This is a genomic window from Dehalobacter sp. CP (assembly GCF_047652685.1).
GTDB lineage: Bacteria > Bacillota > Desulfitobacteriia > Desulfitobacteriales > Syntrophobotulaceae > Dehalobacter.
This window is the reverse complement of record NZ_CP157399.1, coordinates 1,157,843-1,214,022: the sequence shown is the minus strand read 5'-3', so window position 1 is coordinate 1,214,022 and position 56,180 is coordinate 1,157,843. Positions and strand designations below refer to the sequence as shown.

Annotated in this window: 68 protein-coding genes (2 of these 68 running past the window's edge); 9 read left to right on the top strand and 59 right to left on the bottom strand. The window is 45.9% G+C overall.

All coding sequences use genetic code 11. The features are described from left to right. The 4 genes in view from AAH944_RS06195 to spoVAC are tightly spaced (at most 22 nt apart) and all read right to left on the bottom strand, a layout consistent with a single transcriptional unit that may run on beyond the window. Positions 1-963, bottom strand: the 5' portion of a protein-coding gene (locus tag AAH944_RS06195; RefSeq protein WP_415537375.1) for a spore germination protein. 561 nt of this gene lie to the left of the window's left edge; the window shows 963 of its 1,524 coding nt (coding positions 1-963); its start codon is at positions 961-963; its stop codon lies beyond the left edge, outside the window. Between the two features lie 4 nt (positions 964-967). Then, positions 968-1,330 carry a stage V sporulation protein AE gene (gene spoVAE / locus AAH944_RS06190; protein ID WP_415537373.1) on the bottom strand — a complete coding sequence of 121 codons (363 nt, stop codon included), beginning with the start codon at positions 1,328-1,330 and terminating at the stop codon, positions 968-970. A gap of 13 nt (positions 1,331-1,343) precedes the next feature. Continuing rightward, complete coding sequence (gene spoVAD / locus AAH944_RS06185; RefSeq protein WP_415537371.1) at positions 1,344-2,354, bottom strand: stage V sporulation protein AD; 1,011 nt, start codon at positions 2,352-2,354, stop codon at positions 1,344-1,346. A 22-nt stretch (positions 2,355-2,376) separates the two neighbouring features. Further along, positions 2,377-2,847: a stage V sporulation protein AC gene (gene spoVAC / locus AAH944_RS06180; RefSeq protein WP_415537369.1), complete on the bottom strand. Its 471-nt coding sequence runs from the start codon at positions 2,845-2,847 to the stop codon at positions 2,377-2,379. A gap of 191 nt (positions 2,848-3,038) precedes the next feature. Here spoVAC and AAH944_RS06175 point away from each other — a divergent pair, with 191 nt between their 5' ends. From AAH944_RS06175 to sigF, 3 genes are read left to right on the top strand one after another with little or no spacing between them, the layout of a single operon-like run. After that, the gene (locus AAH944_RS06175; protein ID WP_415537367.1) at positions 3,039-3,356 is read left to right on the top strand and encodes an STAS domain-containing protein; all 318 of its coding nucleotides are present in this window, start codon (positions 3,039-3,041) and stop codon (positions 3,354-3,356) included. Between the two features lie 30 nt (positions 3,357-3,386). Continuing rightward, positions 3,387-3,824 (top strand): anti-sigma F factor, encoded by a 438-nt coding sequence (gene spoIIAB / locus AAH944_RS06170; protein ID WP_415537365.1) that lies wholly within the window; start codon positions 3,387-3,389, stop codon positions 3,822-3,824. 14 nt (positions 3,825-3,838) lie between these two features. Beyond that, complete coding sequence (gene sigF / locus AAH944_RS06165) at positions 3,839-4,627, top strand: RNA polymerase sporulation sigma factor SigF (protein ID WP_415537363.1); 789 nt, start codon at positions 3,839-3,841, stop codon at positions 4,625-4,627. A 95-nt stretch (positions 4,628-4,722) separates the two neighbouring features. Here sigF and AAH944_RS06160 read toward each other — a convergent pair whose 3' ends face one another. The 3 genes from AAH944_RS06160 to AAH944_RS06150 all read right to left on the bottom strand — a co-directional run bounded on the left by AAH944_RS06160 (position 4,723) and on the right by AAH944_RS06150 (position 7,119). Then, positions 4,723-5,895 carry a D-alanyl-D-alanine carboxypeptidase family protein gene (locus AAH944_RS06160; protein WP_415537361.1) on the bottom strand — a complete coding sequence of 391 codons (1,173 nt, stop codon included), beginning with the start codon at positions 5,893-5,895 and terminating at the stop codon, positions 4,723-4,725. Between the two features lie 92 nt (positions 5,896-5,987). Then, a complete protein-coding gene (locus AAH944_RS06155) occupies positions 5,988-6,476 on the bottom strand; it encodes a CoA-binding protein (RefSeq protein ID WP_415537359.1) in 489 nt (162 codons plus the stop codon). A gap of 250 nt (positions 6,477-6,726) precedes the next feature. Next, complete coding sequence (locus AAH944_RS06150; RefSeq protein WP_415537357.1) at positions 6,727-7,119, bottom strand: pyridoxamine 5'-phosphate oxidase family protein; 393 nt, start codon at positions 7,117-7,119, stop codon at positions 6,727-6,729. A 157-nt stretch (positions 7,120-7,276) separates the two neighbouring features. Between AAH944_RS06150 and AAH944_RS06145 the strand changes: the two genes are divergently transcribed. Next, positions 7,277-7,618: a winged helix-turn-helix transcriptional regulator gene (locus tag AAH944_RS06145; protein WP_415537355.1), complete on the top strand. Its 342-nt coding sequence runs from the start codon at positions 7,277-7,279 to the stop codon at positions 7,616-7,618. Between the two features lie 8 nt (positions 7,619-7,626). Here AAH944_RS06145 and AAH944_RS06140 read toward each other — a convergent pair whose 3' ends face one another. From AAH944_RS06140 to AAH944_RS06110, 7 genes are all read right to left on the bottom strand, one after another. After that, complete coding sequence (locus AAH944_RS06140; protein WP_415537353.1) at positions 7,627-8,928, bottom strand: pyrimidine-nucleoside phosphorylase; 1,302 nt, start codon at positions 8,926-8,928, stop codon at positions 7,627-7,629. 48 nt (positions 8,929-8,976) lie between these two features. After that, positions 8,977-9,099, bottom strand: coding sequence for a hypothetical protein (locus AAH944_RS06135; protein ID WP_415537351.1), 123 nt, complete (start codon positions 9,097-9,099; stop codon positions 8,977-8,979). Positions 9,100-9,728: 629 nt separating this feature from the next. Next, positions 9,729-10,562 (bottom strand): purine-nucleoside phosphorylase, encoded by an 834-nt coding sequence (locus tag AAH944_RS06130; protein ID WP_415537349.1) that lies wholly within the window; start codon positions 10,560-10,562, stop codon positions 9,729-9,731. Continuing rightward, positions 10,555-11,739 (bottom strand): phosphopentomutase, encoded by a 1,185-nt coding sequence (locus tag AAH944_RS06125; protein WP_415537347.1) that lies wholly within the window; start codon positions 11,737-11,739, stop codon positions 10,555-10,557. Before AAH944_RS06125 ends, AAH944_RS06130 begins: the two co-directional genes overlap by 8 nt. Beyond that, positions 11,708-12,679 (bottom strand): site-specific tyrosine recombinase XerD, encoded by a 972-nt coding sequence (gene xerD / locus AAH944_RS06120; RefSeq protein WP_415537345.1) that lies wholly within the window; start codon positions 12,677-12,679, stop codon positions 11,708-11,710. The genes AAH944_RS06125 and xerD overlap by 32 nt, the downstream gene beginning before the upstream one ends. 103 nt (positions 12,680-12,782) lie before the next feature. After that, the gene (locus AAH944_RS06115; RefSeq protein WP_415537343.1) at positions 12,783-13,382 is read right to left on the bottom strand and encodes a stage II sporulation protein M; all 600 of its coding nucleotides are present in this window, start codon (positions 13,380-13,382) and stop codon (positions 12,783-12,785) included. Between the two features lie 73 nt (positions 13,383-13,455). Further along, complete coding sequence (locus AAH944_RS06110) at positions 13,456-13,980, bottom strand: NUDIX domain-containing protein (RefSeq protein WP_415537341.1); 525 nt, start codon at positions 13,978-13,980, stop codon at positions 13,456-13,458. A 141-nt stretch (positions 13,981-14,121) separates the two neighbouring features. Between AAH944_RS06110 and AAH944_RS06105 the strand changes: the two genes are divergently transcribed. Beyond that, positions 14,122-14,688, top strand: coding sequence for a hypothetical protein (locus tag AAH944_RS06105; RefSeq protein WP_415537339.1), 567 nt, complete (start codon positions 14,122-14,124; stop codon positions 14,686-14,688). 91 nt (positions 14,689-14,779) lie between these two features. On the opposite strand, the gene spo0A is transcribed toward AAH944_RS06105, so the two are convergent. Continuing rightward, complete coding sequence (gene spo0A / locus AAH944_RS06100; RefSeq protein WP_415537338.1) at positions 14,780-15,586, bottom strand: sporulation transcription factor Spo0A; 807 nt, start codon at positions 15,584-15,586, stop codon at positions 14,780-14,782. A gap of 131 nt (positions 15,587-15,717) precedes the next feature. Continuing rightward, on the bottom strand, positions 15,718-16,911 hold the full coding sequence (spoIVB, locus tag AAH944_RS06095; RefSeq protein WP_415537336.1) for a SpoIVB peptidase: 1,194 nt from the start codon (positions 16,909-16,911) through the stop codon (positions 15,718-15,720). Positions 16,912-17,146: 235 nt separating this feature from the next. On the opposite strand from spoIVB, the gene AAH944_RS06090 reads away from it, so the two are divergent. Beyond that, positions 17,147-18,166, top strand: a complete 1,020-nt coding sequence (locus AAH944_RS06090; RefSeq protein ID WP_415537334.1) for a lysylphosphatidylglycerol synthase transmembrane domain-containing protein — start codon at positions 17,147-17,149, stop codon at positions 18,164-18,166. A 22-nt stretch (positions 18,167-18,188) separates the two neighbouring features. On the opposite strand, the gene recN is transcribed toward AAH944_RS06090, so the two are convergent. The 11 genes from recN to xseA form a co-directional block, all read right to left on the bottom strand. Then, positions 18,189-19,859, bottom strand: coding sequence for a DNA repair protein RecN (gene recN, locus AAH944_RS06085; RefSeq protein WP_415537332.1), 1,671 nt, complete (start codon positions 19,857-19,859; stop codon positions 18,189-18,191). Between the two features lie 57 nt (positions 19,860-19,916). Next, entirely contained in the window at positions 19,917-20,366 is a 450-nt protein-coding gene (gene argR, locus AAH944_RS06080; protein WP_415537330.1) for an arginine repressor, read from the bottom strand. Then, positions 20,363-20,977, bottom strand: coding sequence for a class I SAM-dependent methyltransferase (locus AAH944_RS06075; RefSeq protein ID WP_415537328.1), 615 nt, complete (start codon positions 20,975-20,977; stop codon positions 20,363-20,365). The genes argR and AAH944_RS06075 overlap by 4 nt, the downstream gene beginning before the upstream one ends. Continuing rightward, positions 20,970-21,785: an NAD(+)/NADH kinase gene (locus AAH944_RS06070; protein ID WP_415537326.1), complete on the bottom strand. Its 816-nt coding sequence runs from the start codon at positions 21,783-21,785 to the stop codon at positions 20,970-20,972. The genes AAH944_RS06075 and AAH944_RS06070 overlap by 8 nt, the downstream gene beginning before the upstream one ends. A 4-nt stretch (positions 21,786-21,789) precedes the next feature. Continuing rightward, positions 21,790-22,608, bottom strand: coding sequence for a TlyA family RNA methyltransferase (locus AAH944_RS06065; RefSeq protein ID WP_415537324.1), 819 nt, complete (start codon positions 22,606-22,608; stop codon positions 21,790-21,792). 59 nt (positions 22,609-22,667) lie between these two features. After that, the gene (gene dxs, locus AAH944_RS06060; protein WP_415537322.1) at positions 22,668-24,542 is read right to left on the bottom strand and encodes a 1-deoxy-D-xylulose-5-phosphate synthase; all 1,875 of its coding nucleotides are present in this window, start codon (positions 24,540-24,542) and stop codon (positions 22,668-22,670) included. 1 nt (position 24,543) lies between these two features. Then, the gene (locus AAH944_RS06055) at positions 24,544-25,122 is read right to left on the bottom strand and encodes a hypothetical protein (RefSeq protein ID WP_415537320.1); all 579 of its coding nucleotides are present in this window, start codon (positions 25,120-25,122) and stop codon (positions 24,544-24,546) included. A 76-nt stretch (positions 25,123-25,198) separates the two neighbouring features. Beyond that, complete coding sequence (locus tag AAH944_RS06050; RefSeq protein WP_415537318.1) at positions 25,199-25,657, bottom strand: divergent PAP2 family protein; 459 nt, start codon at positions 25,655-25,657, stop codon at positions 25,199-25,201. 299 nt (positions 25,658-25,956) lie between these two features. Then, entirely contained in the window at positions 25,957-26,823 is an 867-nt protein-coding gene (locus tag AAH944_RS06045; protein WP_415537316.1) for a polyprenyl synthetase family protein, read from the bottom strand. A gap of 15 nt (positions 26,824-26,838) precedes the next feature. Then, the gene (xseB, locus tag AAH944_RS06040; protein WP_415537314.1) at positions 26,839-27,075 is read right to left on the bottom strand and encodes an exodeoxyribonuclease VII small subunit; all 237 of its coding nucleotides are present in this window, start codon (positions 27,073-27,075) and stop codon (positions 26,839-26,841) included. Next, complete coding sequence (gene xseA, locus AAH944_RS06035; protein WP_415537312.1) at positions 27,072-28,319, bottom strand: exodeoxyribonuclease VII large subunit; 1,248 nt, start codon at positions 28,317-28,319, stop codon at positions 27,072-27,074. Before xseA ends, xseB begins: the two co-directional genes overlap by 4 nt. Before the next feature lie 179 nt (positions 28,320-28,498). Between xseA and AAH944_RS06030 the strand changes: the two genes are divergently transcribed. Continuing rightward, positions 28,499-29,017, top strand: coding sequence for a ferredoxin domain-containing protein (locus AAH944_RS06030; RefSeq protein ID WP_415537310.1), 519 nt, complete (start codon positions 28,499-28,501; stop codon positions 29,015-29,017). A 345-nt stretch (positions 29,018-29,362) separates the two neighbouring features. Here AAH944_RS06030 and AAH944_RS06025 read toward each other — a convergent pair whose 3' ends face one another. The 16 genes from AAH944_RS06025 to spoIIIAA form a co-directional block, all read right to left on the bottom strand. After that, positions 29,363-30,316 carry a magnesium transporter CorA family protein gene (locus AAH944_RS06025; RefSeq protein ID WP_415537308.1) on the bottom strand — a complete coding sequence of 318 codons (954 nt, stop codon included), beginning with the start codon at positions 30,314-30,316 and terminating at the stop codon, positions 29,363-29,365. Between the two features lie 494 nt (positions 30,317-30,810). After that, positions 30,811-31,065, bottom strand: coding sequence for a helix-turn-helix domain-containing protein (locus AAH944_RS06020; RefSeq protein WP_415537306.1), 255 nt, complete (start codon positions 31,063-31,065; stop codon positions 30,811-30,813). 100 nt (positions 31,066-31,165) lie between these two features. Continuing rightward, entirely contained in the window at positions 31,166-32,554 is a 1,389-nt protein-coding gene (gltA, locus tag AAH944_RS06015; RefSeq protein WP_415537304.1) for an NADPH-dependent glutamate synthase, read from the bottom strand. 2 nt (positions 32,555-32,556) lie between these two features. Next, complete coding sequence (locus tag AAH944_RS06010) at positions 32,557-33,399, bottom strand: sulfide/dihydroorotate dehydrogenase-like FAD/NAD-binding protein (RefSeq protein WP_415537302.1); 843 nt, start codon at positions 33,397-33,399, stop codon at positions 32,557-32,559. A gap of 253 nt (positions 33,400-33,652) precedes the next feature. Next, complete coding sequence (locus AAH944_RS06005; RefSeq protein WP_415537301.1) at positions 33,653-34,606, bottom strand: O-sialoglycoprotein endopeptidase; 954 nt, start codon at positions 34,604-34,606, stop codon at positions 33,653-33,655. Beyond that, positions 34,603-35,025, bottom strand: a complete 423-nt coding sequence (gene nusB / locus AAH944_RS06000) for a transcription antitermination factor NusB (protein WP_015042521.1) — start codon at positions 35,023-35,025, stop codon at positions 34,603-34,605. Before nusB ends, AAH944_RS06005 begins: the two co-directional genes overlap by 4 nt. Positions 35,026-35,048: 23 nt before the next feature. Beyond that, positions 35,049-35,318, bottom strand: a complete 270-nt coding sequence (locus AAH944_RS05995; RefSeq protein ID WP_368292569.1) for a DUF2273 domain-containing protein — start codon at positions 35,316-35,318, stop codon at positions 35,049-35,051. Positions 35,319-35,340: 22 nt separating this feature from the next. Continuing rightward, entirely contained in the window at positions 35,341-35,778 is a 438-nt protein-coding gene (locus tag AAH944_RS05990) for an Asp23/Gls24 family envelope stress response protein (protein WP_415537298.1), read from the bottom strand. A 144-nt stretch (positions 35,779-35,922) separates the two neighbouring features. Continuing rightward, the gene (locus AAH944_RS05985; protein WP_415537296.1) at positions 35,923-36,465 is read right to left on the bottom strand and encodes a SpoIIIAH-like family protein; all 543 of its coding nucleotides are present in this window, start codon (positions 36,463-36,465) and stop codon (positions 35,923-35,925) included. 1 nt (position 36,466) lies between these two features. Beyond that, complete coding sequence (locus AAH944_RS05980) at positions 36,467-37,024, bottom strand: stage III sporulation protein AG (protein ID WP_415537294.1); 558 nt, start codon at positions 37,022-37,024, stop codon at positions 36,467-36,469. 16 nt (positions 37,025-37,040) lie between these two features. Beyond that, positions 37,041-37,658 carry a stage III sporulation protein AF gene (spoIIIAF, locus tag AAH944_RS05975; RefSeq protein ID WP_415537292.1) on the bottom strand — a complete coding sequence of 206 codons (618 nt, stop codon included), beginning with the start codon at positions 37,656-37,658 and terminating at the stop codon, positions 37,041-37,043. Between the two features lie 17 nt (positions 37,659-37,675). Continuing rightward, the gene (spoIIIAE, locus tag AAH944_RS05970; protein WP_415537290.1) at positions 37,676-38,920 is read right to left on the bottom strand and encodes a stage III sporulation protein AE; all 1,245 of its coding nucleotides are present in this window, start codon (positions 38,918-38,920) and stop codon (positions 37,676-37,678) included. A 12-nt stretch (positions 38,921-38,932) separates the two neighbouring features. Then, positions 38,933-39,319, bottom strand: coding sequence for a stage III sporulation protein AD (gene spoIIIAD / locus AAH944_RS05965; protein ID WP_020491653.1), 387 nt, complete (start codon positions 39,317-39,319; stop codon positions 38,933-38,935). A 12-nt stretch (positions 39,320-39,331) separates the two neighbouring features. Next, complete coding sequence (gene spoIIIAC / locus AAH944_RS05960; RefSeq protein ID WP_015042513.1) at positions 39,332-39,529, bottom strand: stage III sporulation protein AC; 198 nt, start codon at positions 39,527-39,529, stop codon at positions 39,332-39,334. A gap of 16 nt (positions 39,530-39,545) precedes the next feature. After that, the gene (locus AAH944_RS05955) at positions 39,546-40,055 is read right to left on the bottom strand and encodes a stage III sporulation protein AB (RefSeq protein ID WP_415537288.1); all 510 of its coding nucleotides are present in this window, start codon (positions 40,053-40,055) and stop codon (positions 39,546-39,548) included. A gap of 298 nt (positions 40,056-40,353) precedes the next feature. Continuing rightward, entirely contained in the window at positions 40,354-41,424 is a 1,071-nt protein-coding gene (spoIIIAA, locus tag AAH944_RS05950) for a stage III sporulation protein AA (RefSeq protein ID WP_415537286.1), read from the bottom strand. 194 nt (positions 41,425-41,618) lie between these two features. Between spoIIIAA and AAH944_RS05945 the strand changes: the two genes are divergently transcribed. After that, entirely contained in the window at positions 41,619-43,028 is a 1,410-nt protein-coding gene (locus tag AAH944_RS05945; RefSeq protein WP_415537284.1) for a LysM peptidoglycan-binding domain-containing protein, read from the top strand. Between the two features lie 123 nt (positions 43,029-43,151). Here AAH944_RS05945 and efp read toward each other — a convergent pair whose 3' ends face one another. The 6 genes from efp to AAH944_RS05915 form a co-directional block, all read right to left on the bottom strand. Beyond that, positions 43,152-43,709 (bottom strand): elongation factor P, encoded by a 558-nt coding sequence (efp, locus tag AAH944_RS05940; protein ID WP_015042509.1) that lies wholly within the window; start codon positions 43,707-43,709, stop codon positions 43,152-43,154. Positions 43,710-43,774: 65 nt separating this feature from the next. Beyond that, positions 43,775-44,833, bottom strand: coding sequence for a M24 family metallopeptidase (locus AAH944_RS05935; RefSeq protein WP_415537282.1), 1,059 nt, complete (start codon positions 44,831-44,833; stop codon positions 43,775-43,777). Beyond that, positions 44,793-45,290 (bottom strand): type II 3-dehydroquinate dehydratase, encoded by a 498-nt coding sequence (locus tag AAH944_RS05930; protein WP_415537280.1) that lies wholly within the window; start codon positions 45,288-45,290, stop codon positions 44,793-44,795. The genes AAH944_RS05935 and AAH944_RS05930 overlap by 41 nt, the downstream gene beginning before the upstream one ends. A 160-nt stretch (positions 45,291-45,450) precedes the next feature. Beyond that, positions 45,451-45,963, bottom strand: a complete 513-nt coding sequence (locus AAH944_RS05925; RefSeq protein ID WP_415537278.1) for a LysM peptidoglycan-binding domain-containing protein — start codon at positions 45,961-45,963, stop codon at positions 45,451-45,453. A gap of 119 nt (positions 45,964-46,082) precedes the next feature. Next, positions 46,083-46,946 (bottom strand): amidohydrolase family protein, encoded by an 864-nt coding sequence (locus tag AAH944_RS05920; RefSeq protein WP_415537276.1) that lies wholly within the window; start codon positions 46,944-46,946, stop codon positions 46,083-46,085. An 18-nt stretch (positions 46,947-46,964) separates the two neighbouring features. Next, positions 46,965-47,888, bottom strand: coding sequence for an amidohydrolase family protein (locus tag AAH944_RS05915; RefSeq protein WP_415537274.1), 924 nt, complete (start codon positions 47,886-47,888; stop codon positions 46,965-46,967). Positions 47,889-48,267: 379 nt separating this feature from the next. On the opposite strand from AAH944_RS05915, the gene AAH944_RS05910 reads away from it, so the two are divergent. Further along, positions 48,268-48,714: a MarR family winged helix-turn-helix transcriptional regulator gene (locus AAH944_RS05910; RefSeq protein WP_415537272.1), complete on the top strand. Its 447-nt coding sequence runs from the start codon at positions 48,268-48,270 to the stop codon at positions 48,712-48,714. Between the two features lie 45 nt (positions 48,715-48,759). On the opposite strand, the gene AAH944_RS05905 is transcribed toward AAH944_RS05910, so the two are convergent. From AAH944_RS05905 to aroB, 10 genes are all read right to left on the bottom strand, one after another. Further along, positions 48,760-49,200 carry a hypothetical protein gene (locus AAH944_RS05905; protein ID WP_415537270.1) on the bottom strand — a complete coding sequence of 147 codons (441 nt, stop codon included), beginning with the start codon at positions 49,198-49,200 and terminating at the stop codon, positions 48,760-48,762. A 149-nt stretch (positions 49,201-49,349) separates the two neighbouring features. Then, a complete protein-coding gene (locus AAH944_RS05900) occupies positions 49,350-50,753 on the bottom strand; it encodes a hypothetical protein (RefSeq protein ID WP_415537268.1) in 1,404 nt (467 codons plus the stop codon). Then, on the bottom strand, positions 50,738-51,193 hold the full coding sequence (locus tag AAH944_RS05895; RefSeq protein WP_415537266.1) for a type II secretion system protein: 456 nt from the start codon (positions 51,191-51,193) through the stop codon (positions 50,738-50,740). Before AAH944_RS05895 ends, AAH944_RS05900 begins: the two co-directional genes overlap by 16 nt. A 126-nt stretch (positions 51,194-51,319) precedes the next feature. Continuing rightward, a complete protein-coding gene (locus AAH944_RS05890) occupies positions 51,320-52,483 on the bottom strand; it encodes a type II secretion system F family protein (RefSeq protein WP_415537264.1) in 1,164 nt (387 codons plus the stop codon). Positions 52,484-52,508: 25 nt separating this feature from the next. Then, complete coding sequence (locus tag AAH944_RS05885; protein ID WP_415537797.1) at positions 52,509-54,200, bottom strand: GspE/PulE family protein; 1,692 nt, start codon at positions 54,198-54,200, stop codon at positions 52,509-52,511. Then, positions 54,193-54,558, bottom strand: a complete 366-nt coding sequence (locus AAH944_RS05880) for a hypothetical protein (protein WP_415537262.1) — start codon at positions 54,556-54,558, stop codon at positions 54,193-54,195. Before AAH944_RS05880 ends, AAH944_RS05885 begins: the two co-directional genes overlap by 8 nt. A 17-nt stretch (positions 54,559-54,575) precedes the next feature. Beyond that, positions 54,576-55,073, bottom strand: a complete 498-nt coding sequence (locus AAH944_RS05875) for a type II secretion system protein (protein WP_415537260.1) — start codon at positions 55,071-55,073, stop codon at positions 54,576-54,578. A gap of 126 nt (positions 55,074-55,199) precedes the next feature. Further along, the gene (locus tag AAH944_RS05870; protein ID WP_415537258.1) at positions 55,200-55,577 is read right to left on the bottom strand and encodes a type IV pilus modification PilV family protein; all 378 of its coding nucleotides are present in this window, start codon (positions 55,575-55,577) and stop codon (positions 55,200-55,202) included. Positions 55,578-55,613: 36 nt separating this feature from the next. Beyond that, positions 55,614-55,952: a type II secretion system protein gene (locus tag AAH944_RS05865; protein ID WP_415537256.1), complete on the bottom strand. Its 339-nt coding sequence runs from the start codon at positions 55,950-55,952 to the stop codon at positions 55,614-55,616. A gap of 169 nt (positions 55,953-56,121) precedes the next feature. Continuing rightward, positions 56,122-56,180 carry the end of a 3-dehydroquinate synthase gene (gene aroB / locus AAH944_RS05860; protein WP_415537254.1) on the bottom strand. 1,021 nt of this gene lie beyond the right edge of the window, so only the last 59 of its 1,080 coding nucleotides appear in the window; its start codon lies off the right edge, out of view; its stop codon occupies positions 56,122-56,124.

The window sequence follows — 56,180 nt, the reverse complement described above, 5'->3', positions numbered from 1 at the left end:
GGGAAGCAGCTGCGGATTCAAAGCTGCAGCGAGCCAAAGCGGCGTAAGAAATACGGACAGAAATATCGCGATAAACCTGACCCACCGCAAATACATACCCACAACCGGCTCTTGGCGGTATTCTTCCGCATGCTGGACATGGTGCCAGAACGTACACGGCGCGATGATAATACTCGGAGAAGTGTCGACCATCACAATAACATTGCCTTCAAGCAGATGTATTGCTGCCACATCAGGCCTTTCCGTGTACCTGACCCTTGGAAACGGATTCCAAAATTTACTGCCGAGGATGAACTCTTCAACCGTTTTTTCCGCCATAGGAATCCCGTCTATTTTTATATTTTTAATTTCTTTTTCAATGTACTCCACCATTTTGGGATTCGTAATATCTTCGATATAAGCAATGCAAACATCCGTTTTGGAACGGCTGCCTGCTTTCACCAGCTTCATCCGCAATCCCGGATCACGCAGGCGGCGACGAATCAGGATGGTATTAAAAACCAACGTCTCCGTGAAACCATCACGTGAACCCCTCGTTACCCGCTCAATATCCGGTTCCTGAGGCATGCGGCCCGGGTAAGTCCTGAGATCCACAATGATAGCCTGCGTTCTTCCCTCAATCAGTATCGCCATTGTTCCGGATAATAGAAAGTAGATGACTTCATCCATGGCTTCGACTTCCGAAACCTGCAGATCAACTATTTTGGACTTTACAAGTTTGTCTACCGCATTCACGGCGAGTTCCACGCGTTCGATCTGCGAAAGCACTTCCAGGATCATATTGCTGGCAGGTCTGCTGATCATTCCATTGACGGAATAGATTGCAATCTTTTTGCCGCCGATGTTCATTTCCCGAAGTACAATGTCAAAGCTTTCAGGTACACCGAGTTTTTGATTCAAATAACTGACGTTTTCCTGATAGTTTTTGGAAATGCTCATTGTCGTTTCTGCTGTTGAGCTCATATCATCAACCTTTCGGATTAAATACAATTGCTGTCAGATATCCGAACAATACCGCAACGGCAATTCCTGTTGCACCGGTCTGAACACCGCCGGCCAGAACCCCAAGTATGCCGCCGTTTTGTGCTCCTTCGATCGCACCTTTGACCAGCGTATATCCAAAACCGGAAAGCGGCACGGTTGCTCCGGCACCTCCGATTTTGACCAGAGGTTCATAAAGCCCCAGTCCGCCAAGAACAACTCCGCCGGTCACGTACCCGACCAGCACATGTGCCGGCGTGATTTTGGCTTTCGTCAAATCCATCAGCAGCTGTCCGGCGACGCACAGAAGTCCGCCAACCAGAAAAGCAGGTAAAATGTTATTCAGCATCAAAAGACCTCCCTTAACTCATTTCAATCGACACGGCATGACCAATTGCCGGCATGGATTCACCCTGTTGGGATGATACAGAACTATGAAGGCTTCCGCTTCCGACAAACAAGATTTTTTGCAGTTCCCGGCTATTCAATTTATTCAGGAGGTACCCTGTCAGCACGACCGCGGAACAACCGCACCCGCTCCCGCCGGCATGCGCATCCTGTTCGCTGCTGTAAATCATCACGCCGCAATCCGAAAAATTGTTGGACAGCTGCAGGCCGCTTCGTTTTAAAACCTCAAGTAAGAGTTGAAGCCCGACCGTCCCGAGGTCTCCGGTAATAATCATGTCATAGTAATCCGGCTGACGGCTGAGGTCCTGAAGATGATTCAGGATGGTGTCGGCAACAGCAGGTGCCATGGCCACACCCATATTGTTGGTATCGGTTTCACCGTAGTCTAAGACTCGGCCAATCGTTGCACTTGTGATTTTGGGTCCTTCTCCTTGATCAGCCAGAAGGATGCTGCCTGCTCCGGTTACCGTCCACTGGGCATACATTGCTCTCTGGTTGCCCTGCTCATTTGGAAAACGGTATTGTCTCTCCGCTGTCTCATGATGACTGGATGCACTGCAAAGTACTTTAGACGCGAACCCGCCGTCGATCAGCATCGCCCCCAGGGCAGAGGAAAGCGCCATTGTTGAGCAGGCGCCATAGAGACCGATAAACGGAAGGCCGATTTGTCTGGCAGCATAGTTGGAAGAAATAATCTGGTTCAGCAGATCCCCTGCCAGGTTATAATCCACGGAATCCAGCAGGACATTTGCTTTGGCTGCAGCTTTCGTCATGGAAGTCTCCAGCATTTTCATTTCTGTTTTTTCCCAAGTTTTTTCACCCGCGTAATTGTCCTTCAGGACCATATCAAACGTATCTTTTAACGGACCCTGGCCTTCCTTGGGTCCGACAACGTTATACCCAGCCAGAATAACAGGCGGCTGACCAAATACAACCGTCTGGTTGCCTACTCTTTTGAAATTCAAAATGTTTTTCTCCTTTCGGTAATTATCTGATCAGTAAATAGATCAAGCCAACAATGATTGAACTTGTAATTCCATAAACCAAAACTGGGCCGGCAATCGTAAAAAGCTTCCCGCCTACACCGAACACATAGCCTTCTCTCTTATATTCAAGTGCCGGTGAAACCATCGAATTTGCAAAACCGGTCACGGGAATGATCCCTCCGGCTCCCCCGTATTTGACAATCGTGTCATAAACACCGAGACCGGTCAAAAGAGCCCCTATTATTATCAGCGTCGCTGTTCCGGCTGTCTGAGCAGCTGTTTTAGCCAGCCCGATGTAATTCATGTAAAAATTGACAATCATCTGACCAAAGCTGCAGATGATTCCGCCGATAACAAATGCTGACAGCGCATTTTTCAAAACCGTTGGTTTTGGCGAAAACTTTTCTGTTAATTGTTTATATTCCTCCTGGGTCACCGCAACGGATGGAGGACGGAGTTTTGATTCCGACAATGATTTTCACCCCTTTTTTTGATTAATAATTCCCGATTTTTCGCTAAGAAATTCAGGTATTATCAATTGTTTTATTTGTTTATCAACTTTATACCAGAATCAGTCAATAATTTCAGAACCAAGCACGAAGGAAATATTTGGGTGATGTCGAAAGATAGATTTAACGACTTGTAATAAGGAGCGTGGCATCCATGAAAAAAAGAATTGAACGACAAACCCTGCATTTATATCTTGAAGGCGAACTTGATATGAAGAATGCCAGTGAATTAAAAAGCGTGATTGACCTGGATATAGAGAAAAAAGGAGTCAGGACGGTGATCCTGCATCTGGATGATCTCCATTTCATTGACAGTTCCGGTCTAGGGGTTATCTTGGGACGATATAAAAAATTGCTTCCTCTTGAAGGAAAGCTTAAAATTGCCAATGCTCCGCCGCATATTTACCGGATCATGGAACTGTCGGGGCTTCCCAAAATTATAGAATTTTTACCAAAAGAACCTGCCGTATAAATGAATTTAAAGTTGAAGGGAGAATAATCAATGGAAGTCAATAAAATAATTCTGACATTCTCGAGTCTGCCGCAGAATGTAACAATCGCCCGCATGCTGGCCTCTTCGCTTGGAGCCCAAATGGATTTGGCCTTAAGCGAGCTTGAAGAACTGAAGGTCGCTGTCTCTGAAGCAGTTTCCAATGCAATCATCCATGCTTACAGCAATGCACCTGATCAGTTTGTCACGTTAGAGCTGGAGGCAGATGAAACGAAAATCTCCATACAGGTAACCGATAACGGCTGCGGTATCCCCGATGTGAATCAGGCCATGCAGGCTTCTTATTCTACGGACCCTGACAGAATGGGACTTGGTTTTATCTTTATGCAGTCCTTCATGGATGAACTGCGGGTTGAATCTGAAGTTAACAAAGGAACCAAAGTATTGATGGTGAAATACTTAAGCCATAACCGTCCGTCCTCTCATTAAGAGGGGGTGTGAAGATGATTCAACGACTTTCAGATATGAACCTGCCCCGTTTTCCCCTGCTCTCCGAACAAGAATTGATGGAGCTTTTGCACAAAGCCCAAAATGGCGACATCGATGCCCGGGAGCGTTTGGTCAATTGTAATTTGAAGCTCATTTTTAATATGATCCAGCGTTTTTCCCACAGGGGATATGATCTGGAGGATCTCTTTCAGATCGGCACCATTGGCCTAATCAAAGCCATCGATAAATTTGATTTCTCGTACGGTGTTAAATTTTCTACGTACGCCGTACCGATGATCATTGGAGAAATCCGAAGATTTTTAAGAGATGACCATCCGATTAAAGTTCCACGTTCTTATAAAGAGCTGGTTTACAAAATCAACCGTTCCCGGGAAAAGCTTTCTTCGGAATTAAATAGAGAACCCACGCTGAACGAAATTGCAGAAGATATTGGCACCCCGAGCGAAGATATTATACTCGCCATCGAAGCAGTGCAAAGCCCGTCGTCGATACATGATACGCTTTATCAGGACGATTCCGATCCTATTTATGTGATTGATCAAATTCCGCAGGAGAAGGATGCCGATCCGGGATGGTTTGAAAAAATTGCCTTGCAGGAAGTTCTCGATAAACTGCCCGGAAGGGAGAAAGAGGTTCTGTATCAGCGATTCTTTGAGGACAGAACGCAAAATGAAATTGCTAAAGTCATGAACCTCTCCCAAGTCCAGATTTCTAGGATCGAACGCGCGGCCTTACTCCATTTAAAGCAGATCCTGAACGACAGTCCTTCTGAATACGAGTAGATCGCTTTGTAAATCCCGTTAACAACAAAGATAAAGTGGCTTTGCTCGGATTCGTCTGAAGATAATGGAAGCAACGTTACTTTGGAATCGAGCTACTAGTTGGCATAGATCGGCGGGGTCATGCTGTAGGACTGCCGGACCGTACGCTTGAACATCTCCAGCAGTCCTGCTTTTCCAACTGCTTCTCCAGCTACAAGCTTTATGCTGTCTGCTTCTTTCTGGCCGCAATAAATGATCATCTCTCCGAGCTGCTGTCCCTTGGCAATTGGTGCGGATACCGGGTTTGCAAAATACCTGGTTTCAATCCGGCATTCTTTCTCCTTCCCTTTTTCAACACACAAGCCGACAGCTTCCTGACTGACAAGGTCAACTGTTTGCAGCTTCCCTTTATGAACAATGACTTCTCCCTGTTTGGAACCGGCAGGGGCAAATTCTTTATAAACATAATTGGCAAAACCATAATTGTACATCTTCATAGACTCCTGAAAATGGCCTCTGACCTGCGGGACTCCCATGACAACACAGATCAGTCTCAGGCCATCTCTTTTTACGGTTGAGGCCAAGCAGTATTTTGCTTCCTGCGTCCAGCCGGTCTTAAATCCATCGGTTCCCTCATACCACCATAAAAGTTTATTGGTATTCCACAATTTAAAATCGCCGTTGCGCAGTTCATATTCCTTCATGGATGTCAGCTGTGATACCAGCTGGTATTTGAGTGCTTCCCTGCCTAAAATCGCCAGATCATAGGCACTCGTGTAATGCCCCTCAGCCGGCAGTCCGTATGCGTTGGCAAAATGGGTATTCTTAAGTCCTAATTCCTTGGCCTTTCTGTTCATCGAATCCACGAATTCCTCATGGGTTCCGGAGATATGTTCCGCAACAGCCACGCAGGCATCATTTGCCGACCCTACTGCGATCGAGATCAAAAGTTCTTTCAGGGTGAACTTCTCTCCTGGTTCAAGATATATTTGCGATCCGCCGAGAGAAGAGGCATTCTCACTCGCCGTCACCGTGTCGGTCAGTTTGACTTTGCCCTCTTCGACAGCTTCTGCTGCCAGCAGCATTGTCATCAGCTTCGTAACGCTTGCCGGAGGCAGTTCCTTGTGAGCATTCTTTTCATAAAGAATTTTGCCCGTTGCCGCATCCATAAGAATGGCACTTTCAGCAGATGTCTCAATATTTGCGGCCTTTACCGGCGCCGCAATCCATCCGAGCAAACATGCCGCGGCCAGAACCACTGTCAGCATCCGTAAACAAAATTTAGGCATACTAAAACCTCCCAAGCTAAATTGTGTTTGTTGTTTTAGTATGCCCTTATAAAATTAAATCATGTTATGTTTCCAATATTCTTCAGATTGGATTAAATCCTCTGATACTTTCCCGGTACTTTATTAACCTTCCAGCCGTGCCAATAACAAGGATTCAGATACGCAAATGGTCTTGGATAGGTTTTATGTTTCAAAACGCAACCGCGAACCACTTCGATTTCATTCTCCACACACGCTGCGTCAAGTTCAGGCGTCCAATTCTGTTCCTGAAACCAGATTGCTTTGGCCTCGCATTCCACAGTTTTCCTGACAATGTCCTGAATCAGCTCCGCCCTAAGGCACGGAACCACAACATCAACTCTACCCTGAAGTGCGCTTAAATCCGGATAAACCCTGCTCCCTTCAAATGTTTTTAGATCCGGAGCAACCAGGTAGACCCTGCAGCCAAAGTACTTAAGACAATGGGCTGCTTTCCAAGCATGCTTATGCTTCAGAAAACGGTCTGAACTGGCATAGACAGCATACCGCATACTTGTATCCAGACTGCCGGAAAACGCATAGATCATCTTGGCTTCTTTCATCGGTTTCACTCCAGTCAGCGTCAGTATCGGGTTAGACCCCACGCATGAGTGTAATGTTTACAAATGATTGATCAACAGGTATGTAAAGAACCGTTAAATAGCTGTATTTAAGAATAGTCTATGAGATGCGCATTTAAAAATTGCCTGAAGACACAAAAAGACCTAAACCTTTTACCGTTCAAGTCTTTATTTCTTCTAAGTCTTTATTTCGTTCAGGTCATATTAAGTTTTTCAGGTGATATTGAAATTCTCAGAACGTAATCTCCACCGGGTCTGCGGTAAAGGAATAAATCGCTGCTGCGGCTTCCGTAAAGTACAGAACCTCACAAAGCCCGTCATCGCACTTGTACATATTTCTTAAACTCGGATTGGCTTCGAACATCGCTTCACGTGCTTCAGGGCGCGGGTCAACGGCAACTTCCCCGACGAGGCGGATCCATTTGTCTCCAACCATTCCGGAAATTTCAACTTTCGGGTTCTTAAGCAATTGTGCAAAGACATTTTTCTGATTATTGGTGCAAATGTACGTTTTCCCGTCATACTCGGCGACGGCGCCGAACGGACGGACATGCGGCTGATCACCGTCTACTGTAGCAAGGTAAAATGTCTTGGCGTCGGCCAGAAACTGGGCAATTGGATTCATGTTCTTGACTCCTTTCAAAATAACACGTTATAATTGTGACATATCATCATAATAACAGATATCCAACATCGAACAAGTACGATTATTTTCTATTCTAAGTATCTAAATAGATACTATAGACACTAACCATGTTATTACAAGAAGTGGAGTAAAAAAAATGAAACAAGAAATCAATTTGTTTGGCAAATGTCCGTACTTTACCGCCCAAAAAATTTTTTCCGGAAAATGGTCCATTCTGATTATTAACCATCTCAGAGAAAAGACCCATCGTTTTGGAGAATTGCAGCGCAAGATTCCGGGTATCACCCAGGCCACACTGACCAAACAGTTGAGATTTCTCGAAGAGTTCGGTATGATTGACCGCTATGTTTATCCGGAAGTACCGCCAAAAGTCGAGTATTCTCTTAGTAAGATCGGCCAGGAGTTTATTCCGGTATTAGAGCAGTTTGAAATTTTCGGCAATAAGTTCATCACCCAGATGTCCGATTATAAAATATAACGGTCTTTTTAGCGGATTACTGTCGAAACCGTCGGTTTAAGCAGCGGCCTTTCTTCGCCAATTGTAATCGCCTCTGCAGCCTTTGCCAATCCAAGCGAACTTTTTTCGGCAGAAGAAGTATACAGCATGCATAATGGTTCACCGGCTTGCACTGCGTCACCGGCCTTTTTCAACAGATAAACGCCTGCGCCAAGGTCGATCTCACTGTCTTTATTTTCCCGGCCGGCTCCAAGAGCCATGGCCAGAAGTCCAATCTTCCGGGCATCAATATGCTGAATATAACCTGCTCTTTCGGCTTTATAAATGATTTTCTCTGAAGCCAGGGGCAGGTTTTTGGTATGTAGCACGGCCGCATCGCCTCCCTGGGCTTGAACAAACGCCAAAAACTTCTCCCAGGCTCTGCCGCTCTGCAGTGTATCTTTCAGGATCTCTCCAGCTTCCGTGATTGTAGCGGCTTTCTTCCCGAGCACAAGCATCCAGCTTGCCAGTTCCAAACACACTTCCATTAAATCATCAGGTCCTTTGCCCTGCAGACACTCAATCGCCTCGAGAACTTCAATACCATTGCCGACGGCCCTCCCGAGCGGCTGATCCATCCTGCTCAGCACCGCTACCATATCTCTGCCCAGATTTTTACCGATCCCAACCATGATTTCCGCCAGTGTTTCGGCTTCTTTCAAAGTCGCCATAAAGGCACCTGAACCGTATTTTACATCCAGCACAACTCCCTGGGCGCCCGCAGCAATTTTTTTGCTCATGATCGAAGAAGCGATCATCGGAATCGAATCGATGGTTGCCGTAACATCCCGTAAGGCATAGAGTTTTTTATCTGCTGGAACCATCCTTCCGGTCTGAGCGATAACCGCTAAGCCGATCCTGCCGACCTGCTGCAGGAATTCCTGCTCTCCTAACTCGACCCGGAATCCGGGAATAGCGGAGAGCTTGTCGATGGTTCCCCCGGTATGTCCGAGTCCTCTTCCGGACATCTTGGCAACCGGAACGCCGCAGGCCGCTACCAGCGGAGCAACAACCAGCGTCGTCTTGTCCCCGACACCTCCGGAACTATGCTTATCGACAAATACTTTCCCCGGAAGGGACAGTTCAAGCTGGTCTCCGCTCTCCGCCATCGCCATGGTCAGCTCCGATGTTTCCTGAACTGTCATCCCCTTAAAATAGACCGCCATCGCCCACGCCGAGACCTGGTAGTCCGGTATGTTTCCCTGAACATAACCCTGAACGATAAACCTGATGTCCTCCCGCCTCAGCGGAAAGCCGTTTTTCTTCTTTTCGATCAGTTCAACCATCCTCATGTTGACGCCGCCTTAAAATGATTTTTCAATTTGGGGCCGGTCTGTGTGTCACAGCACCGCTCTTCGGCAGTTGCGCCCTCCCTGGCGCAAATTGCCGCGCTCCGCATCGTGCTCCGCTTCTCGCGGAACTGTGACACCCAGACTGATTACAAGTCTAAGTCTATTCTGCATGTCATGATGTAAGAATCTTCTTATCATGGCATTGTTGCAAGCATTTCAATACGAAAGCGACAGTCCTACATCCATAGATAAACAAGGCTCACAGTTAATAGATGAGGCTTTCAGCTAAAGAAATGGGGTTATTATTGGAACAACTGTATTTTCAACAATCATCTGCGATTATCTGCGCTGAAATAAAACCCTCAGATCAGTCTGCGTGCCACGGCTCCGCGAAAAGCGGAGCAAGGATTGCGCAGCGCGGCAATTGACGTCCATGGATGGACAAGGCTCACAGTTAATAGATGGGGCTTTCCAGCTAAAGAAATGGGGTTATCATTGGAACAACTGTCTTTTCAACAATCATCTGCGATTATCTGCGCTGGGATAAAACCCTCAGATCAGTCTGCGTGCCACGGCTCCGCGAAAAGCGGAGCAAGGATTGCGTAGCGCGGCAATTTGCGCCATGGAGGGCGCAACTGCCGAAGAGCGGTGCTGTGGCACGCAGACCTACCCCAAATTTGTTTTTCGGCATACAGACCTACCCAAAAGTAATCTTCAGCAGGCAGACCTATCCCAAATCGAAATGATAAAAAGGCTTGCTCAATCCGCAAGGAATAACACTCCTATCGGACTGGATACCGTCAGTCCAGCAACGCGATTAGCTGCCTCATGTACCGCAGAAATGTCTCCTCAATTCGATCCGCCGTCGCCAATACCTCCTGATGGTCAAGCTTTTGCTCCAAGATCCCGGCGGCCATGTTGGTCACACATGAAATGCCGAGCACTTTCATCCCGCCATGATTCGCAACAATGACTTCCGGTACGGTAGACATCCCAACAAGATCGGCCCCAATCGTTCTCAAATAACGGATTTCCGAAGGCGTCTCATAGCTCGGTCCGCTGAGAGCCGCATAGACTCCCTGCCGGGGATTCAAGCCGTACTCCGTCATCAGGGAGAGCGCTCGCTCTCTCCATTTGCCGTGATAGGCTTCACTGAGATCCGGGAAACGCGGTCCAAGATTGCTGAGATTCGCTCCGCGCAGCGGATTGCTTCCAGTCAGATTGATATGGTCTTTGATCACAATCAGATCACCGGGATGGTAATCCGGATGGATGCCGCCGGCGGCATTGGTCACGACCAAACCTTTCATCCCGATCATTTGCATCAGACGGACTGGGAAAGTCACTTCATACATCTCATAACCTTCGTAATAATGGAAACGTCCCTGGAGAACCATGACCTTTCTGTCCCCCAGTATTCCGACAATCAGCTTGCCGGAATGCCCTGTAACGGTAGACACAGGAAAATGCGGGATCTCACTGTACGGAATAACGACCGCATCTTCCACAAGTTCGGCCAGCTTGCCAAGACCTGAGCCCAGAATGATTCCTAGTTCAGGAATGTATGGGATTTTTTTGAGCAGAAAGTTTTGGGCATCATTCAGCCATGTCGTCATGACTTGTTCATTAATCATGCTGATTCTCTCCTTTTAATTGCGTATAAAAACTGGTTCCGGTTTCAATTGGCTGTACCTCCAAATATTCGGCGATGGTTGCTCCAAGATCTGCAAAGCAGGCTCTCTGTCCGAGATTCACTCCCTGCTTCAGCTTCGGCCCGTATACAAGCAGCGGAACGTATTCCCGGGAATGATCTGTGCTTACTGTCGTCGGATCACAGCCATGGTCGGCAGTAATAAACAGGATATCATCCTGCCTGAGAATGCCGGTAATCTCCGGGATTCTGGCATCAAAGGCCTCAAGGGCCTCGGCATAACCCCTGACATTATTGCGGTGTCCATAAACCATATCGAAATCAACAAGGTTTGTAAAAATCAAGCCGGGGTCGTCCCGTCGCAGATATTCAATGGTCTTGCTGATTCCATCGTCATTTCCGCGAGAGCTGACATGCTCACTGACTCCTTTGCCATTAAAGATATCGTTAATTTTGCCGACTGCCAACACCTTCTGCCCGGCTTCAGCAATCCTGTCCAGCAGTGTTCTGGCAGGGGGGTCAACTGCAAAATCATGCCTGTTGGTCGTTCTTTGATAATTGCCCGCTTCACCGAGAAAAGGACGCGCAATAACGCGGGCAACCCGTAATTCACCCTGCAGCATTTCCCGGGCAATTCTGCATATTTCCATCAGTTCGCTTAACGGGATGACCTCTTCATGCGCTGCAATCTGGAATACCGAATCGGCTGAGGTATAAACGATCGGTTTTCCTGTCCTGACATGTTCTGCCCCGAGGCGCTGCATAATTTCCGTACCGGATGCCACCTCATTGCCTAAAGTCAGCCGGCCGATCCGCGCTTCAAACCTTCTGATAAAATCAACGGGAAAGCCGGACGGAAAAGTTGGGAAGGCCTGATCCAGAATGATACCGGTCATTTCCCAATGGCCGGTGATTGTATCCTTGCCTTTTGATCTTTCAGCCATGAACCCATAATTGGCAGAAGGATTGCTTTGGGGAGGAACAAAAGGAATTTCGCGTGCATTGCCAAGACCCATACGCTGAAGATTCGGGATTTTCAATCCGCCTGCCTGTTTGGATATATTCGCAAGCGTATTGCTTCCTTCATCGCCATATTGGGCTGCATCCGGCATTGCTCCGATGCCAACGCTATCCATTACGATCAGTATCGCCCGAGCCATCTGTATTTCCTCCTTTTCTGGCCCGCGGGTGTGATTTGCGGAAAACATCCAGCAGGCGTTTTTTCGTTAAATGCGTATAGATCTGAGTCGTTGATATATCGGCATGTCCGAGCATTTCTTGAACCGAACGCAAATCAGCGCCATTATCAAGCAAATGCGTTGCAAAACTATGTCTTAACAGATGCGGGTAGATACTTGATCCCAGATTGTTTTCCGCCGCCCACTTTTTCAGAATCAGCCAGACACCCTGACGCGTCAGCGGTTTGCCGCGTGAATTGAGAAAAAGAATATTCCTTGCTTCTGCTGTTGGTTTCGGGTTGTGGGCGAGCAGCATTTGCCTTGTGGAATCAATGTATGCCTTTAGGATAAGGATACCGGGCTCACCCAAAGGTACGATTCTTTCTTTATTTCCTTTGCCCCGGCAGCGGATATATCCTAAATGATAGGAAATATCGTTCAGGCTGAGTCCAATCAGCTCTGAGACCCTGAGCCCGCTTCCATAGAGCACCTCGACAATCGCCCGGTCTCTGCTGCTGAGATCATTTTGATTATCATTCCGGTCAATTGCCCTGGTCAGATTGATCTCCGACAAGACGTGGGGCAGCTTTTGTTCGAGTTTAGGGGCCGGCAGAAAGACCGTTGGATCATCATTTCTTTTGTCTTCCTGAAGCAGGTACCCGTAAAATCCCCTTAAAGCCGCCGTATACCTAGCCAGTGTTCTTGCAGATTTCCCCTGCTTCTTTTCGTCCAAAATGAAAGTGATCAGGTCTGAGGTACTGCACTGCAAAACTGTCCTGCCATTTTCCTGAACAAAAAGCACAAATTTATAGAGGTCCCTGCTGTAATTGGAACAGGTATTTACGGAAAGTCCTCTTTCAACACGCAGATGGTATAGATAATCTTCTAATAGATCATCCCTTAATTTGCTATCTTTAGACATAAAATATCCTCCCAGCAGTTCATTTCTACGCAAGGAGGAATTATCCTTTTCTTTAGGGATTATCGTTCACATTTAATTCAAAAAAACAAGGCTCATGCCCTGTCTATAAACCAAAAAGACGGGCTCCCAGTATGGTAAAATATCCCTGTATCACCCCTGTGGCTAAAGCCGCGATGGAGATCAATAGGGCCATGCCACAGTAGTGGAGAAAGTTATTCTTCAAAAAATCGCCCCGCATCCTTCCCTGCAGCAGAAGAAACGAAAAAACAGTCGCCAGACCGGCTCCGAGCAGAAGACACGGAACCGCCAGAAGCGATGGAAAAAGAACCGTAAACAGGACCAAGCCCAAGCCCATCATTTTTTTCAGCTGAATAATGAACACAACGGTAAAACCGAAGATAAATCCTCTCGTAAAAACGATCAGGTACACCAGCGGAGCTCCAATCACCGTCAAGCCGAGGACCCATATTCCTGCCATCATAATAAAGTTATCCCTGGCCAGCTGCTGAAGAAATGACGTGTCGATGGCAGTTGGTTGTTCTCCGAGCAGGCTGTTGAAAAACCCGGTTAGTTCTTTCGCTTTTTCCATGCCCAATGAACCGACCCCAACTGCTCCGAAAACACCTCCTGCCAGAAATACGCAGCAGAGCGTCAGATAGATAACCCAGTACTGCTTGATATGATCGTACAGCATTTTCTTCATCGTTCTACCTCCCCGAAGACTTGTCCTCAAGAAAATCATATTCAGGAAGGCAGAAGACTATGTCATTTATCTTTTATAAAGCCAGAAGCAGACCAATGGCAGTTTTGGCATCAAAGAATCCGCTGCTCCCTGCCATTTGCAGGGCCTGTTCCCTCGGAACAGCTACGACATTCAGAAACTCATCCTCATCACAGTCCAGAGGGGACCAGCTCAGCTGCTGTGCCCGGTAGATATGGATAACTTCATCGGTAAAACCCGGTGATGTATAAAAGGAGCCAAGATAGTTCAGTTCTCCTTCATAACCTGTTTCCTCTCTTAATTCTCTTAAGGCGCAAGTTTCCGGATCTTCACCTGGGTCCATTTTACCGGCTGGAATTTCCAACGTTTCTTTGGCCAGCGCATAGCGGTACTGGCGAACCATCAGGATCTTGCCTTCGTGTTCAGGCACGATGGCTACAGCACCCGGATGCCTTACAATTTCCCGAATGGACGTTTTTCCATTCGGCAGTTCAACGGTATCCTGATTGATACTGATGAACTTTCCGGAATATACGGTCTGTTCGGCAATACATTTTTCTGTCAGGCCATTATTATCCATGAAGAACCTCCTGTGTTCTAAAATATTGAATGAAATCAGTTATCCCGATTAATGGATTTTGGACCGGATGCTGGCATATTATTGCCTTCTTCCATACTATGATACATTATATCCTATCTATTTGGTCTGGGAGGCGTAAATATGCCGACTGAATCTCATCATAACACCTATCAGTTGTTGGTAACGATAACAACCTTTATATTTGCTGTTACCTCCATGATTACCGTCTATATTTCCCTGACAGCCTGGAAGGAAGAACGGGAATCAGTCAGACCCTACCTTACCTTTACGCAATCTCCTTCTGTCGAGATCCTCCATAAAAAAGATCTGACATTCAGCTTTCACTTCACCAACGTCGGTACGCATCCGGCAGCTTCACTCCATTGTCAGGCCATCTTTGCAGACAGTGATTTAAATGCCGAACCGCTCCAGGTTGATCAGATCTCCCTCGCCAATTATGTTTCTCCTGATTCCACTGTGGATTTAGTTGTCACCGTCGATATTCAGACCCAGGGAATGGATGTCAGACAGGTCAATCAGCATTATATTATTTTAAATCTAAAATATTTTGATCCGGTATTTGAAAAACAATACGAACAAATTATCTATTTGCGATGGGCCGGCATCTCCAAAGGTCAGCTTCAGCCAATTTATCATGCTTCCAGGGAAGATAAGGCCCAGATCATCCAATACCTTGGCAAAACCTAGACCGCCATTCAATACGTATATAGTTTAACAATTTAAAACACCTCAGAATTTATTCGAAATAAAATTCTGAGGTACTGAGCTCAGCAGGCAATTAATTATCAGCAATTCTCAATTTATCTGCGACCATCGCGATAAATTCGGAATTGGTCGGTTTCCCGCGGTCAACATTAATCGTATAGCCAAAAAATTTGTTCATGAAATCAATATTTCCTCTGTCCCAGGCTAGTTCAATCGCATAGCGGATTGCCCTTTCCACTCTGCTGGGAGTCGTCCCATAATTTTTTGCGATCATGGGATACAATTCTTTGGTCACAGCACCAAGCAGAGAAACATCTTTGATCACGGAGACAATAGCGTCTCTCAGATATTGATAGCCCTTAACATGCGCGGGTACTCCCATCTGCTGGATCATCTTGGTAACTTCAACTTCAATCATCTTGGAATTTTTGGCGTTAACCTGGATAACACTGCTCATATTCGAAGATAACATCGCATTTGAAATATTGTTAAACGAAGGAGCGGCTTCATAAACCCCGACCAGCTGCCGTATTCTTTTCCCTAACGTTTCCAAATCAAACGGTTTCAATATGTAATAGTCAGCCCCTAGCTGAACTGCCCGCTGTGTCATATTTTCCTGGCCAAAAGAAGTTAAAATGATCACTTTGGGCCTTTTGATCGTGTTTATTAGTTTTTCCATGACGCCTAATCCGTCGAGATGAGGCATAATTATATCCAGGACCACGACATCAGGTTCCTCTTTTTTGATCATATCCAGTGCGTCGTTTCCGTTATAAGCTACACCCGAAAGCACCATGTCCTTTTGATTGCTTATATATTCCTTTAATACTTCAATAAAATCGCGGTTATCGTCAGCCAACAAAACTTTTATCGTTTCCATCGAACTATCCTCCAGTTTCCAAAGATACACCGAAAAAACATATAAATCCAATCTAGTTACTTTTCGACAAGAATTTACCAATTCCTTCTGATCTATTGGAAAAATATATATATTCAGTATCAAATATCATTTTATAAAATATAATAAGAAAATATATTAAGCATGCATGTACTGAAGAAACCGCCCTCGCGGGCGGCTGCAGCTTTACTCGTTATACCTGATTCGTCGATCATTTTCTCAATAAATATTCCGTATCCCCGGGTAGAATCATTGACAAATACATGCGTAACGGCACCAACAATTTTGCCATTTTGAATAATCGGGCTGCCGCTCATACCTTGGACGATCCCTCCGGTTTTTTCCAGCAATTCCGGGTCGGTGATCCTGATAATCATATTTTTGTTGTCTGTACGGTACTGCATAATTTTTTCTATTTTAATGTCAAATTCTTCGATGGTATTGTCTTTTAAAACCGTATAGATTTTAGCCGGTCCAACCTCAACCTCGGATTTCCAGGCTATAGGAACCATGGTACTGAAATACGGATTCCGGATTTCACCTTCATAAATACCAAATATCCCGCTGGCTGAATTCTTGGCAATTTTACCGGTGAAATTTGACTGAAGCATAAACGTACCAATTTTTTCTCCGGGGTCTCCTCTTTGACCTTTTTCAATGGAGTAGATTGTGGATTCGACGATTTTGCCGTCACTTAATTCAATTTGGTCATTGGTATCAATATCCGTGATGACGTGTCCCAAAGCCCCGAATATTTTCGTATTGGGTTCAATAAACGTCAGAGTTCCCACTCCTGCAGCCTCGTCCCTGATAAACAGCCCTATCCGATATCTTTGGGTTTCTGAGCAGAATACCGGCTGAATCTTTTTTTCCAGAATTCTTTCTTTGTGTTTGATCTCAAGCACAATTGTTTTGTTTTCTTTGCATTTTTTATCGATTTCCTGTGCTACCTGAAAATCATTCGTTGCTGTGATGCCATTAATTTTTAAAATGATGTCCCCAACTTCTATTCCAGAATCCTTTGCAGGATAAGACTGTTTGCCTTCCTTGTTCGTGATCGGAGCATATCCTACGATCAAGACTCCTTTGGTCTGCAAGGTCACTCCAATGGATTGTCCGCCTGGAATAACGGATGGCCGTACTTTATTGACTTCCTTGCCTGCTGAAAAAAAATCGAGATAATTAATTACCGGGTAAAAACGACTGGTTTCTGTTTTCTGATAGAATCCTGCAATTTGTTGAATACTAAGGGTAAAAACGAGGAGAATTCCTATTCGGAAAATAATACGGGTTAGTTTTTTATGCAAACCGTTTTTTCCCTTCAGTTTTTCACCCTCCTCACGTATTTTTTTCTCTGCAGAGATACTACAATAAAATTTTTTATTGCAGTATTAGATTTCCCTTATAAAAAGGTTTCATCCTGTGAAATGTTTTCTAGGATTTCTTAAATTTATGGCGAAATAAGAAAATGACAAAAGCTAGAACTCTTGTCATTTGTTGGGTTATAATAGGCTTTATAATAGTCATAAAAGGAAACAAACGATGAAAAAAATATTTGTAAATTATTTTTTTACAGCCCTGGTCATTGCAGTGACCGTCTGGATATTGATTTCCAGTTCGAAATTTAGTATTATACCTCACCTGATCGCCATAACTGATGGAGGGCTGTTATTCCTGGCATTTGTCTGCATGGTCCTTTTTTGGTTTTTTGATGCGTTAATTATTAAAGTGATTGTTGAGATTTCTGATCAAGGTATCCGTTTTTGGCGGTATATGAAAATAGCGCTGATTGGACAGTATTATAGTTCCATTACTCCTTTTTCTGGCGGGGGACAGCCTGTCGCGCAGGTCTATACGATGAAAAATGACTATAAAATCCCGCTGGGGCTGGCTACATCAGTCACGATCAATAAATTTACGATTTATCATATTATTGTGACTGCCTTCGCTTTGGTTATGGCTATTTTTAAGTATGATTTTATCTTTGAGCAGGGTGCGGTCAGCAAAACCTTCATTGCTATAGGTTTTATGATCAATATCATATCGACGCTGGCTCTGCTTTTGCTCTGTTACAACAGTTCGATTGTGAAAAAGGTCTGCCTTCTGATCTTAAGACTGCTTCATAAAATCAAACTGGCCAAGAATATGAATGATCAAATCTTTTCCAGGCATATTGAGGAATACAGAAGTTCTCTGCGCTTGTTCCTGAGAGACCGCAAAGCTCTGCTTCTAACCTGTCTCTATACGTTGATTCAAGTCATCGTGTACTTTTGCGTGACCTATTTTGTCTATCTGTCATTTGGTTTAAGAGACGCGTCCCTGTTTGATATTCTTGCTGTGCAGTCTTTGCATTACATGGCGATTAATTACATTCCGACGCCTGGAAATGCCGGAGCATCCGAGGGAGGATTTTACCTGATATTCGGGCTAATTTTCCCTTCCGGTGTTATGATCTATGCGATCATGCTCTGGAGACTCATCGTCTATTATTTAAATTTGTTCGTGGGCGGGATTGTCGTACTGATCGATTACCTGTATAAACAAAGCTTAAAGAAGTCGTAAATTCATTTTTTGGCCTGTTAATTTATTTTTTAGCCTGCTGCCATAATTCCTCCGCAAGGCTTAGCGCGACGCTTTCACCGCCAAGCATTCGGGCCATTTCCTGGACCCTTTCACTTTCGCCAAGCCGATTGACTTTGGTCTGTGTCCGGTCTTCCACAACGACTTTATCAATGCCAAAATGGCTGTCGGCAAATGCCGCGATCGGCGCCGAGTGGGTAATGCAGAGCACTTGTCTGTTCTCCGATATTTTTTCAAGCTTTTCAGCGACCTTCATGATCGTTCTGCCGCCGACTCCGCTGTCCACTTCATCGAAGACAAACGTATCCACGGTTTCCACTTTCGATAATAAGCTTTTGAAAGCCAGCATGATCCTGGCCATTTCTCCGCCTGAAGCCACTTTGGCCAAAGGCTTGGGAGGTTCTCCGACATTCGCGGAAAAATAAAACTCAATCTGTTCCGCACCTTCGGGCGACGGTTCGGTGACTGGTGAAAATATGATTTCGATTCTGGCCTCGTTTAGCCCCAAATCGAGCAATTCGTCTGCCAGGCCCTTTTCAATTCGTTCAGCCTGGATGCCGCGGTTCAGGCTGAGTTCCTCCACCAGATTGTTATACGTTGTCAGCGCCTCTTTCTTTTCGCGCCGGATATTTTCCTTTTCATCCTGAAGATGGGCAATTTCTTCAAGTTCTTCTTCCATTTCAACCCGTCTTTCCAAAACAGCTTCAATCGTATACGCGTATTTTCTGAGCTTACTGAGATCAATCAGGCGGGTTTCAATTTCGTCAAGCCTTCCTGGTTCAAAATCCAGCTTATCTTTATAGGACCGCAGTTTGGTCACATAATCTTCAAGACTGAAATAGATCTCTTCAAGGTTCTTATGCAGCTCTTCAATCTCAGGATCAAGCGCCGAGAGTTCCCCCATTTTTTCTGTGGCTGACCCAATCCTATCAAAAGCAGCATCAGAGGCTTCTTTGGTTCCGGCATAGAGTTCATCATAGGCTTCATTGACAAGACTGACGATCTTTTCGGCATTCAGCAAAAACTTTTTCTCCTGTTCCAGAGACTCCTCTTCCCCGGAAACCGGTGCAATCCGGTCGATCTCCTCAATCTGGTAACGCAGTATTTCTTCCCTTTTCTCCCTGTCCCGCTCCGAACGCAGGAGTTCTCTTTCTCTGGACATGGTGTTCCGGTAATTGACAGCCGCGTCCCTGACTTGTTTCAGTAGTTTTAAATGCTCCTCGCCGCCGAAACTGTCTAAGAGCTCCCTCTGGGTTTCGGCCTGCAGCAGTGACTGGTGCTCCATCTGATCGTGAATGTCTACGAGTCCTTCACAGAATGTCCGGTACAGGGATAACGGGACGGTTCTGCCCTGAACACGGCAGACATTCCGGCCGGAATCATTGATTTCCCGATACAGGAACAGCATGTCATCTTCGAGCGGATATCCTTCGTCCTGCAACATTTCAGTCAATTTTAGCGGCAGATTGGAAAAAATCCCTTCCACACACGCTTTGTCCTTGCCATGCCGCAGAAATTCATTGCTGGCTCTTCCGCCCAGAAGCAAACCCAATGCATCTACCAGCATAGATTTTCCGGCTCCTGTCTCCCCTGTAAAAACAGACAAGCCTTTATCAAAAAGCAAATGGACATCTTCCATCAGTGCAAAATCTTTGATGCGAAGTTCTACGAGCATAGGTCTCCTCCTCTTTGCCACACTCAGTCAATGGAAAATTAAAAGACACGGTTCGGTTCAGCTCAGTTCGGCTAGTCTCTCCAGAATGATTTCTGTTTGTTCTTTAGGTTTGATCAGAAGAAAGATGGTATCATCTCCAGCTACAGTGCCGATCACTTCTTTCCAGCCAATATTGTCAAGCAGCAACGCCATCGCCTGGGCATTCCCCGGTATGGTTTTGATCACAATGATGTTTTCGCTGCTGTCGAACGCGATCACAACTTCCTTGAACATTCGTTTCAATCTTTCCTGATACCCGGGCGGATGCGCTTCAGCCTGAATGGCATAACGGTATTCATCGTCTGAGCCGGATATCTTGATCAGACCCATCTCCTTGATATCCCGCGAAACGGTGGCCTGTGTGACATTAAAGCCCTCTTCGAACAGCCTTTGCGCTAATTCCTCCTGCGTTTTAACCGGTTCATTGGTAATCAGTTCCTGGATTTTTTTTTGACGGCGGCTTTTCATGAATGATCACCTCTGTTCTTCTGAATAATTAGCCAGTATGGAGATGTCTCACCTTGATTTAGATACATTCCCTGCAGGACATGAAAATCCTTCTTGGAAAGTTCTGCTGCATAGGCATTCAATGTATTTGCTTCTTCCAGGCTGCGACTGTGTCCGCGATAGACGGTGAGTACGATGACCCCTTTGGCTGCCAGCAGCTTCAACGTATCATTTACCGCCTGAAGCGTTGTCTCCGGCTCGGTAATGATTGTCTGACTGCTGCTCCCGGGCAAATAGCCGAGATTGAAAACGGCAGCTCTGATTCCTTGCGGAACAAGGCGCCCAATCTCTGTGTGACTCTCCCGGAATAAGGCGACCCTGTCGAGCATCTTGTGCGCTGTGAGCAGTTCCCGAGTTGATTGGATAGCTTCTTCCTGAATATCAAACGCAAACACCCGGCCTTCAGAACCCACGCATTCCGCCAGAAAAAGGGTGTCCTTGCCGCGTCCTGCCGTAGCATCCAACACCTGATCTCCCGGCTGGATAAGGTGCTGCAGATACATTTTTAACATTGTCTGCATATTTTCGATCCCCTTCGGATTGAAGACACCGTTCATGCTCTCATTATTCATGCCAGCGGTCCCGGAGTTTCTCCCGGACAACCTTCGGAAAGCTCCTTCCTCCAAGCCGGATAAATCTTGCTTTGATCGGAGCCGTTTCGATCCGGACCACATCTCCGGAATTCATGGTCGTCATATATTTTCCGTCAACGGTCACCCGGCATTTACTGCCTCTGGTCAGACTGATATCTATTTTTTCCTTGTTTGATATGACCATCGGCCGGGAGGAAAGCGCATGGGCAGCCAGCGGCGTGATCAGCATGGCCTGAACATCCGGGCTCACAACAGGTCCGCCGGCTGAAAGTGAATAGGCGGTCGAGCCTGTCGGTGTTGCAATAATCAAGCCGTCCGAAGGCGGACTCGCAATCGGTTCACCGGAAAGCTTGACCTGAAGCGTTATTAGCGTCTCTTCACTGTCCCGGATAAAAACGACATCATTCAGAACCATATCCTGCTGTATCTGACCGTCTTTAAAATATGAAGTAATCATCATGAGTCTCTCATCGACCGTATATTCATTGCGCAGCACCTTTTTTAAGGCAGAATAGATTTCGCCGCGTTCAACCTCGCATAAAAAACCAAGCCGGCCGTAATTCACGCCGAGAACCGGGATGTTGAACCGGGCGGCTTCTCTGGCAGCTTTCAAGACTGTGCCGTCTCCGCCAAGGGAAAGTACAAAGTCAACATCTTCCGTAATCTCCTGGTCCCATTCCGGTACAGTTTCCCATCCCTGACTGTTGAACCAATTAATTAGCTGAGGGGTGATGCTTTCTTTCGTAATTTTAGAATGGTTAATCCATATCCCTACCTTGTTTCCCATCCGTTCACTCCGTTCCTGCCTGAGCCTTCAGAACAAGCTCAGTCAGACAAGAATTCCAGTCGAATACCGCTGCCTCTTGCTCATTTTTCTTGCAGAGCCAGGCTAAAAATTCTATATTTCCTTCGGGACCGCGAATTGGCGAAAAATCCAGTCCCTTGACCTGAAATCCTTGTTTTTGAGCTTCAGTCAGGACGTTTTGCAGAACCTCCCGGTGGACTTGCGGGTCTCTGACAACACCGTTTTTGCCGACATTCTCGGGGCCGGCCTCAAATTGCGGTTTGATGAGGACTAGCGCCTGTCCGCTTCCTTTCAGAATCGCTGTCATCGAGGGAAAGATCTTGGTCAGGGAAATAAATGAAACATCACACACGATCCAGTCTACTTTTTCCGGGAGACTGTCCGCAGTCAGGTAACGTGCATTGGTTCTTTCCAGGCAGACCACTCTTTCGTCACTGCGCAGCCTCCAGGCCAGCTGACCATAGCCAACATCGACCGCATAGACCCTGGAAGCCCCATTCTGCAGTGCACAATCTGTAAATCCGCCGGTAGACGCCCCGATATCGGCAATGACCTTATCCTTCAGATCCAGCTGAAATACGTCCATCGCCTTGGCCAGTTTCAGACCTCCGCGCGAAACGTAAGGATGGATCTCTCCCTTGACAATCAGGCCTGTATCTTCTTCCAGCATGATGCCTGGCTTGTCAAGACGAAGATTGTCCTTATAGACTTTTCCGGCCATAATTAAAGCTTTAGCCTTTTCTCTGCTTTCAACCAATCCTTTTTGGACGAGAAGAAGATCGAGTCTGGATTTATTTTTGGCCACGATATGCCCATCCTTGTTCTATATCTATTTAAAATCATTAATAAATCATTAACAAATCATTAACATCTGTTTTTCATCAGTTCTCTGGAAACACTGACAATATGCTCAATCGTAATACCGCAATCTTGATGGAGAAGCGGAATTGCACCGTGTTCAACATAATCATCATATCCTATCCGTTCGACTGCTGTGCCTTGAATTCCTTCTTCCTCGAGAACTTCCAGTACCGCGCTGCCCATCCCTCCGGCGAGGATGTGGTCCTCAACCGTAACCAGCCTCCCTGTTTTTTGGACCTCGGCAGTCACCATTTCCCGATCGATCGGATTAATGAAACGCAAATTAATCACACCGGCCTGAATACCTTCAGACTCCAACTGCTTAGCAGCCTCCATACAAAAACTGACAACCGGCCCAAAACCGATCAGCGTAATATCCTGGCCCTCGCGCAGCAGTTCCGCTTTGCCCTTCGGCAATGCTTTGAATTCTTTGTCCATTTCCACGCCGACACCGGCCGATCTCGGGTACCGGACAGCTACCGGGTTGTCCATGGTGAGCGCTGTATAAATCATCTGTCGAAGTTCATTTTCATCTTTCGGCGCCATCAAGGTAAGGTTCGGGATCGTTCTGAAAAAAGAGATATCGAATATACCGTGATGCGTCTTCCCGTCCTCACCGACGACGCCGGCCCTGTCGACTGCAAATACGACCTTGGCATTTTGCAGGCAGACATCATGCAGGACCTGGTCATACGCTCTCTGATAGAACGTGGAATACATGGAAACAACCGGTTTCAGTCCATCCAGCGCGAGTGCCGCAGCAAAAGTTACCGCGTGCGGTTCGGCAATTCCGACATCAAAAAATCTTTCGGGGTAATTTTGGCCAAAATTGTTCAGACCTGTCCCCGATCCCATGGCTGCCGTAACTGCAACGATCCTGTTATCCTCTTCCGCCAATTCACAAATGGTCCGTCCAAATACTTCCGTATAAGTCGGCGGCGCATTCTTTTTAACCATTTCACCCGTTTCTTTGGAAAATGGCCCTACCCCATGGAAGATATCCGGGCTTTGCTTGGCCGGCTCATACCCATTGCCTTTACAGGTCTTAATGTGAACCAGAACCGGACCTTTTTTTTGTTTGGCCTGGTGGAGAACCTTTTCCAGTGACGCAATATCATGTCCATTAATTGGCCCGAGATAGGTCAGTCCCAGCTCCTCGAACAACAGACCGGGTACCAGGAAATATTTAATGCCGTCTTTAGCCCTTCCAGCTGCTTTAGCCATGGAGGACCCAATACACGGGATATTTCTTATGAATTTTTGGACATCTTTCTTCCTTCTGTCGTAAGATGGATCTGTCCTGATCTTGTTCAGATACGAAGACATTGCGCCGACATTCTGGGAGATAAACATTTCGTTGTCATTTAAAACAATAATTAAATTGCTGTCGCTGTTACCGGCATGATTCATCGCTTCATAGGCCATCCCGCCGCTCATTGCCCCATCACCAATCACAGCAATGACATGATAATTTTCTTTCTTAATGTCCCTGGCTTTGGCGAAACCCAGTGCAGCTGAGATGGAAGTGCTGGCATGTCCGGTATCAAAACAGTCGTATTCGCTTTCCTCTCTCTTCGGAAATCCTGCCAAACCGTGAAATTGCCGGATCGTCTTAAAAGTTTCCTTCCTTCCGGTCAGAATCTTATGAACATAGGCCTGATGACCAACATCCCAGATAATCTTGTCGGTTGGAGTGTCAAATACTCTATGCAGCGCCAGGGTCAGTTCCACAACGCCGAGGTTTGATGCCAGATGACCGCCATTCACTGAAATAATATCTATCATCTCCTGACGGAGTTCTTCAGCCAGAACGGTCAGGTCACTTTCGCTTAAGCTTTTCAGATCGGTCGGAGAATCAATTTTGTCCAGAAGCCGCAAATTATTTTCCTCCTCGTTTGTTTTTTGTCATGCTCAGTCCGGTTACCTTTTCCACACTGGCAATCACTCTGCCGGTCATATCAACAATCCGATTTGCTTCGTTAATCGCAATGGTTTTGCCCCAGGCCTTTCCCGTCACAGTAAGCGAAGCAATCAAGGCCAAAATCAACACATTTAAAAGTACCTTCCAGGTACTTAAAACAGAAAATTTAGCGATTAAGCTTAAAATAATGGTCGCGCCCATTGCCCCGCTTAATGTTCCCGTGATATCGCCGACAATATCATTGGCAAAATTGGCGACTTTATCGGCGTGTTTGATTAAATAGACAGACTGCTTGGCACCAAAAATTTTTTTGGCTGCCCGGGCATGGTGAGGCGCTTCATCAGCAGCCGTCACCGCAATACCGATGATATCAAACAGGATTCCGATCGTAATCACAACCATCAGCAATATCCAGGTCAGGCTTACCGGAAAAAACCTTAAAAAAGCCTCTGTTCCGCTTCCCAGAAGTGAAGCAATAAAAAACGTGGCAATAAATACGGTAATAATATAGCGAACACTTTGTTTCTTGCGAACCAAAAGTCTATCCTGCCTTTCTAATCCTATACCCCGTTCTCAAAATAGCGACACGAGAATGCGCTGCATTCTGGCGTCACTAAAAGATCAAACCGACTGCGCAGCCTAGAATTGCGCCGCCAAACACTTCAAAAGGCGTATGACCGATTAGTTCCTTAAACTTTTCCTCTTGAATATTATAACCCAAAAAATCTGTCGGGTGCTGCCGCATCCATTCCACAAGATAGTTGATAATTCTGGCATGATTTCCGGCTGCGCGCCGGACACCGGCAGCATCATACATGACAATAACAGCCAGCGTAACAGCAATCGCAAACAGAGAAGATCCCCAGCCGTCGGTTTTGCCAATGCTGATGGCCAAGGCACAGACAATCGCTGTATGCGAACTTGGAAATCCGCCGGAACTTGTCAGAAGATCAAAGTCCCATTCCTTCTCAATCACAAAATTGATCAGGATCTTTAAGAATTGGGCAAGTATCCAGGCAAAAAGCGAAACCCACATGATATTGTTGTTCAATATCGAAGAGACTGGGTTCATAGCGATGAATCATCCTCTCTCATCCTGATTAATTTTTTCTATCATATGATGTTTCTGTCATTGTTCCCGTCATTCGTCATTTTTATCTAGTACCTTGTAACCCCTAAAATTGTAATATAATGGTGAGCAGATTTCTTTTAAGACAAGGCGGAGGATTGAGCCATACCGAGTGTATGGCGATTGAAGTCCACGGATGGACAAATGTCGCGGATGCCATGGATGGCATAGGAGCGACAAGACAACGCAGTATGAAAAGAAATCGGCCGCCAGGATATATAAGATTTAGGGGTTACATGGTACTAGTTTGTTCTTTCAGCGGTGTAGTCAGCCAGGGATAATAAAAACGCTGCTTTCGGGCCAAAACAAGACAGGGATTCTTTCGCCAGAAAGACCGTTTTTTCCAGTTGCTCCCTGGCCCCCTCAAGTCCCAGCAGTGACGTATAGGTCGGTTTGCCGGATTTTTGGTCCTTACCGGCGGATTTGCCGATGACCGCACTTTCTCCTACAACATCAAGAATATCGTCTTTAATTTGAAAGGCTAATCCCAAGTATAAAGCATAGCTTGTCAAAATTTCAATCTCCGGCTCCGATCCTCCGCCTAGAATTGCGCCAAGACGCGCTGAAGCCTTTAGAAGAGCGCCAGTCTTTAAATGATGGACCTGCTCAATATCAGCCAGCGTGTTGTTTTCCAGGTTTCCAAGTGTATCAAGGCTCTGCCCGCCGACCATGCCCTGCCAGCCGGCAGCCTGGGCTGTCTCTCTGATAACTCTTAATTTTTTCTGAGGCTCTATTGCCGAAGGCTCGGTCAGCAGCTCAAAAGCAAGTGTAAGCAAGGCATCGCCGGCCAAAACGGCTCCGGCTTCTCCGAATACTTTATGGTTCGACAGCTTACCTCTGCGATAATCATCATCATCCATGGCTGGAAGATCGTCATGAATCAGGGAATAGGTGTGGATAAGCTCGATCGCGGCAGCTTCTGAGACAAGCTCTTCAGGCCGTCCGCCGACAAGCTCCGCGCAGGCCAGCGCCAATACGGGCCGAATCCTTTTGCCTCCCCCGACCAGGGAATAATTCATGCTCCTGCCCAGGATACTCTGATCCAGCGGCAAATAATTGAGATATTGTTCAACCATATTCAAATAGTCATTATAGCGTTCTTTGAACATTTTCAGTCTGTACTCCTAATCTTGATCGGTCACTACCAGTTCACCTTTACTATTTTCTAACAAGACTTTGACCTTTGCTTCGGCCGAATCCAGAAGGCCGTTACATTGTTTGATCAGCTTAATTCCTTCCCCAAACAAGTCCAGGGCTTGCTCGAGCTGCACATTGTTCTGATCCAGATCATTAATGATTTGTTCCAGCCTTTCGATCCCCTTTTCGAAGCTGAAGGCTTCTTTATCGCTATTCTTTTTCATGGTAATCCTCTCTTGACGTTTGAATCGCTTGACGTTTGAAGTTCTTCTGTATCTGTAACTTCGCAGATTAATGTCCCGTCACTGAGCCGCACGGATAAAGCATCCCCTGCTGTGGCCTGTCTTACCGTTTTGATTAATTTCCCCTCGATATCATAGGCTAAAGAATATCCTCTTCCCAGTATATTCAAGGGACTTAATAAGTCAATTTTCGCGCTTAACAACCTAAGTATACCATTTTTTTCTGTCAGAAATCCAGTCATTCCCTCGACAAGACGCGTGGAGAGATAATCCAAATTCTGTCTGGATTGTTCGACACGCCAGCCCGGGCGGGCCAAAGCCGAGTTAGACATCAATTCTTCCACTTTATGCCTTTTGGTTCGCAGAACGTTTTGGATCCTTTGTTTGAGCTTTTCTTCATAATAACGGATACCGTCTTGCAATTCATTAAGGACCGGAATGACCAATTCTGCAGCAGCTGACGGCGTCGGCGCTCTTAGATCGGCAACGAAATCTGCAATCGTATAATCGACCTCATGACCGACAGCGGAAACGACCGGTATACGGGAAGTAGCAATGGCTCTTGCCACCTCCTCGGTGTTGAAAGCCCATAACTCTTCCAGGGAACCGCCTCCCCTGCCGATAATCAGCAGGTCAATCTCTCCATAATGATTGGCTCGCTGAATGGCTCGGACGATTTCTGCCGGTGCTGCCTCACCCTGAACCGCAGAAGGAATAATGATTAATGAAACCAATGGATTGCGTCTTCGGGCAATATGCAAGATGTCCTTCAGTGCCGCTCCGGTAGGACTGGTGACGATGGCCACCCTCGAAGGAAATCTTGGGATCGGTTTCTTCTGCTCTGCGGCAAACAGTCCTTCGGCAGCCAAGCGGCTCTTTAGCTGTTCAAATGCCAGGTATAATGCCCCGAGGCCGCTCGGGTAGATTTCTTCCGCATACAGCTGGACGCTGCCGTCTTTTTCATAAAGACGGATACTTCCCCGGACCAGCACTTTCATCCCATTTTGAGGCTGAAAACCAGCCGTCAGATTCCTGGTTTTAAACATCACGGTTTTTATGCCGGCTTCTTTGTCTTTTAGCGTAAAATACCAGTGACCTGACGGAATATGATCTTTAAAATTGGATATCTCGCCTGTCACCCAGCAATTCCATAGACGGTTATGTTTTTTAAGCGCGTCATTGATTTCCCGGTTGATTTCCGATACCGTCAGTATTCTTTCGTTCAAATCAGTTCCACCTCATTTAAATACCCTTTAAATACCCTTGTCGATCTTAAAAATATGAATATAATGGCGTGCAGATTTTTACAAAGTTCTGGTAATTCGTTATAATAATAGTACTATTATACTTACAAAATATCAAAAACACTAGAACAGCGCACAATTTTGAAGGGAGAAACAGGAATATGGAAATTATGAAAACCGTAGCTGAGCTTATGGCTTTGTCCGCAGTCACCGCACCGAAAGCAAAAGGACAGGATTACATAAATGTAAAGGTCATTACAGAACCAGCTGTAATGACTTATCTGGCCGATGAAATGTCGAAGTGCAGCGAGGAAAACGGGAAGAAGTTTTTCAACCGTGATGCTGCCAATATACGTAATTCTCAGGCGCTGGTTTTACTTTCTCTGAAGGATGCCAAACATGCCGGCTTAAACTGCGGCGCCTGCGGCCATCCAAACTGCACGATGCTCGAAGCTGTCGCGCAAGGGCCGGAATTTAACGGTCCGCTTTGTCCCTGGCGCCTGATTGACCTGGGTATTGCACTCGGGTCTGCCGTAAAGACAGCCGGAACGCTCAACGCGGATAACCGCATCATGTATTCCGCAGGTGCCGTTGCGAAAAAAATAGGGTTAATTGAGGGGGATATCGCTGTCGCAATCCCGCTGAATGCGAGCAGCAAAAACATCTATTTTGACCGTTAATGTTCTGTTCTTACTTAGTCTTTTTTGTAAAGAATCTTTTGTATTCGTATACTGCTAATAGCTCACAAAACTATTAGCGGTATTTTCTTATCATTTTGGGTTTACGCCATGTACCCTAACCGCTCTTCGGCTATTGCGCCCTCCTTGGCGCGTCGCTCCTATCCATGGCACCGCGACATTAGGCCATCCGTGGCCGTCAAAAAGCCGCGCTCCGCATCGTGCTCCGCTTGGGCGCGGATAGACTACATGGCGTTGATTTTGAGTATATAAAGTAATAGGAAAAGCGCCTCAAATGAAGCGCCATCTTAGACTGAATATCTTTTTTCTTAGACTGAACATCTTTTCTTATAGTATCTTCCTTCGAATCAGGATATATACTGCAGTTCCCGTAACCAGCGCAGCAATCGCCACGACGAAGACAAACCCATATGGATTTGAATCGCGGAAAGGGACATTGACATTCATCCCCCAGAAACTTGCGATCATCGTCGGAATCGCTAAAATAATCGTCATCGACGTTAAGAATTTCATGACCATATTCAAGTTATTCGAAATAATGGATGCAAACGTATCTGTCAGATTCGTAAGGATCCTGCTGTACATCTCAACCATCTGAACAGCCTGATTATTTTCAATGATGACATCTTCCAGCAAATCTTCATCTTCTTCATGAATCTGAATGAGATGCCGGCACTGATTATTCGAGCGGATACGCAGCAGCCGATCCATAACAATGCCATTGGAACGAAGCGAGGAAGTAAAGTACGTTAAACCCTGCTGGAGATCCATCAGTTCGAATAGTTGTTTGTTTTTCATGGTTCTGCGCAGATCCACTTCAATTTGTTCACTTAACCTGCTGATTTGGCGTAGATATCTTAAATAATACGTCGCGGACTTATAGAGGATCTGGAACAAAAACCTTGTTCGCTTGGCCGTATTGAAAGACCGCCGGTTATACTCATTAAATTCGAGAACAACGGGGTTATTTTCGAGACATACCGTGATAATGTTTTCGGGCGTTATAACGATACCCAAAGGCAACGTATCATAACTCGTCTCACTTAACATGACCGGTATATTAATAAGAATAAGCGCAGAATCATCCTCAATTTCAATACGTGGACGTTCTTCTTCATCAAGCGCCGCTTTAAGAAAATCAAGCGGGCAATTGGTTTTTTCCGCAATCAGAACAAGTTCATCTGGCGCAGGATTAACAAGGTTGACCCAGGCATTTCGCGTCAGGCTTTTCAGGTCATGTTCTTGGTAATTAATTCCATCATTTTTATAGATTCTGAGCACAGCTTCCCCCCCGTTTTCCGCAGGAAGAAAGTCTCAGAATCCGAATGAAAAAAGCTATCTACTTGATGACAAAACGATGATCTTTCAGTCTTCAAAAAATTGTAATCGTAAGAAAACTAAGACTTTTTCCTGCTTTATACTATTGTAGATTTCTATTCCTCCGTAGGAACCGTCACCGTCCAGTTTTCTCACCTGCTTTCATTTAGAAAATTTGGCTGATGCCAAGCCGTTGGCAGCCGCCTTCGTTTCACTGAAAAAAGACTCTAATGTTTCAAAAGTCTTTCGAAGCCTATAAAAAATATACTCTCTAATCAGGCATAAGTCAAACATTAATGAAAAATGACCGGCTGAACACGTACCGGTCATTTTCTATAATAATTTTTTGGACACCAAATTAAATAAAATTCTCGTTCATCCTATTGTAACTTATCAGGTGGTCATACCACCGTCCGACATGTATAATATATCACAAATCACATGAGTATACAAGTACTTTACGTGATAGTTTTAAAATTTTTTACAATTTTTTGGATGGTGCTAAGCAATATATTCATCGTTTTCATGATCATAGGTGAAATTCTGGGTTTTCGTATTAACCCCTCAACTCCAAAGTTTTCATACCGTTTTACCCAGCGTCGTACATGTGTATCTCCGCATCCGAGTAATCTCCCAACAGCTTTACATGACATGTGTTTTTCGGTTACTTTCATTACTGCTTCCAGACGTTGTTTATAAGAATATTTTGCCATAGAAAAGTGCACCTCCAAATGTTGATTTTTTTGTCCAACATTTGGGGTGCACATTATACATTGACGTCTTTTATTTAGGGCTAAGTTGCGTTACAGTCAACTAGTTTGTCATTAAATGCGCGTCGATCGAAGCTGCAGCCGTTTTTCCAGCGCCCATTGCGAGAATGACAGTGGCTGCGCCGGTCACGATGTCTCCGCCGGCATACACACCCGGAATCGAGGTCGCCATGGTCGTCTCATCGGCAACGATGTTGCCCCACTTGTTCAGTTCCAAACCTGCTGTCGTGGTGGTCACGAGCGGATTCGGTCCCTGGCCGATCGAGACTACGACGGTCTGCACCGGCAGCTCAAACTCGGAACCTTCAATCGCTACCGGACGGCGGCGTCCGGATGCATCCGGCTCACCCAGCTCATATTTCAGACAGGTCATGCTCTTGACATTACCGTTTTCGTCACCATTGATCGCAATCGGATTGGTCAATATCTTAAATTGAATGCCTTCTTCCTCAGCGTGATGCACTTCCTCAACACGCGCCGGCAATTCGGTCATGGAACGGCGATAAACGATGTAAACGTCTTTGGCACCGAGACGAAGCGCTGTTCTGGCTGCGTCCATGGCCACGTTGCCGCCGCCAAGTACCGCGACCTGCTCTCCCACTTTGATCGGGGTCGCATGATTCGGGAAATCATAGGCTTTCATCAGATTCGACCGGGTCAGGAACTCATTGGCGGAATATACGCCGTTGTAGTTTTCACCCGGAATCTTCATAAAGTATGGCAGCCCGGCGCCGGTGCCGATAAATACGGCATCATAGCCGTTTGCCAGCAGTTCCTGGACAGAGGTGACTTTGCCAACGACTTGGTTAACCAGGATTTCGACGCCCATATCTTTTAAGCTGTTGATTTCTTTCTGAACAATGGCTTTCGGCAGACGGAATTCAGGAATTCCGTACATCAGTACGCCGCCGGCCACATGCAAGGCTTCCAGAACAGTTACAGCATGGCCTTTGCGGGCGAGCTCAGCCGCACAGGTCAGTCCCGCAGGACCAGCACCAATCACGGCTACCTTTTTGCCTGACGGTGTTGCTTTTTCTAATTTGCTTGTGCCATTGGCCATTTCGTAATCTGCTGCAAAGCGCTCCAAACGGCCGATTGCAACCGGTTCGCCTTTGACGCCAAGGATACACTGGGCTTCACACTGGGATTCCTGCGGGCAGACACGTCCGCAAATTGCCGGCAAGGTATTTTTGCCTTTTAAGATGGACGCGGCTTCGAGGTGTTCACCCTCGGCTATTTTATTGATAAACTGGGGAATATCTACCCCTACCGGGCAGCCTTCCACACATTTTGGCTTTTTGCACTGAATGCAGCGTTTGGCCTCTTCCGCAGCGGTCTCTACCGTGTATCCCAGCGCAACTTCGCTGAAATTTTTCCCCCGGACGATTGGATCCTGACAGGGCATATCATGTCGTGGTGCTTTTGATGCCATGATTATTTGCCCTCCTTTGCACACTGGCACTTGACTTTACCGTAAGCGACAGCTTCTTCATTTTTAAAGAAGGCCGAACGTTTCATGGCCAGGTCAAAATCTACCTTGTGGCCGTCAAATTCCGGCCCGTCAACACAGGCAAATTTGGTTTCGCCGCCGACATCGAGTCTGCAGGCACCGCACATTCCTGTTCCGTCGACCATGACAGGATTCATACTGACGATGGTCTTGATGCCAAGAGGTCTGGTAAAATTCGCTACGGATTTCATCATAACGACCGGACCAATCGCCCAGATCGCATCAACTTTGATACCCTGGTCCAAAACGGACTGGATGCCGTGCGTGACAAAACCTTTCATGCCATAAGTGCCGTCATCGGTTGTAATGACGACTTCATTACTTACGGCCCGCATTTCGTCTTCGAGGATCAGCAGGTCTTTAGTTCTTGCTCCGAGAATGGAGATGACCTTATTCCCTGCTTCTTTCAGGCCGCGCGCAATCGGATGAACCGGCGCAATACCCACGCCGCCGCCAATGCACAGAACCGTACCGTAATTCTCCATTTCGGTGGCTTGTCCGAGCGGTCCTACAAATGTAACAAAAGAATCACCTTCCTGCATCCGGGTAATCAGATTGGATGAATAGCCTACCTCCTGGATGACGATGGTGATTGTCCCTTTATCCCGATTAAAGTCCATGATGGTCAAAGGGATCCTTTCAGATTCCTCATTTTGGCGAACAATGACAAATTCGCCGGGTTGGGCTTTCTTGGCGACTTCCGGAGCTTCTACTTCCAGCAGTGTAATAATGTCTGCCAACTGCCTTCTTTTGACTACCTTATACACGTTGTCTCCCCCTCAGGATTATTCGTTGTACCGACCAAACGGATGAATGGTCCCCTTTTCCAAGCTATACAAGTATATACATCTATGTTTGGCACAGTAACACGTATTTGATACTTTACCTTGTTTATTATAAATGAACTTTTGCTCCGAAATCAAGTCTTTTCATTGTAAAATGTCCTTAGAGCTCAAAAAAACTCATTTTATATCATATTTTTAGATTTTTTCTAAATCTCTTTGTAGAAGATAAAAACAATTACTGATTGTCCGACAACACCGCTTCCCGCGTCAGAAGTGCGACCCCAATCGAATTATCTGAACTCCATCCCGGCTTTGCCCAAAATAATCTGGCCTGAGGTTCCAGCTTCTTTTCAAGCTGATTCCTTAGATATTGATTTGAGGCTACTCCGCCAACAATCAGAATATCTCTGAGTCCGGTATCGTCAACAGCTTTGGTCAAGACCTTATAAATCGTCCGGACAATACAGCCTTCCACCGCCCGGGCCAGATCAGCCGAACGTTTTTTTTCTTCGATCAGACGCTGAACTGCCGACTCGACGCCCGAGAAACTCATCTCATATCCTTTGACCGAGGAAGGCAGCAGAGAAGCAGATCCAGGCGCTGATTTTAAAGCCAGTTTTTCCAGCTCCTTTCCCGCCGGGAAAGGCAGCCCCAGACGCACGCCGACTCTGTCTACAAATTGACCGGCATGCAGATCACTGCTTCCGCCAAGAATCTGCAAACTTAGTTTTCCGGGAGAATCCTTCCGGACTTTCAATACTTCCGTTGTTCCTCCCGAAAGGTGGACAGCCAAAAAATCCGTCAAAGCAAAACCTTCGGCGGATTCCAATCCTGCAGCCAGATGTCCTTCCTGATGACTCGTCGTTACAAGCTTTACATTTAAAGCGCTGGCCAGAGATGAAGCAACCGACCTTCCTGCCAGAAAGACCGGCATATAGGATTGCTCTGCCGGACGAGGCGCCGTACTGACGCCAATGCCGGCAATTTCCGGCCATATCGTTGGCGGAACCAGGGCCAGTAGTTCCGGAAGATTTTTAATATGATTAAAAAGAGCTTCCGACTGGGCCAACCCTTTCTCTCCCTGAGGAACTTCGAGTAGGTGTCTTTTTTCCCAGACCAGATGCTTTTCTTGATTCACCACGGCGACGGATGTCGTGTATGCGCTTGTATCAAGACCTAAGAACATCATTTTTCACTCTCGTCCATCAGCTTGTCTAAAATACCGTTAATGAATTTTGCTGAATCATCCCCGCCGAACCTTTTGGCAATCTCAATCGCTTCATTTAAAGTGACCCGCTGGGGCGTGCCGGGGCTGTACAGCATTTCATAGGCAGCAAGCCGCATCAGATTGCGGTCCACATTGCCCATCCTGTCCAGAGCCCATTCGTGGGAAGTCGAAGCAAGCTTGGCATCAATATCCGTTTTGTTCTGCAGGGTTCCTTCAACCAGTTCCCTAATAAAATCTGCCGTCTTATCAGAGACGGCAAATTCCTGGATCCAATGCTGCAGGACTTGTTCCCGCTTGTCCGTTTCTCCCGTTATATCAATTTGATAAAGTATTTGCAGTGCCGTTTCGCGGGCCTTTCTTCGGCCCATTATTTTACTCATCAATATGCCTCCGGAATTTCATTCTACGTTTTATGTTTGCCCCAAAAAGGTATTCTATGTATTACTTTGCTCAGTCCGGTAGGCCAAACCCCATCATCCCAGCATTTTCCCAAGTAATATCCCCCGCAGGATAAGGCAGCTAAAAGCAGTGTCTGCCAAAATCCCAGCAAAATAAACATCAAAGCCACAAAAAAACCAATCAAAAAACCAAAAAATTTACCAGGATGATTATCAAGACACCATAGAAAAAAAATATTGAGTTTATCCCCGATATTTCTCCAGAAATTGCTCATCTCTCCACCCTGCTGCACTGTTCTATTTTTCTTTCAAATCTTTTTCTTTATTCGTTTTATCTTTGCTGTCTTTGACGTCCTTGATCTCAGCCGTGTTTTTGAACGCGATGCCTTGAATATGAACGTTGATGACCATGACGGTTAATCCAGTCATCCCTTCAATCGCTTCTTTCACAACGATCTGTACCTTCTGGGCTACATCAGGAATTGACACCCCGTACTGGACGGCAATAAACAAATCCACGGAAGCTTCTTTTTCGTCAATTTCAACTTTGATGCCCCTGGAACCTTTGGATGAATTTTTGCCCCGGCCTAAAATATTGGCGATATCCTGGGCGAAACCTCCGCTTAACTCAGCGACTCCTTCAACTTCCGAAGCTGCCATTCCGGCAATCACTTCAACGACCTCATCAGCAATTTTGACTGAACCGATTGAATGATCTATTTTGTTATTATCCATTATCGCACCTCATTTTCCATCTTCAACCTGTTATTATTTTTATTATAACAGAATCCCCCGTTGCCGCAAATCCCCCTGCCTTATTAACATAAATTTCATTCCTGAATAACGCAAATATGGAACATTTTCCACCGGACCCGATTATCAGATTTTTTCCGACGTGTCTTTGACGACTGCTACTTCGATTTGATCAACTGAAAAACCGGTAATTTCCGATACTGTGTTTTGGATAATAAACATGTCCTGAACTTTTAATTGATTTGCCAGGACTGTAACCGTGGCCTTTTGCGTGTTGACTTCCGAAACAATATCTGTAAAACCTTTCATTTTCAGCACATTCTCAATTTCGGCTTCCCTGCTGATCTTGTCGCTTAAGGCCAGCCAGCGCTGCTGCGCCTGACTGCGTGTCTCCGTGATATCGGACGCCAGCAAAGGCTCCAGCATGTTAAGTGTTTCCTGTCTGGTCTGCTCCCGTTTGATCCTATAATTAACAAAGTAGTTTTCCCCCTCATTTTCCGTCAGTTCAATTATTTCTGCTGAGAAACAAACGGAATCCGGGATATTGACCGGCAAGCCTTCTTCCTTTTGCTGCCCAAAACATGCTTGGCTGAGCCAAACAATGGAGCATACCGCGATGGCCGGAATCACGGTGATCCAGATCAAGGATGCTTTTATTTTCAGGTTCAATTCAGACGCCCCCCATTGGAACAACACTGATTTTGGCCGGTTCAATATTCAACAACGTCCTGACCGCTTCAAATACTTGTTCCTTTATTTTGGGATCACTTGCTCCCTGCGCGATAACCAATACTCCCGCGACCTGTGGACGCTCCTCCGTAATGATTAAAGCATTTTCGCCGACGACCACGATCTTGTTATTCTGAGTTACCTCTTCCGTTTCTCTGGTTCCGCCGTCTTTATCCGTTTCCTTGGAAGTTTTTTTCGTAACGCTTTCATCCCTGGCATACTGTTTCTTTACATCGGAGGTCAGGGTAACTAGGACCTTCGTTTTGCCAACGCCCTGAATTTTTTCCAGATTGGCTGCAAGTTTTTCTTCAAGTTGTTTTTCCAATGCAGTAAAACCCGATTCATTTTCTGGAACGGCTGTTACCGTTTCAGCCGGGGATTGGACTGATGCAGCGGGCTGATCCTCCTGTGAGGTAAAAATAAGAATGGCTGCGACGATTACCAGCAAGATCACGGCCAACGTAATCTTTTCTGTGATCACCTGCTTGAAAAATCCCATACTGACTTCCTTCCTCCTATTTTTCTTCCTGCACAAACACGATTTCTTCCGGCAGCTGCATGAGTGCTGCAACCTGTTTTTTTATTTCCATTGCTTTCGCTGACTCAGCCGTTCCCTGGTCCTCGGCCTGGTCTGTGTTGACGCCTCCGATAATGACCGGCTTAACAGGCTCAATGCTGACAATTTGCTGACTGAAATGGATCTCGACTTTTTGGATTTGCGGATAGTCGGCAAATCCCTCTCCCCCGTCCTCCAGTTCAACATTCGTATCCGAGCTTTTGACCCCTTCCACTCCGGATACAAGGGCCTGAATCTGGTTAACCAGAATCCTGCGGTATTGTTCGATCACCAGAGCATTTGCTTCCGTGGAAGAATTGTCTTCTCCGTCAGAACTATTTTCCTGTGCCAGAACAGGCAAGTCTCCGGAAGAACTGCCGGCCCAGGCCGGCACGCTATTTTCAAAGTCCCAGTTCAGTAGATCTGCCAACGGATTCAGGATTGCCGCAATCACAAACAGCCCCATGACCATCTGCACAAATCCCCGCATGGATTTATTCGGCAGAAGCATCTCGAGAAAGGAGGCCAGCAATAGAATGAAAGCCAGGTTGCGAATCAGCGTCTTTAATCCTTCCATTTTCCCACACCTCAAAATCAGCGAAGCATTACCGCCAAATTTCCAGTCCCGACAATGATCACGATCGTCATAAAAAACATGATACCGACGGATGTAACGGTTACAAAAATATATAATAAGCCTTTGGACATGTCCTGTAGACTATCCGCAAGTTCTTTTTCTCCCAGAGGTTCGACCAGTGCCGCAGCCAGTTTAAAAGTAAACATCATCGCGATAATCTTAATCGCCGGCAGAAAGGTAATGACGATAATCGCAATCATTGCCACGATCCCCAGCGCGTTCTTAAGCAAGAGACCTGAGCTTGCCACGATCTCAACAGCGTCTTTGAAAAATTTGCCGGCAACCGGGATCAAATCTGCTGCATATTTTACCGTCCTCAGCGTGACCCCGTCGGCTACGCCCCCTGTTACGCCTTGTACCGACATAATGCCGATAAAAACCGTCATGACGATACCAATACTGAGTTTACCTCCGAACTCCAGCAGAGAGGCTAATTTACTGAGCTTGAACTGTTCGGAAATGTTATTGAACAGCCTCAGGATAATGCTCAGGAAAAAAAGCGGCAACACAATGTTTTTGATTACCGTAGCCAAAAAGATCAGACTGCCGATGACCATCGGTTTAAACAAGGCTGCGCTGGTCAGACTGCCCATGGTCAGCAGGACGGTATACATGGCCGGGAGGATGATCTGCATAAAAGAAACCATATTGTCAATGGACGCATTGCCGACGTCCAGCGCAATACGAAAGGATGTCATTGCAAGCGCCAACAGGACAAGATATACGAGCATTCGGGCTATCCTGCTTACTTCGCCTGTAAAAGCAGACTGCAGTTGATTGATGATTGCGCAGATCACAGCGAGCACCAGCAGCTTTGCAATCAAAGGCGCGTTGGTGACTACCTGTTTCAGCAGAGCCTTGACAATGCTGCTGCCGATGCCCTGCAGACTAAAATTAGCCTCGCCGTTTTTAATACTTTCAAAGATCTCTGTTAAAGAAAAATCAGGCAGAGAGTCCTGAACATCGCGGTCCAGTTGATTCAAAAATTCTCTGACTTTAGATAAATCTATCTCTTCGGACAAATCTACTTTTTCGGACACGCCCATCTCCCCGGAATTCTCTGCTTCCGCAAATCGTTTATCCGCCTCCGTCCCTGTGTAACTCGTCTCCTGACTTTCTGCCGCCAGGGTCACCACTGGAAAAGCAAATACCAGGGTCATCCATATGGCAAGCCCCAGCGTAGCCAAGACTTTTTTTGTCATCCGTATCGCTCCTCACGCCAGCAGCTTCATCACGGATTCCATGATCGCTGCAATGATTGGGATAGCCAAAATGACCACGAATACTTTGGCTGCAATTTCAACTTTTGTGGCCAGTGCATTCTCTCCGGCATCCCGGCAGATTTGGCCTCCCAATTCCGCCAAATAGGCTACTCCCACGATTTTAAGAACAATGAATAAGTAGTAGGAACTGATATCTGCCTGATCAGCCAGTTTCTGCAGCAGATCAATAACCAGTCTGATTTTGTCCATGATCAGCAGAAATATGGTTACCCCTGCCAGAATGCTTAGCTGAATTGCAATCTCAGGTTTAATTTGTTTCAGAACAGCTCCGAGAACCGTGACAATGATGGCGAGTCCAATCACTTGTGCTATTTCCATTGCCAGAGCCCCCTAGTATAGATTAAATACGCTTTTCACCAGAACAAACAGATCGGAGATTCCCTGGATGACCAGATACAACACGACAACAACCCCGGCAATGGTAACCATCTGGGCCTGCTCTTTCTTACCGGCCTCATTCAGAATAATTGCACAAATGCCCACCAATAGACCAATACCTGCTACCTTCAAAATGAGGTCAATACTCATCGCGAACCCTACCTCCTCACATGATCATAATGACAACCGCAATTCCGCCCAGGAAGCCGAGGTAAGACCACATCTTTGCCCTGCTTTCTGCCTGCTGCCTGGCCTTTTCATCTACGCCTGCCAAATGCCGCTGAACAAGTTCGAGCTGTTTATGCTGTTCATTCCGGTCCGACCTGCCCAATCCCTGACTGATTCCGCTGATCACCAGCCAATCGTCCTCTGTCAGGCAGGTTTTTCGGCGGTGCGTTTCAATACTTTTTTTCCAGGCCTGAGAAGCATTTTCTCCGGATCTGATCTGTTCCTCAAGACTGGCAAAAAACAGCTGCCAGGGAGGACCGGTTCTTTCCTTAAGTACCCGGAAAGCGTCTGGCAGAGGCGTTGCTCCCCAGTATATCTCAGTATCCAGCAGCGCCAGGGCATTGATCATTTCCCTGATTTCCTGCGGACGTTTCTTAATTTGTTTTGCCTTCATGATTCCCAAACAGCCAAATCCGATGATCAGCGCAAGATAGCCTGCAACCAGCATACTTTTCGCCTCCAATGGCCTAATAAAGCGGACCGATCAACTCGTAAAACATTCTTCATATACTATCCTCTTGGCTTAAAGACCAACCTAAGCAAACTTATCATCAGTCTGTGGGGCACAATTCCGCTGTGAGCGGAGCACGATGCGGAGCGCGGCTTTTTGACGGCCACGGATGGCCTAATGTCGCGATGCCATGGATGGCAAGAAGCGACTTGCCAAGGATGGCGCAACAGCCGAAAAGCGGTATTGTACCCCACAGACTTGCCCAAAAAATAGTTCAATGGTTTGTGAGATGAATCTAAGCGTTGTACGAATGTCGCGATGCCACGGATAGCTTATTGAACAAATTAACGCCGCTCGCCATGTCATAAACGGCTTCCACCGTACCCGGACCGTTTGCCCTGCTTAACACAACAACCCTTTCAAAAGTCTCTCTATTCAGCAATTCCCTGAGATGGATCCTTTTTTGCAGTTCGTCCAAAGAACCGGCATGGACCGTAGCCAGAATTTTTACGCCGCAGCGAACGGCCTCCCCAAGCGCCGCGGCATCTTCCCGCCCCCCCAGTTCATCGACAGCAACCACCTCAGGCGCCATTGACCTAATCAGCATGATCAGTCCCTGAGCTTTGGGACATCTGTCCAGTACATCTGTGCGGCAACCAAGATCGAAAGAAGGAATGCCCTGCCACATCCCGGCAATCTCACTTCTTTCATCAACCACGCCGACAGTATGGCCTTTCAGGTTGAGTTGAGGTACACCGTTGCTGAGATTTTTAACTAAAAATCTCAGCATTGTGGTCTTCCCTGCTCTCGGAGGTGAAACCAGCAACGTATGGCAGACTGTATTTTTCTGATTGATCAGTAAGCCCAGCAATTCCGGAACGATCATTTCCGGCTGTCTCGCTAAACGAATATTCAAGGCGGAAATATGGCGCATAATCCTGATCTTGCCATGTTCAACGACTGTTTCTCCGCTTAATCCCACGCGGTGCCCACCGGGCAAAGTCAGAAAACCCTGCCGTAATTCCTCCTCAGCGGCATAGACAGAACTGAAGGTCATTTTTTCCAGCGTTTCCAACAGGTCTTCACGCTTGACAATATATGCTAGATTCTTTGTTCCGGTTTGCCCCGCCGAAGTACAGAAATATTCCCTGGTTCCTGTTCTGAAGAGGACAGGCTGGTTGATTCTGAGACGAATTTCTTCAATATTTTCCGTGTCGGGTAAAGCCTCTGCCGCCTTACGGATCATTCCGCCCAGCTGTTCCCCAAACCAACGGATAATCCCTTCACCCTCTGATTCCGGATTAAAGAGTACATCATTTTTATTCCTAGGAACTTCCGTTAAAGGTGAAGCAAAGCTTACCTTCATGTTTTAACCTCCTCTGTATTAGAAGGTATGTCCTAAAAAACGTTTTTAGAATTACCAGTTTGTTCGGAGAAAATAAAAAACGACCTCAATGGTCGTCTTAGGAAAATTGAACATGAAAAGCTCCTTGCCAAAGGATAAATCACCTTGAGTTTCCTTTCTACATATCCTACATGAAAAGGAGTAGGAGGTGCTCTATGCTTATTCATGTCGTCAAAGCGAATCAAACTTTGGATCAGATTGCAATTACATATCGGGTCTCGCCGGCATCAATCATAAGCGTGAACGGACTTGTTGAACCTGTACAACTGCTGACCGGATTAGCATTAGTTATACCGACTGAAGATGTCTTCCATACTGTGAAATCGGGAGAAACATTATGGAAAATTGCCCAGATTTATGGAACGACCGTACAAATCATTCTCCAGAACAATCAGATTGCTAACCCTGCCAATATTTATCCTGGCCAGCTGATCACCATTCCTGCCAGGCGGCATCGCGTTCTCGCTGGAGAGACTTTATGGTTTATTGCTCAAAAATATCAAGTCTCTTTACAAAACCTCATTAAGGTCAATAACATCACGAACGTCAATTTGATTTATCCGGGCACTGTACTCATGATCCCGCGTAAACCTCGGCCAACCATCGATGTCAATGGCTATATCTATCGTTTCAGTCAGGATGCGATTGCTACTGTCAATCGGGAAGCTGAACATCTTACATATTTAAGTCCTTTCGCCTACTTGATTAGAGAGGATGGAAGCCTGCAGACAATCGAAGATCTTCCGCTCATTCAAGCTGCCATAGCAAAAAAAGTAACCCCGATGATGTCCATTACCAACTTTACGTCGACTACGCGTGGAGAAAATCTTGCTCATCTTGTCTTGACCAATACGGAAGCCATTAATCGGTTAATGACAAATGCCATCAATATCATGAAAGAAAAAGGTTATCGGGGACTTAACATTGATTTTGAAAACGTACTTCCCGAAGACAGGGGAGCTTATAACGCTTTGCTTCAAATAGCAGTTACCCGTCTTCATGCAGAAGGGTTCTTCGTTTCAACGGCTTTAGCGCCAAAATTAAGTGCTGAACAACGGGGACTGCTCTACGAGGCGCATGATTATCCAGCCCATGGCCGAATTGTAGATTTCGTTGTTCTTATGACCTATGAATGGGGTTGGCGCGGCGCTTCACCACAGGCAATTTCTCCCTTGAATCAGATCAAACGGGTTTTGGATTATACTGTTTCAGTCATTCCAAGAGAAAAAATCTTTTTTGGCTTTCAGATTTATGCCAGGGATTGGCTTTTGCCGCATGTCTCCGGACAAATTGCCGAAACCTTTGGAATGGATGAAGCAATGTCCAGAGCCCTTCGATATCATGCTGAGATCCAGTATGATACGGTTACCCAGTCCCCTTTCTTCCGGTATACGGATACGCAGGGAAACAGTCATGAAGTGTGGTTTGAGGATGCCCGCAGTGCCCAGGCCAAATTTGATACCGTCAAAGCTTATGGATTAAGAGGCATCAGTTATTGGGCTTTAGCCTATCCCTTTCCTCAGAACTGGGCTTTGCTGGAAGATAATTTTACGGTCCGGAAATGAGGAAATGAGAGATTCCTCAAACAGATTCTTGCGTTTCACAAATAATAAAGGGTTGTTGCTCAAGAAATTACTTGCCCAACAACCCTTTTATTCTAATTATTCTTCTTGTAATAGATAAGATGATTAAGCCCGGGAAACATACGCTCCGCTTCTGGTGTCGATAATCAGGACATCGCCTTCATTCACAAAGAACGGTACTTGAACCGTAGCACCGGTCTCGACAGTCGCCGCTTTGGTACCGCCTGTGGCCGTATCACCCTTGACTCCGGGCTCACATTCCGTTACTTTAAGCACAACTGTATTGGGAAGGTCTACACCAATGACTTCGCTATTATAGAGCAGGACGCCAAGGTTCATATTTTCTTTGAGCCACTTGACTTCCTGGCCAATTTGAGCCTCGGTCAACATAATTTGTTCATAGCTTTCATTGTCCATCACAACAAATTGATCACCGTCTTTATACAAATACTGCATCTCACGGCGATCCAGACGGGCTCTGGGAACTTTCTCCCCGGCATTGAATTTCTTTTCAACAACGCCGCCCGTTCTGACATTCTTAACTTTGGCACGCACAAAAGCAGCGCCTTTTCCAGGTTTCACGTGTTGGAATTCGACTATCTGAAATATATCGCCATCCAGTTCAATAGTCACTCCGGTTTTAAAATCGTTTGAAGAAATCATTTTGCTGATCCCCCTATAATATTGTAGATTTTTTTATGTATCAATAACGGATACAAGTAATGCCACTAATCAATAATAATGCACTGCTTTGGTGTCTGTGTCAAGACTTCCAAACCAGAATTTGTGACTAACGCGACATCTTCAATTCTGACGCCGCCCCAGTCAGGGATATAAATTCCGGGTTCAATCGTAAGTACCATCCCCGGTTCAAGTACCGTTTCATCACGGGTATTTAAATACGGTGTCTCATGGATCTCGATCCCGAGGGAATGCCCCAGACTGTGACCGAAATATTCACCGTAACCGGCACGTGTAATCACTTCTCTGGCTACCGCATCGACATCTTTAGCCTTAACGCCGGGCTTCAGAGCTTTAACCCCGGCCAGCTGCGCCTCGAGCACAATATCGTAAACTTCCAGGTGCTTGCTCTCAGGCTTTCCCAAAAACAGCGTCCGCGTAAAATCGGAACAATACCTTTGGTAGATCGCTCCAATATCCAGCGTTAGAAATTCCCCTTTTTGTATCTTTTTGCTGGAAGCCACACCGTGCGGCAGCGCGGAACGTGTTCCCGAGGCGACAATATAGTCAAACGATCGGCCGCTGGCACCCATTTTCCTTTGGCAGAATTCCAGTTCCAACGAAAGCTCTTCTTCCGTCATTCCCGGATATATCTTGTCCAGTGTCTGGACAAAGGCCTGGTCCGTGATTCTAACCGCCTGGCGGATCAGTGCAATTTCCGTTTCATCCTTAATTTGCCGGAGCTTCTTAAAGATCACGGAGGCATTTTCAAATCTATGCCCGCTTAGAGCCTGCTGCAGTTTCTGGAAATCGCCCCAAGACAAAGCCTCTTCCTCAATCCCTATTACAATCAGCCCTTGAACCATCTCTCCGATGACTGCATAGGGATCTCCGGTCACTTTGATAATTTCAAAACCCGGGGCTTCCGCCGCGGCTTGTTCAATATACCGGAAGTCTGTGAATAGAATGGAACGGCTGGGTTCGATCAGCAAGGTTGCACTGGTCCCCGTAAAACCGCTTAAATAAAAAATATTGGGCGATGAGGTCACGATTAAGGCATCAAGTTTATTCTCGGCCAGTCTCCGGCGAATCTTTTCCAGCCTCATGGTTGCTATTCCTTTCCTTCTGACGGTACTTCTGAAATTCCAGCGCATAGGCTAAGGCCAGAAAATAACTGTCTGTCCCGAGTCCGCTGATTTGCCCGACGCAGGCTCCGGCGATCACTGAATGGGAACGAAAACCTTCCCGGGCATAAATATTCGACAGATGCACTTCAAGAGCGGGCACGTTTACCCCTTTGATCGCATCGTAAAGTGCATAGCTTGTATGGGTCCAGGCCCCTGGGTTAAGAATTAAAAAATCAGCCGGCGTTAACTTCGTAATCCAGTCCACAAGCTCCCCTTCATAGTTCGTCTGATGGCACTCGACAGTGAAGCCATGTGTTTGTCCCGTCTCGATCAACCTGCCGTTCACTTCATCAAGCGTTGTTTTACCGTATATATCCGGTTCTCTCTGTCCGAGAAGATGAAGATTAACACCATGGAAAACATGAATACGGTTCATAGGTCTCTCCTTCTTTATCTATTATTTGCTATAGAAAACAAAATAATGACATAGCCTTTTTCTACCTAAAATAAGGCATATCTCATTATAACGAAAAAAATAAAAATATAAAATAATTTTGCTGAATTCTTTGAATAGTCATGAACCACGTTTGAGGCGTCTATTTTGGCGTTTCGCTGTCCGTTTTCTCGCTGCTCTGAACCTGAGGATAAATGACCCCAAGTGCGGATTTTTCGCCTTCCATCCGCGGAGAATTGACAATATTAATATTGCTCAGCATAATACTGGTTTCAATAACCCCATTTCCGGGACATTCCACTTTCCGAATTTCAGTCCGCGGCAGGATAAAATGGACCTCATGCGGAACTGTCGGTTCGCCGATCCTGGCAACCCGGATTTTTACGCCTTCTACTTCAAGGATTACATCATCGTACCGTTTTTGGGCATACCCACTGGTAAGGTAATTGCCTGGATCGTTGGCATAAGCTGAACCGGCAGATCCGGAAGCGCCATAACCGGAAGCCTGCCGATCCGGAATATTAACGATCTGTCCAACGACCAACGCGCAAGGATCGACACCGGGGTTTGCTTTGCCGATATCCTGCCAGCAGCACCCGTTCCGGCCTGCTAAAAGGAAAAATGTATCTCCTGCTTTTATCGTATACTTTTTCAACAGCCCTCCCCCTTTCTACATTTCCATATTATGGGGATCAAGGTTGTCAGGTTCTTTTTTATCAAGTAGGTCTTTGACAGCTTTAACGATCAACCAGACACAATAGAAAGGAGATATCATCACCAAAATTGACAATATCCCGGTTCAAAGTTCTTCCGACCTGATTCAGTAAACATACCGCTTGGCGTGACATAAACATGATTGATAAAGGTTTCAGATATTGTTTTCGGGAGATGTGTCGCTTCCTTGGAAAGCGCTTCATCAAGGCGAGCAAGGAAGAACGGCACCATCTCTCCCCAATGACCTGCAATCAGCTGTAAATTGGGATATTTCACGAAAACACCCGATAATATCATCCGTAGAATGTGGACGCCTACTTCTGCATGCCACCCCCAGCCAAATGCTGATAATCTGGCACTGACAACCGGGTCTAAACCGCTATAATACACCGCTTGTACTATTCTTGCCGGAAATCCCGGGTGCATATAAATCGGCACTTGCAAAAAGTTTGCCATCTCAAGGACAGGCTCAAATTTTGCGTTATGAAGAAAGGTTGCGTCTGCCGCTGGCCGTCCGCTAAGTAAAACCCCTTTGAAATTAAGTTCTTTGACGGTGCGTTCCAGTTCATCTGCCGACGCCTTCGGGTCTGCCCACGGTAAAGTTGCAAAAGCTGCAAAGCGGTCAGGATATTTTCTAACCCTCTCTGCCATTTCATTGTTGGCTGCCTTCGCGATCGAAATAGCTTCCGGCGCAGGGATTAGCTGAGTCGCTGCGGTATAAGAAAGCACCTGCATATCTATTTTTTCTGCATCCATGCTTGCCAACCACTTTTCCTCAACATTCCCATCTGTATTTGTAGTGTAATAGGCCAACCCCGGCGAGTGGGAATCGGAAATGTATGGCGTCATTTGCAACAGATATTTCCATGACGCTGCGGTTATTTCTCTATTATTTACATGTTCTTCGATTGTGATAATCTTCATTTTTTATTTACATTTCCTTTATTCGTTTATAAATGACTCAATCCCATTGACCCAAACGCGTTTAACTTTATGGAGCGCATTAATATCGGTGGTAGGGTCACCATCAACCAAAAGCAGATCCGCCCTGTGACCCGGTTTAATCATGCCTCTGTCTTTAAAGCCAAACAATTTGGCAGGAAGGCTGGTTGCGCTTTGTAGAGCCTGTACGGGAGTCATGCCTGCAGCCACAAACGCTTCGATTTCATCAAGCAAACCAATACCGTGATCGATTCTGGCAGGGGCAAAGGGCGCATGATTTGCATCCGTACCTGCAATGACTGGTATCCCCGCATTCATTAAGGTTTTTAGTATAATATCAATATTTTGTGAATCCAAGTTGAGATTGGGCATACGATTTAGAAAAGCGATCGTTTTTTTCATCATGCCCGAAGTAGGAACCGTAATGATCCCTTTTTCCAACATTTCTTCGATCAGGGATTGCGTAATCGGGGCTTCAACCGGAATGTGCGTAATAATATCAACACCTGCGTCAATGGCTGTTTTGAAAGTGGCCATCGATACAGCATGGGCAAATACCAGAAGTTTATGTTCGTGTGCAGCCTCTGTCAAGGCGGTAATTGTTTCCGGGGATAAGGCCTTTTCCGCCATACGCGGTTGATCCTCAATGATAATTTTTATATAATCAGCACCTTTATTAACCTGATCGGCAACAAAACCTTTTGGGTCGTCAATAGGATAAAGAGCAGCTGTGTAACAAGTCAATACATCCGAAAATCCCGGGCGTTTTTTCAGGCTGTTTATAAACTCCGTGGAATGAGCCGCCATATCAAGCATAGTGGTAACGCCGTACTTTACAGCATTTTCCAGGTCACTTAATGCTTCCATATGGACATGCGCGTCAATCAGTCCGGGCAGCAGTGTGCCCCCCTCGCCATCAATCACAGAGTCTCCTTTGGTTTCGTGGGATATAAACCATTTTCAATCACAACCGATTTATGATTCGTTAATTTTATGCCATCAAAAATCTGTATATTGGTTATTTCTATTGACATAACTTCCCCTCCTAAATTCTCATTTTGGGACAAGCGCTTACTTCATATTTGTTCCCGCTAGTCCAATTCCTGACGATCCCTGACAAACCACCTGTTATTCATACGATATTTCCTACTATTTCATATACTTTACCCCTCCCGAAGTAATATTTACTTTATGGTAAAAAAAACTTTACCGTTGACAATGATACTACCGGATGTTACCATTGTCAACGGTAAAGTAAAATATTTTTTACCGTAATAAAATGATGTAATAAGGTGTAACGATCATGCAGAATAAATCTGAACTACTAAAGGAACTAACCGATGTCGGGCATCTTTTTCGCAAGATTCTAACCCGGCCCATAGAATCAAATTGCAAAGTGAATGTAAAGCCTTCGCAAAAGTACGCCCTGATCGCGCTGTCAAGTCATAGTGAGATGACCATGTCAGAACTCGGTCGGGACCTATTGGTCTCGAAGCAGCAGCTTACCATCATCGTTGGTGAATTGCTGAGAAAGGGTTACGTTGAGCGTTATCTTGATAAGAATAATCTTCGTATTGTCTATGTCCGGCTGACCGAAGAGGGAAGAAACGCTCTTAATGAGATCTATACGCATGTAGAAACCGGACTTTCATCAAAGCTGGATCTACTGTCCGCTGAAGAGCTTGACGCGTTAATGTCTGCAGCGGTCTCAATTAAGAAATCGCTCGAGAAAATAGATGAAAATGAATAGGATAAGTATAAATATTTAGGTAGGAAATGATCAAAGTCGCCCTCTCTATTCGGAGCGAATAAGAATACTCAGACGAACTTCCGCTTCTCCGTTTACATAATCCAGTTCCTGAATCAAAAAAGGGGCCTCCTTCTGAAGCTGAATTGTATTCACCGCCCGGAGTATTTTCTTCAGTTCCCCTTCTCCGTTTACTTTGATCGTGGCTTGAAAGAAATCCCCTCTTTTCATTGACGGCTGGTTGATATTCATTGCCTTAACCAAAACATTTTCGGATTTGAGGCAATGATTGATCTGTTCCAGCATATGCGGAAGATCGGCGCGATCCGGTATCAGCAGATTGTTCTTGGCCCCTTCTGCTAGAATGTCCTGGTATTCCTGCCGGAGTAAGTTTTCTTTTGCACTGACGGTATCTAGTTGCCGAGTCAGCGGTCGCACTGCCAGGACCTGGACTGCGATGACGGTCAATAGAATGATACTCGCGCCCATAATCACAATTCTGCTTAAACTTAACTTATCTAAAAACCGCCACCTTGTAGCAGGCTCAGATAAGAAGTCTCTCTGAGATGAGATGTTTCTATCAGATAAAAAGTGCTTTAAAAATTGAAGGTATTTAAAAGACACATCTTCACCTCACTTCAAATTTTTCTTTCTACACGCAAGCAGAACGAAATTGTTTTATCCCGATAATCATAATCGGTCAGGACTGGTTCCCTCCAGCCTTCTTCCGTCAAAACCCCGATTAAACTTGTGATACTAAGATTATCGGAACAGTCCGCATATAGGTACAGCGTATTCTGCCGATAGCTCAGACGATTCAAACGTATACTGCTGTTAAGGCTGGCTAAGGACTTCTGAACCATTGTTAAATCCCCAAATGTATCGCTGCGGTTCCGTTCCCATTCCGACCAGATCTGATTTTTCCGTTCCGCGTTTAGTTCATCGACCTGTTCCTGCAGTGCCGTAATTTCTATCTGGTGCTCAGAAATATGATTGATTAGCGGATAGCAATAACAACCTATCCCGAAGACCATTCCAATAAAAATCATCAGGACCAGCAGGCATGTTTTTATTTTGGCTGGCCGCAAAAAAATGCAGCCCAAATTGCAGTTTTTCTTTTCTTTCACTCTTTGCCAGCCAGCCAGCAGTGCCAGGTGATGAAAATTCATAGAATAGCTATCTGCCGAAAAATCACTGGAATCAAATTCCTGATAAACGGATTCCAGCGTCCGGACACCCTCAGTCTCTCCTGAATCAATCAGGATATCTGCGATCCGGGCGGCTTTAGCGCTTCCATCCGTGACAACGATATTGAAATGAATTGTGCAGTCTTTCAACGCAGTATAAATCTGATATTTTGGAGTCTCCGGTTCACTGCCCGGGATCACCCTTATCACTTCCGGCAAGCCATTGCGATATTGGACAGCCTGGATATTTTGATTATCAAGTTTAAACAGGCAAAGAATTCTTTTTTCTTTTAAAGGTGCCAGTATCCCGCCAAATGCCTGAACAGTATATTCAGCACCGCAAAGTTCATATCCCGTCTGCTGAAGACACCGGGCATAAAACTCAAGCGTAGTTTTCCTTACGCCAATGACGCTGATCCGAAGATATTCATCCTTCTTCTCGTCCAATACCACGTATTCATAACAAAGTTCGCTGATTGGAACCGGAACTTCCTGTTCAAGCCAGAAATGAACTGTTTTATCCCGATACTTCGGAACAACCCAAGGAATACAAAATTCCCTGATCAGCCCGTTCTTAAAAGGAAGCAACAGATAAACAGGGACTTTTCTCGAACATTTTCGTTGCCCGAATCGTCCCTGACAGTCTTTTTGACGATATTCATCTAGAACCATTTTAAGATTTTCTTCGGCGTCACTGCCTTCGGACCCTGAAAAAGTCTCTAGTGGAAAGCTGGAAACGACAATCTCGGAACCCATGTTTCCAAGCCGCTTCGAGCGATAAAGAAATCTTATTTCTTGGGCATCAATCTCTAAAAAAAGCATTTTTTTCGGCCTGCCTTCTAAATAGACGACCATAAAGTACTGGCAAGACTTTCGTCAAAAACTTTAACTTCAGCCTGAGATCCATCCGAACTTAGATATACCATAATCAAATTTCCGGGGTCCGGAAAGGTATTTCCGGTAATTTCCTCAATACCAAACCCCGTTTTCCCTGCCTCAGCTTTTTGCTGCGTCACCGTTGAATCAAGTCTGGCAATATAATCAGGGATAAGTCCGGAACCCGTGATTGTCCCGTTTGCAGCAGAAAGCTCATCAATCTTCGGATATATTCCGTTGTCGACCTGATATCTGTCCAGTGCCGCTTTGACTTCACGTCCTGTTGTGATATCTGCTTTCTCCCGGGCCGTTTCCGCATTCCCAATAAAACGCGGGATGACAATGGCGGCCAGAATGGCCAGAATGACGACAACCAGCATAACTTCCAGAAGGGTAAACCCTTTTTCATTTTTCACCACGCAAGACATTCCTCCCTGTATTTTATTAAAGTTCTTTTATCTTATTAAAGGTCTCTTTCCTTTTGGCCCGTGTTAGATGGCATGTAAATTTGTCAGTAAAATAAACCTATTTTTGCTTGTACGAAGTTAATGAATCTGTGAGCTGATATCGAAAATCGGCAGAAGAACCCCTATCGCAACAAAACCAACCATACCGGCCATCATCAATACTAAAGCAGGCTCTAAGAGCTTCGTATATTGTTGAATCCGTTCCTCCAGCTCCTTTTTGAACATCTGCGTCAGATACGCAAGCATCTCACTGAGTCTGCCGGATTCCTCGGCCACTTCCAGCATCTTGGCAGCTTCGGCAGGAAACAGCTTGCTCGTCATGATGACGGGGAACATCCTTCTCCCTTCATTAACCGCGAAGATTAATTGCGCGGTCAATTCCTGCATTAAGCGATCCTTGAAAAAGGTTTTGACCAGGAGCAGTGATTCCTGCACGGAAAGTCCGGCGTCCAGCAATCTTCCCAGGACGGAGCAAAATTGAATGAGCTGCCTGGTTCTGTTGATCTTGCCGGTTCCGGGTATGATAAAGGAATGTCCTTTTTTATTCAACAGCCACACCACAATGGCCAGAACAGGGATAACGGCTGTCAAATAGGGGATACAGCCGCCCACTTTAAACATCATTTTTGTCGCCAGCGGCAATTCCGTCTCAAATCCCCGAAAAAGGGTTTCATACATCGGCAGAATGAGAACACTGAGCGCATAGACAATAACTAAAGCTGCAACGAGAAGCAGCAACGGATAAAATAAAGTATTTTTAAATTTCTTTTCAAAAAAATATTCGTCTTCAAGATAATCCGCGACATCGAGCAGTGCGGCCGGCAGGGTCCCGCTTCTTTCTCCGGCTTTAACCATCGTATAAAAGACGTGCCCCGCGGAGGGTATGATGCCTTGTAAACTGACATGAAGTTCAACTCCGGCCTGAAGTGACCGGCTAACCTGCTTCCACTGATTTTTATGTAAACCGGTTGTTTCCCTTTCCGCAATGACATCTAATACCGAGAGCAATGGAATGCCTGCCTCGAGCATGGTTCCAAGCTTGCGTGTCGTCCTCCCCCAAAACAGTTTTCGGTTTCCTGTCTTGTACTTGATCCATACCGAAGTAAACAAGGCCCTGGTGATCTCCATCGGATATAAATGCTGTTCCCTTAGGCCGGAAACAACCCTGCCCCGGTCAGCATCCGCCCAGTAGCCCTTCCGTATCTTGCTATTTTGATCAACGGCCTTCCATTTCCAGAGCATTTGCAAACCTTCTTATTTTCACAGTCTATATTTCCGCCCACAGTCTCATGATTTCTTCCAGCGAAGTCATTCCGGCAGCAACTTTCCTAAGCGCATCTTCTTTCAGCGTAAGCATTCCGGATTTTCGGGAGGCCTTTTCCAGGCTGGCGGCACTGCCTTTTTGCAGAATTAGTTCCTTAATTTCCTGATTGTAGGGAAGATATTCATGAATCCCTATCCTGCCGTTGTATCCGGTCCCATGGCACTTGGAACAGCCTGCCGGTTCATAAATAGCTGATACGGCTTCCCCGTGAAAAATTTGTTTCTCTTCAGCTAAAACCGGTTTTAATTTCCGGCAATTCAGGCATAGTCTCCGGACAAGTCTCTGAGCCAGTACCCCGCAAACCGCCGAAGCTACCATATAGGCATCGATATCCATATCCAATAAACGGGTAAGCGCTTCTGCTGCAGTATTGGTATGAACGGTAGATAAAACAAGGTGCCCGGTCATTGCAGCCGCTGTTGCAATTTTGGCGGTTTCTCTGTCTCTTATTTCCCCTACCATAATAACATCCGGATCCTGACGAAGAATGGATCTCAGGCCACTTGCAAAGTCCAGGCCAATACCAGCATTGACCTGAGCCTGACTGACTCCCGGCAGCCGGTATTCGACAGGGTCTTCGATGGATACCATATTGATTGTTTCGGACGGCAGCTCCCGGATCAGGGCATATAATGTGGTGGTTTTGCCGCTCCCGGTCGGACCGGAAATGAGGATCAGCCCATGCGGCTGGCGGATAAGCTTTCGAATTTGATATTCGACATCCTCCCGCATACCCAGTTCTTCTAGGGAGAGACGTGCGGTCTTTTCATCCAGAATCCTGGTCACGACTTTTTCTCCATAGACAGTCGGAAAAGTAGAAACTCTGACATCAATTTTCTTATCAGAAATGTCCAGCATGATTCTGCCATCCTGAGGGAGACGTCTTTGGGTTATATCCAGACCCGACATGACTTTCAAGCGGGCGGTAACACTTCTGGACAGATCCTTTGGCAAGTTTTCCTTAACCATCAGCAGCCCGTCTATCCGAAATTTCACGCTGAATCCGGTTTCGATCGGTTCCCAGTGTATATCACTTGCTTTTTCGATAACAGCCTGTCGGAACAGCGAATCAACAAGGCTAACGACCGGCGTTTCCTGGGCATTGACATTTTCTTCAATCTTCCAGCTCACTGAATCGTTTGGATTTAGAACAGCATGTTCCCCAGTTGATCTTTCCAATGTAAAACATTCTCGGATTGCAATTTTGATTTCTTCAGCGGAAGCTAGGAGCGGATCAACCTGATATCCGGTGAAAAGCATCACATCATCCAACGCGGTTCTATCTGTAGGATCCGCCATAGCGATGATGATTCTTTGATTCTGAGCCGCAATCGGAATCAGCGTATATTTCCGGGCCAGTTCTTCCGAAACCAATTTTGCTGCTGAAACATTGACAGGTCTCTCAGCAAGACTGATCATGTTAATTCCTGATATCCGGCTTTTAAATTCCAGGATTTCCTCTTCTGCCAAATACGCTGCAAGAAGTTCTTCAAGTTTTGCTCCCTGGTCAAGCAGGGCAAGCTGAGTAGCTATCTCATCGGCATCAGAAATAAGCACCTTGTTCTCACGGGCATACACAAAAAGCTCTTTAAGCACAAAATCTTTCCAAAATCCTGGTTTGGACTGATCAATCATAAACGTACCTGTACCCGGTAAGGTCGTACTTCCCGTCTTCTCCCAACACAAGCTCCCCAACCCTGCACTGTTTCATATTCCCCATTGTTGCCCTGGATGTGATTTGCGTTACATCGTTGGCCCGTATGACTTCAATTTCAACAACCATTCCTTCCGAATCGTATTGAATGCTCCCCTGCCAGGAAGGATCATGAGCAAGAACTGCTTTGGCGTATTCAAGTCCGCTGTCAGCCATATAAGCAGTCTTGACTTTTTGGGCCTCACAGGCAACGATACGTTCCTGTGAGCTGATCAGAATAAAGGTCTGAACCCCCATCCAGGATAAAGAAAACGTAACAAGAAGTATAAGCAGAGACACATTTCCGCTCTCTTTGTTTAATCCGAAGAACTTCTTACACGGACAGTTCTTTGCCAGGTGACGGCGTTCTCCGCCTGTTCTGCCACTAGAGAAATTTGCCATAACCCATCCTTAACTCCAGTACAATAAAATTCATAAATCCTGCTTGCTACCGGAGTCGGAACACCGAGATGTTCACGGTACAAGTCCGGAACTCCGTTAAAGTCCTTGTCAGCAAGATAGTAGCTGTCTGTCATGGCCTTACCGTTCTCAAGATAATTGATACGTAATACTTTACCTGTCCATACTACACTTTCTGCCGTGGAAATAGCTGCGGTCAGAACCTGACCCGCCCGGACAGCTGCAAAGGAAAGATCGGCGTCTGCCATCAGCCCCTTAGCCATCCGGTACTGACTGATGTATAATTGAAAAACCATTGCAGCAACGATTCCGGTAATGACCAGAGAAACAAGAACTTCTAACAGCGTAAATCCCTTGTCATTTTGCCGTCCCGTTTTCTTTGTCAGCCCAGCCATAAGTTACTCCAACCAACATGGTAAAATTCCCATCTATTTATTACCATTTATTAACTCATTTACTATATTTCTACATATTTCCTATATTTCCTGCTAAATAATTTACTTATTTTCCCAAATTAATAATTACTCTGTAATATAATGCAGATAGGTCAGCTTGAACTCTTTTTGATCTTCCAACTCAGTCCAGTTAATTTTTACAGAAATTTTAAGCAGATTTGGAGAATCCCATTCACAACAGACGGTTCTGGAAAACTGTCCAGATTCATCACGCGTTGTCCCGCTCAGATAATGATAAACGGCAGAAGGATCATCTAGCAGGACCGCCGTGATTTCCTCCGCTGTCGAACTGGCAAGATTGACTGCCTGTAGGGTATTGTCGGTATGGCTGCTCTTGATATATGCCGTATTGATCAATGCCAACATGACTGCAAATCCCAGACTAAAAATAAAGAGCCCTGTTAAAACGTCAAGCAAAACAAAACCTTTTTTCTTAGCGTTCATTCCGGCACCTCCCCAAGCAGATTGATTTGTAAATCCTCAACGTATCACTGCTTTTCCACTCTCATCAAGCACATAATGTTTATTTGGATCAAACGGGCAGGCCGGCATTTCCTCAAGATAGGGTCCCTGCCAGTTTAGATCAGCTGAAGGGCAGGTCATCAGATCATCAAGACTTTCCGGACTGCTGCCCGTATCCAAACGGTATAGCCTTACTGCGCTTTCTATTTTGAGCACATTGACTTTGTGTACTTCTGATTCCGTACTGTCGATACTGCTGCTGTAACCAGGCAGAACCATGGAGGCCAGTATTCCCAATAAAGCGATGACCAATAATACTTCCCATAAAGTAAAACCGTTCTTGCAACCTTTTGGCATAACAATTCCTTTCTTGTCTCTGATAAAACAAAAAAATATGTAAATTAATTACATATTTTCTACACAAATATTCTATTTCCTTTAAAGTTGGTACTTTTTGGGAACAGCAAAAAGGTACTGCTGTAAATCTTTTTTGTTCTGCAATTTATATTATTAGTACTTATTTGACCTAAATGATGACTTTTTCCCAGGCCCTGAGGATTTCTTCATCGTTACAGTCTGCAGCGA

Bases quoted from the DNA above. Each gene is read 5' to 3' on its own strand.
- AAH944_RS05955 (WP_415537288.1), bottom strand. From the start codon at position 40,055: ATGCTGGTTGCAGGCTATCTTGCGCTGATCATCGGATTTGGCTGTTTG.
- AAH944_RS06150 (WP_415537357.1), bottom strand. From the start codon at position 7,119: ATGAATCCAATTGCCCAGTTTCTGGCCGACGCCAAGACATTTTACCTT.
- AAH944_RS06110 (WP_415537341.1), bottom strand. From the start codon at position 13,980: ATGGATAATAATGGCCTGACAGAAAAATGTATTGCCGAACAGACCGTA.
- efp (WP_015042509.1), bottom strand. From the start codon at position 43,709: ATGATTTCTTCAAACGATTTTAAAACCGGAGTGACTATTGAACTGGAT.
- AAH944_RS06160 (WP_415537361.1), bottom strand. From the start codon at position 5,895: ATGCCTAAATTTTGTTTACGGATGCTGACAGTGGTTCTGGCCGCGGCA.
- AAH944_RS06020 (WP_415537306.1), bottom strand. From the start codon at position 31,065: ATGGCAAAATATTCTTATAAACAACGTCTGGAAGCAGTAATGAAAGTA.
- spoIIIAF (WP_415537292.1), bottom strand. From the start codon at position 37,658: ATGGAAGGATTAAAGACGCTGATTCGCAACCTGGCTTTCATTCTATTG.
- spoVAE (WP_415537373.1), bottom strand. From the start codon at position 1,330: ATGCTGAATAACATTTTACCTGCTTTTCTGGTTGGCGGACTTCTGTGC.
- sigF (WP_415537363.1), top strand. From the start codon at position 3,839: ATGATTCAACGACTTTCAGATATGAACCTGCCCCGTTTTCCCCTGCTC.
- AAH944_RS05935 (WP_415537282.1), bottom strand. From the start codon at position 44,833: ATGAGGCTGGAAAAGATTCGCCGGAGACTGGCCGAGAATAAACTTGAT.
- AAH944_RS06130 (WP_415537349.1), bottom strand. From the start codon at position 10,562: ATGATTAATGAACAAGTCATGACGACATGGCTGAATGATGCCCAAAAC.
- AAH944_RS05910 (WP_415537272.1), top strand. From the start codon at position 48,268: ATGCAGAATAAATCTGAACTACTAAAGGAACTAACCGATGTCGGGCAT.
- AAH944_RS05875 (WP_415537260.1), bottom strand. From the start codon at position 55,073: ATGGCTGGGCTGACAAAGAAAACGGGACGGCAAAATGACAAGGGATTT.
- spoIIIAE (WP_415537290.1), bottom strand. From the start codon at position 38,920: ATGACAAAAAAAGTCTTGGCTACGCTGGGGCTTGCCATATGGATGACC.
- spoIIAB (WP_415537365.1), top strand. From the start codon at position 3,387: ATGGAAGTCAATAAAATAATTCTGACATTCTCGAGTCTGCCGCAGAAT.
- AAH944_RS06175 (WP_415537367.1), top strand. From the start codon at position 3,039: ATGAAAAAAAGAATTGAACGACAAACCCTGCATTTATATCTTGAAGGC.
- AAH944_RS05905 (WP_415537270.1), bottom strand. From the start codon at position 49,200: ATGGGCGCGAGTATCATTCTATTGACCGTCATCGCAGTCCAGGTCCTG.
- AAH944_RS05980 (WP_415537294.1), bottom strand. From the start codon at position 37,024: ATGGGATTTTTCAAGCAGGTGATCACAGAAAAGATTACGTTGGCCGTG.
- spoIIIAD (WP_020491653.1), bottom strand. From the start codon at position 39,319: ATGGAAATAGCACAAGTGATTGGACTCGCCATCATTGTCACGGTTCTC.
- AAH944_RS06135 (WP_415537351.1), bottom strand. From the start codon at position 9,099: ATGCAGAATAGACTTAGACTTGTAATCAGTCTGGGTGTCACAGTTCCG.
- AAH944_RS06115 (WP_415537343.1), bottom strand. From the start codon at position 13,382: ATGAAGAAAATGCTGTACGATCATATCAAGCAGTACTGGGTTATCTAT.
- xseB (WP_415537314.1), bottom strand. From the start codon at position 27,075: ATGAAAAAGAATAGCGATAAAGAAGCCTTCAGCTTCGAAAAGGGGATC.
- AAH944_RS06045 (WP_415537316.1), bottom strand. From the start codon at position 26,823: ATGTTCAAAGAACGCTATAATGACTATTTGAATATGGTTGAACAATAT.
- AAH944_RS06140 (WP_415537353.1), bottom strand. From the start codon at position 8,928: ATGAGGATGGTTGAACTGATCGAAAAGAAGAAAAACGGCTTTCCGCTG.
- AAH944_RS06105 (WP_415537339.1), top strand. From the start codon at position 14,122: ATGCCGACTGAATCTCATCATAACACCTATCAGTTGTTGGTAACGATA.
- argR (WP_415537330.1), bottom strand. From the start codon at position 20,366: ATGAAAAGCCGCCGTCAAAAAAAAATCCAGGAACTGATTACCAATGAA.
- AAH944_RS06005 (WP_415537301.1), bottom strand. From the start codon at position 34,606: ATGATGTTCTTAGGTCTTGATACAAGCGCATACACGACATCCGTCGCC.
- spo0A (WP_415537338.1), bottom strand. From the start codon at position 15,586: ATGGAAACGATAAAAGTTTTGTTGGCTGACGATAACCGCGATTTTATT.
- spoIIIAA (WP_415537286.1), bottom strand. From the start codon at position 41,424: ATGAAGGTAAGCTTTGCTTCACCTTTAACGGAAGTTCCTAGGAATAAA.
- gltA (WP_415537304.1), bottom strand. From the start codon at position 32,554: ATGGCATCAAAAGCACCACGACATGATATGCCCTGTCAGGATCCAATC.
- AAH944_RS05990 (WP_415537298.1), bottom strand. From the start codon at position 35,778: ATGGATAATAACAAAATAGATCATTCAATCGGTTCAGTCAAAATTGCT.
- AAH944_RS05930 (WP_415537280.1), bottom strand. From the start codon at position 45,290: ATGAACCGTATTCATGTTTTCCATGGTGTTAATCTTCATCTTCTCGGA.
- AAH944_RS06050 (WP_415537318.1), bottom strand. From the start codon at position 25,657: ATGAACCCAGTCTCTTCGATATTGAACAACAATATCATGTGGGTTTCG.
- xerD (WP_415537345.1), bottom strand. From the start codon at position 12,679: ATGTCTAAAGATAGCAAATTAAGGGATGATCTATTAGAAGATTATCTA.
- nusB (WP_015042521.1), bottom strand. From the start codon at position 35,025: ATGAGTAAAATAATGGGCCGAAGAAAGGCCCGCGAAACGGCACTGCAA.
- AAH944_RS05885 (WP_415537797.1), bottom strand. From the start codon at position 54,200: ATGATTGATCAGTCCAAACCAGGATTTTGGAAAGATTTTGTGCTTAAA.
- AAH944_RS06070 (WP_415537326.1), bottom strand. From the start codon at position 21,785: ATGGGAAACAAGGTAGGGATATGGATTAACCATTCTAAAATTACGAAA.
- recN (WP_415537332.1), bottom strand. From the start codon at position 19,859: ATGCTCGTAGAACTTCGCATCAAAGATTTTGCACTGATGGAAGATGTC.
- AAH944_RS06090 (WP_415537334.1), top strand. From the start codon at position 17,147: ATGAAAAAAATATTTGTAAATTATTTTTTTACAGCCCTGGTCATTGCA.
- AAH944_RS05900 (WP_415537268.1), bottom strand. From the start codon at position 50,753: ATGGTCGTCTATTTAGAAGGCAGGCCGAAAAAAATGCTTTTTTTAGAG.
- AAH944_RS06125 (WP_415537347.1), bottom strand. From the start codon at position 11,739: ATGGCTCGGGCGATACTGATCGTAATGGATAGCGTTGGCATCGGAGCA.
- AAH944_RS05945 (WP_415537284.1), top strand. From the start codon at position 41,619: ATGCTTATTCATGTCGTCAAAGCGAATCAAACTTTGGATCAGATTGCA.
- AAH944_RS06145 (WP_415537355.1), top strand. From the start codon at position 7,277: ATGAAACAAGAAATCAATTTGTTTGGCAAATGTCCGTACTTTACCGCC.
- AAH944_RS05870 (WP_415537258.1), bottom strand. From the start codon at position 55,577: ATGAACGCTAAGAAAAAAGGTTTTGTTTTGCTTGACGTTTTAACAGGG.
- AAH944_RS05995 (WP_368292569.1), bottom strand. From the start codon at position 35,318: ATGAGCAATTTCTGGAGAAATATCGGGGATAAACTCAATATTTTTTTT.
- AAH944_RS05890 (WP_415537264.1), bottom strand. From the start codon at position 52,483: ATGCTCTGGAAATGGAAGGCCGTTGATCAAAATAGCAAGATACGGAAG.
- AAH944_RS05920 (WP_415537276.1), bottom strand. From the start codon at position 46,946: ATGAAGATTATCACAATCGAAGAACATGTAAATAATAGAGAAATAACC.
- AAH944_RS05865 (WP_415537256.1), bottom strand. From the start codon at position 55,952: ATGCCAAAAGGTTGCAAGAACGGTTTTACTTTATGGGAAGTATTATTG.
- AAH944_RS06030 (WP_415537310.1), top strand. From the start codon at position 28,499: ATGGAAATTATGAAAACCGTAGCTGAGCTTATGGCTTTGTCCGCAGTC.
- AAH944_RS06075 (WP_415537328.1), bottom strand. From the start codon at position 20,977: ATGAATAATGAGAGCATGAACGGTGTCTTCAATCCGAAGGGGATCGAA.
- spoIIIAC (WP_015042513.1), bottom strand. From the start codon at position 39,529: ATGAGTATTGACCTCATTTTGAAGGTAGCAGGTATTGGTCTATTGGTG.
- AAH944_RS06155 (WP_415537359.1), bottom strand. From the start codon at position 6,476: ATGAAAGAAGCCAAGATGATCTATGCGTTTTCCGGCAGTCTGGATACA.